Origin of the sequence: Bradyrhizobium sp. Arg816, from assembly GCF_029989365.1 — a bacterium.
In the GTDB taxonomy this organism is placed as follows: Bacteria; Pseudomonadota; Alphaproteobacteria; order Rhizobiales; family Xanthobacteraceae; genus Bradyrhizobium.
This window is the reverse complement of sequence record NZ_JAPRAQ010000007.1, coordinates 165,327-220,954: the sequence shown is the minus strand read 5'-3', so window position 1 is coordinate 220,954 and position 55,628 is coordinate 165,327. Positions and strand designations below refer to the sequence as shown.

53 protein-coding genes, 1 tRNA gene and 5 pseudogenes (2 of these 59 cut by a window edge) are annotated in these 55,628 nt (G+C 61.3%); 25 read left to right on the top strand and 34 right to left on the bottom strand.

Annotated elements, in window-relative coordinates; translation table 11 throughout:
* Positions 1 to 215, top strand: the 3' portion of a protein-coding gene (locus OWC48_RS19600) for an ABC transporter permease (protein ID WP_282521430.1). 637 nt of this gene lie to the left of the window's left edge; 215 of the gene's 852 nt are visible here — the last part of the coding sequence; its start codon lies beyond the left edge, outside the window; its stop codon occupies positions 213 to 215.
* Positions 216 to 255: 40 nt separating this feature from the next.
* Here the strand turns inward: OWC48_RS19600 and OWC48_RS19595 are convergent, their stop codons facing one another.
* The 8 genes from OWC48_RS19595 to OWC48_RS19560 all read right to left on the bottom strand — a co-directional run bounded on the left by OWC48_RS19595 (position 256) and on the right by OWC48_RS19560 (position 9,350).
* Positions 256 to 1,503 carry a methyltransferase gene (locus tag OWC48_RS19595; RefSeq protein WP_282521429.1) on the bottom strand — a complete coding sequence of 416 codons (1,248 nt, stop codon included), beginning with the start codon at positions 1,501 to 1,503 and terminating at the stop codon, positions 256 to 258.
* A complete protein-coding gene (locus tag OWC48_RS19590) occupies positions 1,496 to 2,230 on the bottom strand; it encodes a TlyA family RNA methyltransferase (RefSeq protein ID WP_282521428.1) in 735 nt (244 codons plus the stop codon). Before OWC48_RS19590 ends, OWC48_RS19595 begins: the two co-directional genes overlap by 8 nt.
* A gap of 27 nt (positions 2,231 to 2,257) precedes the next feature.
* Positions 2,258 to 2,812: a nucleoside 2-deoxyribosyltransferase gene (locus OWC48_RS19585; protein ID WP_282521427.1), complete on the bottom strand. Its 555-nt coding sequence runs from the start codon at positions 2,810 to 2,812 to the stop codon at positions 2,258 to 2,260.
* A gap of 36 nt (positions 2,813 to 2,848) precedes the next feature.
* Positions 2,849 to 4,777: a 1-deoxy-D-xylulose-5-phosphate synthase gene (dxs, locus tag OWC48_RS19580; protein ID WP_282521426.1), complete on the bottom strand. Its 1,929-nt coding sequence runs from the start codon at positions 4,775 to 4,777 to the stop codon at positions 2,849 to 2,851.
* A 578-nt stretch (positions 4,778 to 5,355) separates the two neighbouring features.
* A complete protein-coding gene (locus OWC48_RS19575; protein ID WP_008132970.1) occupies positions 5,356 to 5,607 on the bottom strand; it encodes an exodeoxyribonuclease VII small subunit in 252 nt (83 codons plus the stop codon).
* Positions 5,608 to 5,676: 69 nt separating this feature from the next.
* Positions 5,677 to 6,606, bottom strand: coding sequence for a histone deacetylase family protein (locus OWC48_RS19570; RefSeq protein ID WP_282521425.1), 930 nt, complete (start codon positions 6,604 to 6,606; stop codon positions 5,677 to 5,679).
* 135 nt (positions 6,607 to 6,741) lie between these two features.
* On the bottom strand, positions 6,742 to 8,400 hold the full coding sequence (locus OWC48_RS19565) for a bifunctional UDP-sugar hydrolase/5'-nucleotidase (RefSeq protein ID WP_282521424.1): 1,659 nt from the start codon (positions 8,398 to 8,400) through the stop codon (positions 6,742 to 6,744).
* A gap of 194 nt (positions 8,401 to 8,594) precedes the next feature.
* On the bottom strand, positions 8,595 to 9,350 hold the full coding sequence (locus OWC48_RS19560) for an enoyl-CoA hydratase-related protein (protein ID WP_282521423.1): 756 nt from the start codon (positions 9,348 to 9,350) through the stop codon (positions 8,595 to 8,597).
* 302 nt (positions 9,351 to 9,652) lie between these two features.
* Between OWC48_RS19560 and OWC48_RS19555 the strand changes: the two genes are divergently transcribed.
* Positions 9,653 to 10,888, top strand: coding sequence for an MFS transporter (locus OWC48_RS19555; RefSeq protein ID WP_282521422.1), 1,236 nt, complete (start codon positions 9,653 to 9,655; stop codon positions 10,886 to 10,888).
* A gap of 108 nt (positions 10,889 to 10,996) precedes the next feature.
* On the opposite strand, the gene OWC48_RS19550 is transcribed toward OWC48_RS19555, so the two are convergent.
* Positions 10,997 to 12,775: an acyl-CoA dehydrogenase gene (locus tag OWC48_RS19550; RefSeq protein WP_282521421.1), complete on the bottom strand. Its 1,779-nt coding sequence runs from the start codon at positions 12,773 to 12,775 to the stop codon at positions 10,997 to 10,999.
* 268 nt (positions 12,776 to 13,043) lie between these two features.
* Here OWC48_RS19550 and OWC48_RS19545 point away from each other — a divergent pair.
* Positions 13,044 to 13,118, top strand: a tRNA-Gln gene (locus OWC48_RS19545).
* Positions 13,119 to 13,407: 289 nt separating this feature from the next.
* Here OWC48_RS19545 and OWC48_RS19540 read toward each other — a convergent pair.
* Complete coding sequence (locus OWC48_RS19540; protein ID WP_282521420.1) at positions 13,408 to 14,739, bottom strand: hypothetical protein; 1,332 nt, start codon at positions 14,737 to 14,739, stop codon at positions 13,408 to 13,410.
* Positions 14,736 to 15,017 (bottom strand): hypothetical protein, encoded by a 282-nt coding sequence (locus OWC48_RS19535; RefSeq protein WP_404979799.1) that lies wholly within the window; start codon positions 15,015 to 15,017, stop codon positions 14,736 to 14,738. Before OWC48_RS19535 ends, OWC48_RS19540 begins: the two co-directional genes overlap by 4 nt.
* Positions 15,018 to 15,502: 485 nt before the next feature.
* Between OWC48_RS19535 and OWC48_RS19530 the strand changes: the two genes are divergently transcribed.
* Positions 15,503 to 15,703: a hypothetical protein gene (locus OWC48_RS19530; protein WP_282521418.1), complete on the top strand. Its 201-nt coding sequence runs from the start codon at positions 15,503 to 15,505 to the stop codon at positions 15,701 to 15,703.
* 12 nt (positions 15,704 to 15,715) lie between these two features.
* Positions 15,716 to 16,119, top strand: a pseudogene (locus OWC48_RS19525) (hypothetical protein).
* Between the two features lie 224 nt (positions 16,120 to 16,343).
* Here the strand turns inward: OWC48_RS19525 and OWC48_RS19520 are convergent.
* From OWC48_RS19520 to OWC48_RS19510, 3 genes are read right to left on the bottom strand one after another with little or no spacing between them, the layout of a single operon-like run.
* Positions 16,344 to 16,502, bottom strand: coding sequence for a hypothetical protein (locus OWC48_RS19520; RefSeq protein WP_282521417.1), 159 nt, complete (start codon positions 16,500 to 16,502; stop codon positions 16,344 to 16,346).
* Entirely contained in the window at positions 16,499 to 17,116 is a 618-nt protein-coding gene (locus tag OWC48_RS19515) for a response regulator transcription factor (RefSeq protein WP_282521416.1), read from the bottom strand. The genes OWC48_RS19520 and OWC48_RS19515 overlap by 4 nt, the downstream gene beginning before the upstream one ends.
* Positions 17,117 to 17,124: 8 nt before the next feature.
* Positions 17,125 to 18,837 carry an ATP-binding protein gene (locus OWC48_RS19510; protein ID WP_282521415.1) on the bottom strand — a complete coding sequence of 571 codons (1,713 nt, stop codon included), beginning with the start codon at positions 18,835 to 18,837 and terminating at the stop codon, positions 17,125 to 17,127.
* Positions 18,838 to 18,883: 46 nt separating this feature from the next.
* On the opposite strand from OWC48_RS19510, the gene OWC48_RS19505 reads away from it, so the two are divergent.
* The 5 genes from OWC48_RS19505 (at position 18,884) to OWC48_RS19485 (ending at position 23,735) form a co-directional block, all read left to right on the top strand.
* Positions 18,884 to 19,117 carry a hypothetical protein gene (locus OWC48_RS19505; protein ID WP_282521414.1) on the top strand — a complete coding sequence of 78 codons (234 nt, stop codon included), beginning with the start codon at positions 18,884 to 18,886 and terminating at the stop codon, positions 19,115 to 19,117.
* Positions 19,118 to 19,369: 252 nt separating this feature from the next.
* Entirely contained in the window at positions 19,370 to 19,957 is a 588-nt protein-coding gene (locus OWC48_RS19500; protein ID WP_282521413.1) for a GAF domain-containing protein, read from the top strand.
* A gap of 40 nt (positions 19,958 to 19,997) precedes the next feature.
* Positions 19,998 to 20,606, top strand: a complete 609-nt coding sequence (locus OWC48_RS19495; RefSeq protein WP_282521412.1) for an MEDS domain-containing protein — start codon at positions 19,998 to 20,000, stop codon at positions 20,604 to 20,606.
* A 124-nt stretch (positions 20,607 to 20,730) separates the two neighbouring features.
* Positions 20,731 to 21,144 carry a hypothetical protein gene (locus tag OWC48_RS19490; RefSeq protein ID WP_282521411.1) on the top strand — a complete coding sequence of 138 codons (414 nt, stop codon included), beginning with the start codon at positions 20,731 to 20,733 and terminating at the stop codon, positions 21,142 to 21,144.
* Positions 21,138 to 23,735 (top strand): excinuclease ABC subunit UvrA, encoded by a 2,598-nt coding sequence (locus OWC48_RS19485; protein ID WP_282521410.1) that lies wholly within the window; start codon positions 21,138 to 21,140, stop codon positions 23,733 to 23,735. The genes OWC48_RS19490 and OWC48_RS19485 overlap by 7 nt, the downstream gene beginning before the upstream one ends.
* On the opposite strand, the pseudogene OWC48_RS19480 reads toward OWC48_RS19485, so the two are convergent.
* A pseudogene (locus tag OWC48_RS19480) lies at positions 23,732 to 24,048 on the bottom strand (hypothetical protein); the annotation flags it as partial. The gene OWC48_RS19485 and the pseudogene OWC48_RS19480 sit on opposite strands and share 4 nt — an antisense overlap.
* Before the next feature lie 379 nt (positions 24,049 to 24,427).
* Between OWC48_RS19480 and clpB the strand changes: the two are divergent.
* The 9 genes and pseudogenes from clpB (at position 24,428) to OWC48_RS19435 (ending at position 34,431) form a co-directional block, all read left to right on the top strand.
* Positions 24,428 to 27,067 (top strand): ATP-dependent chaperone ClpB, encoded by a 2,640-nt coding sequence (clpB, locus tag OWC48_RS19475; RefSeq protein WP_282521409.1) that lies wholly within the window; start codon positions 24,428 to 24,430, stop codon positions 27,065 to 27,067.
* 136 nt (positions 27,068 to 27,203) lie between these two features.
* Positions 27,204 to 27,512, top strand: coding sequence for a UBP-type zinc finger domain-containing protein (locus OWC48_RS19470; RefSeq protein WP_282521408.1), 309 nt, complete (start codon positions 27,204 to 27,206; stop codon positions 27,510 to 27,512).
* Between the two features lie 168 nt (positions 27,513 to 27,680).
* Positions 27,681 to 29,255, top strand: coding sequence for an aldehyde dehydrogenase family protein (locus OWC48_RS19465; protein ID WP_282521407.1), 1,575 nt, complete (start codon positions 27,681 to 27,683; stop codon positions 29,253 to 29,255).
* A 12-nt stretch (positions 29,256 to 29,267) separates the two neighbouring features.
* Positions 29,268 to 31,016: an FAD-dependent oxidoreductase gene (locus tag OWC48_RS19460; protein ID WP_282521406.1), complete on the top strand. Its 1,749-nt coding sequence runs from the start codon at positions 29,268 to 29,270 to the stop codon at positions 31,014 to 31,016.
* A gap of 256 nt (positions 31,017 to 31,272) precedes the next feature.
* Entirely contained in the window at positions 31,273 to 31,806 is a 534-nt protein-coding gene (locus OWC48_RS19455) for a DUF1931 family protein (RefSeq protein ID WP_282521405.1), read from the top strand.
* Between the two features lie 127 nt (positions 31,807 to 31,933).
* Positions 31,934 to 32,778 (top strand): annotated as a pseudogene (locus OWC48_RS19450) (aldo/keto reductase).
* 18 nt (positions 32,779 to 32,796) lie between these two features.
* Positions 32,797 to 33,258 carry a thioredoxin TrxC gene (gene trxC / locus OWC48_RS19445; protein WP_282521404.1) on the top strand — a complete coding sequence of 154 codons (462 nt, stop codon included), beginning with the start codon at positions 32,797 to 32,799 and terminating at the stop codon, positions 33,256 to 33,258.
* A gap of 133 nt (positions 33,259 to 33,391) precedes the next feature.
* Positions 33,392 to 33,610 carry a hypothetical protein gene (locus OWC48_RS19440; protein ID WP_282521403.1) on the top strand — a complete coding sequence of 73 codons (219 nt, stop codon included), beginning with the start codon at positions 33,392 to 33,394 and terminating at the stop codon, positions 33,608 to 33,610.
* Positions 33,611 to 33,708: 98 nt separating this feature from the next.
* Positions 33,709 to 34,431, top strand: a complete 723-nt coding sequence (locus OWC48_RS19435) for a Bax inhibitor-1/YccA family protein (RefSeq protein WP_282521402.1) — start codon at positions 33,709 to 33,711, stop codon at positions 34,429 to 34,431.
* A gap of 70 nt (positions 34,432 to 34,501) precedes the next feature.
* On the opposite strand, the gene OWC48_RS19430 is transcribed toward OWC48_RS19435, so the two are convergent.
* The 12 genes from OWC48_RS19430 to OWC48_RS19375 all read right to left on the bottom strand — a co-directional run bounded on the left by OWC48_RS19430 (position 34,502) and on the right by OWC48_RS19375 (position 44,882).
* Positions 34,502 to 34,924, bottom strand: a complete 423-nt coding sequence (locus tag OWC48_RS19430; RefSeq protein WP_282521401.1) for a hypothetical protein — start codon at positions 34,922 to 34,924, stop codon at positions 34,502 to 34,504.
* 340 nt (positions 34,925 to 35,264) lie between these two features.
* Positions 35,265 to 35,984, bottom strand: coding sequence for a type 1 glutamine amidotransferase domain-containing protein (locus tag OWC48_RS19425; RefSeq protein ID WP_282521585.1), 720 nt, complete (start codon positions 35,982 to 35,984; stop codon positions 35,265 to 35,267).
* Between the two features lie 22 nt (positions 35,985 to 36,006).
* Positions 36,007 to 37,218: an alkene reductase gene (locus tag OWC48_RS19420; protein ID WP_282521400.1), complete on the bottom strand. Its 1,212-nt coding sequence runs from the start codon at positions 37,216 to 37,218 to the stop codon at positions 36,007 to 36,009.
* Positions 37,219 to 37,629: 411 nt separating this feature from the next.
* Entirely contained in the window at positions 37,630 to 38,289 is a 660-nt protein-coding gene (locus OWC48_RS19415; protein WP_282521399.1) for a DUF6894 family protein, read from the bottom strand.
* A 143-nt stretch (positions 38,290 to 38,432) separates the two neighbouring features.
* Positions 38,433 to 38,711: a MerR family transcriptional regulator gene (locus OWC48_RS19410; RefSeq protein WP_282521398.1), complete on the bottom strand. Its 279-nt coding sequence runs from the start codon at positions 38,709 to 38,711 to the stop codon at positions 38,433 to 38,435.
* Between the two features lie 2 nt (positions 38,712 to 38,713).
* A complete protein-coding gene (locus tag OWC48_RS19405; RefSeq protein WP_282521397.1) occupies positions 38,714 to 39,625 on the bottom strand; it encodes a J domain-containing protein in 912 nt (303 codons plus the stop codon).
* Between the two features lie 45 nt (positions 39,626 to 39,670).
* Positions 39,671 to 40,213, bottom strand: coding sequence for a nucleotide exchange factor GrpE (locus OWC48_RS19400; protein WP_282521396.1), 543 nt, complete (start codon positions 40,211 to 40,213; stop codon positions 39,671 to 39,673).
* 38 nt (positions 40,214 to 40,251) lie between these two features.
* Positions 40,252 to 42,165: a molecular chaperone DnaK gene (gene dnaK / locus OWC48_RS19395; RefSeq protein WP_282521395.1), complete on the bottom strand. Its 1,914-nt coding sequence runs from the start codon at positions 42,163 to 42,165 to the stop codon at positions 40,252 to 40,254.
* 147 nt (positions 42,166 to 42,312) lie between these two features.
* Positions 42,313 to 42,792 (bottom strand): Hsp20/alpha crystallin family protein, encoded by a 480-nt coding sequence (locus tag OWC48_RS19390; protein ID WP_249155431.1) that lies wholly within the window; start codon positions 42,790 to 42,792, stop codon positions 42,313 to 42,315.
* Positions 42,793 to 42,831: 39 nt separating this feature from the next.
* On the bottom strand, positions 42,832 to 43,485 hold the full coding sequence (locus OWC48_RS19385; RefSeq protein WP_282521584.1) for a BON domain-containing protein: 654 nt from the start codon (positions 43,483 to 43,485) through the stop codon (positions 42,832 to 42,834).
* A gap of 251 nt (positions 43,486 to 43,736) precedes the next feature.
* Positions 43,737 to 44,390: a GlsB/YeaQ/YmgE family stress response membrane protein gene (locus tag OWC48_RS19380; RefSeq protein ID WP_282521394.1), complete on the bottom strand. Its 654-nt coding sequence runs from the start codon at positions 44,388 to 44,390 to the stop codon at positions 43,737 to 43,739.
* A gap of 18 nt (positions 44,391 to 44,408) precedes the next feature.
* On the bottom strand, positions 44,409 to 44,882 hold the full coding sequence (locus tag OWC48_RS19375) for a PRC-barrel domain-containing protein (RefSeq protein WP_282521393.1): 474 nt from the start codon (positions 44,880 to 44,882) through the stop codon (positions 44,409 to 44,411).
* Positions 44,883 to 45,299: 417 nt separating this feature from the next.
* Here OWC48_RS19375 and OWC48_RS19370 point away from each other — a divergent pair, with 417 nt between their 5' ends.
* Positions 45,300 to 46,007 carry a helix-turn-helix domain-containing protein gene (locus OWC48_RS19370; RefSeq protein ID WP_282521392.1) on the top strand — a complete coding sequence of 236 codons (708 nt, stop codon included), beginning with the start codon at positions 45,300 to 45,302 and terminating at the stop codon, positions 46,005 to 46,007.
* 303 nt (positions 46,008 to 46,310) lie between these two features.
* Here OWC48_RS19370 and OWC48_RS19365 read toward each other — a convergent pair.
* The 3 genes and pseudogenes from OWC48_RS19365 to OWC48_RS19355 all read right to left on the bottom strand — a co-directional run.
* Positions 46,311 to 46,610 (bottom strand): annotated as a pseudogene (locus OWC48_RS19365) (putative quinol monooxygenase); the annotation flags it as partial.
* Between the two features lie 276 nt (positions 46,611 to 46,886).
* Positions 46,887 to 47,454 (bottom strand): annotated as a pseudogene (locus OWC48_RS19360) (type 1 glutamine amidotransferase domain-containing protein).
* Positions 47,455 to 47,498: 44 nt separating this feature from the next.
* The gene (locus OWC48_RS19355; protein ID WP_282521391.1) at positions 47,499 to 48,707 is read right to left on the bottom strand and encodes an alcohol dehydrogenase catalytic domain-containing protein; all 1,209 of its coding nucleotides are present in this window, start codon (positions 48,705 to 48,707) and stop codon (positions 47,499 to 47,501) included.
* 302 nt (positions 48,708 to 49,009) lie between these two features.
* On the opposite strand from OWC48_RS19355, the gene OWC48_RS47570 reads away from it, so the two are divergent.
* Positions 49,010 to 49,240 carry a DUF6894 family protein gene (locus OWC48_RS47570; RefSeq protein WP_404979792.1) on the top strand — a complete coding sequence of 77 codons (231 nt, stop codon included), beginning with the start codon at positions 49,010 to 49,012 and terminating at the stop codon, positions 49,238 to 49,240.
* A gap of 217 nt (positions 49,241 to 49,457) precedes the next feature.
* On the opposite strand, the gene OWC48_RS19350 is transcribed toward OWC48_RS47570, so the two are convergent.
* Positions 49,458 to 50,069, bottom strand: coding sequence for an HdeD family acid-resistance protein (locus OWC48_RS19350; protein WP_282521390.1), 612 nt, complete (start codon positions 50,067 to 50,069; stop codon positions 49,458 to 49,460).
* Between the two features lie 237 nt (positions 50,070 to 50,306).
* Here OWC48_RS19350 and OWC48_RS19345 point away from each other — a divergent pair, with 237 nt between their 5' ends.
* Positions 50,307 to 50,462 (top strand): hypothetical protein, encoded by a 156-nt coding sequence (locus tag OWC48_RS19345; protein ID WP_282521389.1) that lies wholly within the window; start codon positions 50,307 to 50,309, stop codon positions 50,460 to 50,462.
* Between the two features lie 21 nt (positions 50,463 to 50,483).
* Here OWC48_RS19345 and OWC48_RS19340 read toward each other — a convergent pair whose 3' ends face one another.
* Entirely contained in the window at positions 50,484 to 51,422 is a 939-nt protein-coding gene (locus OWC48_RS19340; RefSeq protein WP_282521388.1) for an NADP-dependent oxidoreductase, read from the bottom strand.
* Positions 51,423 to 51,511: 89 nt separating this feature from the next.
* Positions 51,512 to 52,303, bottom strand: a complete 792-nt coding sequence (locus tag OWC48_RS19335; RefSeq protein WP_282521387.1) for a universal stress protein — start codon at positions 52,301 to 52,303, stop codon at positions 51,512 to 51,514.
* Between the two features lie 303 nt (positions 52,304 to 52,606).
* On the opposite strand from OWC48_RS19335, the gene OWC48_RS19330 reads away from it, so the two are divergent.
* Both OWC48_RS19330 and OWC48_RS19325 read left to right on the top strand, forming a co-directional pair.
* Positions 52,607 to 53,707, top strand: coding sequence for an AI-2E family transporter (locus OWC48_RS19330; RefSeq protein WP_282521386.1), 1,101 nt, complete (start codon positions 52,607 to 52,609; stop codon positions 53,705 to 53,707).
* Between the two features lie 314 nt (positions 53,708 to 54,021).
* Positions 54,022 to 54,495 (top strand): phosphate-starvation-inducible PsiE family protein, encoded by a 474-nt coding sequence (locus OWC48_RS19325; protein WP_282521385.1) that lies wholly within the window; start codon positions 54,022 to 54,024, stop codon positions 54,493 to 54,495.
* Positions 54,496 to 54,515: 20 nt separating this feature from the next.
* Here OWC48_RS19325 and OWC48_RS19320 read toward each other — a convergent pair whose 3' ends face one another.
* On the bottom strand, positions 54,516 to 54,905 hold the full coding sequence (locus OWC48_RS19320; RefSeq protein WP_282521384.1) for a PRC-barrel domain-containing protein: 390 nt from the start codon (positions 54,903 to 54,905) through the stop codon (positions 54,516 to 54,518).
* A 350-nt stretch (positions 54,906 to 55,255) separates the two neighbouring features.
* Between OWC48_RS19320 and OWC48_RS19315 the strand changes: the two genes are divergently transcribed.
* A protein-coding gene (locus OWC48_RS19315; protein ID WP_282521383.1) for a hypothetical protein crosses the window boundary here: on the top strand, positions 55,256 to 55,628 show its 5' portion. Its footprint extends 356 nt past the window's final position; 373 of the gene's 729 nt are visible here — the first part of the coding sequence; its start codon is at positions 55,256 to 55,258; its stop codon lies off the right edge, out of view.

Here is a 55,628-nt window from a genome sequence, read left to right as displayed (position 1 = left end):
CTTTCGCGTTGATCGGCGTCATCGTCGGCGAGTTCATCGGCGCCGAGCGCGGGCTCGGCAAGCTCATCATCGAAGCCGAGGCGCGCGCCAACGCCAGCGAGATGATGGTCGCCATCTTCGTCATGATGTTCGTCGGAATCCTGCTGGCGATCGCGGTGCGCTCGCTGCAGTCCTACCTGCTGCGATGGCAGCCGCAATTCGAGCCGTCGGCATAGCAGTCTGGAAGCAATCGGACGGTGAGCGGCAGGTACTGCATCAGCGCGCGAACCGCGCCACCAATTCCACATGCGGCGTGTGGCGGAACTGGTCGACCGGGACCACGGTCTCGATCCTGTAGCCGCCGTCGATGAGGAGCCGGGCGTCGCGGCCGAAGGTTGCCGCGTTGCAGGACACCGCGATCACCACGGGTACCTTGCTCGCAGCGAGCTTCAACGCCTGCGCCTGCGCGCCCTGGCGCGGCGGATCGAACACCACGGCGTCGAAGTCGCGCAGCTCCGGCGGCACCAGCGGGCGGCGGAACAGGTCGCGCGGTTCGGCCTTGATCGGCTTCAGCCCAGGTGTGCGCGCAGCCTTCACGAGCGCCGCGACGGCGCCGGCGTCGTTGTCATAGGCGGTGACGCGCGCCTTCTCGGCGAGCCTCAAGGCAAACGGGCCGACGCCGCAGAAGAGGTCGAGAACCTCCTTGGCCTTGCCGACACGCTCGGCGACGAGCGACGCCAGCGTCTCCTCGCCCGCGATCGTTGCCTGCAGAAACGAGCCGGGCGGCAGTGTCACTTCAGTGCGGCCCATTCGCACCGTCGGTGGCAGGCGTTGCAGCACCAGCTCGCCGTGCCGCGTCAGCCGCGCCAGCCGATGCTGCTCGGCGACGCGCGAAAGCGCCGTGACCAGCGCCGTCGGCAGCGGGCCGGAGCCGCGCACGTCGACATCGAGGCCGTTGGCGGTCGCGGTGACCTGGATGTCCAGCGGCTTCGTCACCGCCATTTTGGACGTCAGGGATTCGGCAAACGCCCAGGCGGCATCGAGCGCGCCCTCGAGCCCGGGATCGAGGATCGGGCAGCGATGGATCGGGATCACGTCGTGCGAGCTCGCCGCCGAGAAGCCGACCTTGAGGACGTCATGCGTGCCGAACCGGCCGTGCAGCGTGACGCGCCTGCGGCCGGCCCCATGGGCATCGACCAGCGGCGCCACCTCGCAATCGATGCCGGCCTGCGCCAGCGTCTCGACCACGATGCCGCGCTTCCACGCGTGATAGGGCTCAGCCGCCCAGTGCTGGATGGCGCAGCCGCCGCAGACACCGAAATGCGGGCAGAACGGTGCGATGCGATCGGGGCTGGCGACGTCGACCGCGAGCAGCTTGCGGCGGTCGGGATGGTTGCCGGCGACGTGGTCGACCTCGACGGTCTCGCCGCCAAGCGCGTAGGGCACATAGACGGCATCGCCCGCAGCGAGCGAGACGCCGTCGCCGCGATGGCCGACGTGATCGATCCTCACGCGCTCAACCACGGCGCGCGCCCAGGAAGAATTCGATATTGCCGTCACCGCCCGTGATCGGGGAGGGGAACACCTCGATGTCGGTGCAGCCGAGCGAAGCGGCGAAGACCGCGATGTCGTCGCAGATCTCCTGATGCACGGCGGCGTCGCGGATGAGGCCCTTCTTGTTGTGCTTCCGATCCGCCTCGAACTGCGGCTTGATCAGCGCCAGCAGGCTCATCGGCGCCGCTGCCAGTAACAGCGCCACGGGCAGCACCGTCTTGAGCGAGATGAAGCTGACGTCGATGACGACGACGTCGGGCCGCGCCGGCAGCCGTTTGCCGTCATAGCTGCGGATGTCGGTCTCCTCCATCGACACGATCTTGGGATGATCGCGCAGCGAAGGATGCAGCTGGCTGGTGCCGACATCGATGGCGAACACCAGGCTGGCGCCGTTCGCCAGCAGCACCTCGGTGAAACCGCCGGTGGAGGCGCCGACATCGAGGCAGACATGGTCCTCGATCTCGATGGGGTAGCGCTCCAGCGCGCCGGCCAGCTTGACGCCGCCGCGCGACACATAAGGATGCGCAGGCTCGGCCTGGATCACCGCGTCCTCGGCGATCGTCTCCGAGGGTTTTGCGACCTGCTTGTCGTCGGCGGTGACGAGCCCGGCTTCGATCGCCGCGCGCGCCCGCGCCCGGCTCTCGAACAAACCGCGCTCGACCAGCAGAACATCCGCACGCTTGCGGGCAGGGGACATCGGATCTCCGAAAGGCGACTGAAACGTTTATGTAGCGATCAATCGCGCGGCCGCCATCCGGACGCAAGCCTCGAACGCGGCCAGATCGTGCCAGACGTCGATCGGCATCTGCGCCGGCGTCACCAGCGGGCAGCCATGCAGCTCCAGCGCATGGATCATCATGAGGTTGTCGACGAGGCCAAAATCCTCGACCGTCAGCCCCTGTGCATCGACCAGCCGACCGTCCTCGGTGGTCAGGTCCATGAAGCGGCCGACGCGGTCGGCATAGACGGCGCCGTCGTTGGAATAGGCCAGGCAAAACTTGCGGCGGCCGGCCATGTAGCCGAGCTCGTAGACGGTGCCGGGGTCGGCGCCGGCACCGCGGAACGGCGTGAGGTTGGCGATGATGGCATCGGCCTCGTCCATCATCGCCTCGTTGCCGGCAAAGATTTGCCGCGAGGCGTCGGGCGAGGTGAGATCGATGGCGTTGTCGAGGGGATAGAGGCCGGTGAGCCCGTAGCGACCGCAGATCGCGGCCTTCTGCCGGCCGATCTCAACCGCATCCGGCAGGAACACGTCGGGCCCTGCCAGATAGATTTTCATGAAGGTCGCGCTGGTTCGCGAAGGTCAAGCTCGCCGTCAGGCGAGCTTGACCGTCTCGGCCTTGACGTCCTTGCCCAGCGCCTCGAACACCTTGGCGACGATGCCCTTGGCGTCGAGACCGGCGCGGCCGTACATCGCGGCCGGCGTGTCGTGGTCCTGGAACACGTCGGGCAGCACCATCGAGCGGAACTTGACCATGCCGCCGTCGAGCGCGCCCTGATCGGTCAGGTACTGCGCGACATGCGAGCCGAAGCCGCCGACCGAGCCTTCCTCGATCGTGATCAGGATCTCGTGGTCGCGGGCGAGCTTGAGAACCAGCTCGGTGTCGAGCGGCTTCATGAAGCGCGCATCGGCGATCGAGGTGGAGAGGCCGTGGGCGGCGAGCTCGTCGGCCGCCTTCTCGCATTCGGCGAGGCGCGTACCGAAGGAGAGCAGGGCGATCTTGCTGCCCTGGCGAATCATCCGGCCCTTGCCGACCTCGAGCGGAACGCCGACTTCGGGCATCTCGATGCCGCGGCCTTCGCCGCGCGGATAGCGCAGCGAGCTCGGACGGTCGTCGATCGCGACCTGGGTCGCCACCATGTGCACGAGCTCGGCTTCGTCGGCCGCCGCCATGATCACCATGTTCGGCAGGCAGCCGAGATAGGCGTTGTCGAACGAACCGGCATGCGTCGCGCCGTCGGCGCCGACGAGGCCGGCGCGGTCGATGGCGAAGCGGACGGGCAGGTTCTGGATCGCGACGTCATGCACGATCTGGTCGTAGCCGCGTTGCAGGAAGGTCGAGTAGATCGCGCAGAACGGCTTGTAGCCTTCGCTCGCCAGACCGGCGGCGAACGTCACCGCGTGCTGCTCGGCGATGCCGACGTCGAAGGTGCGGTCGGGGAAGGCCTTGTTGAAGATGTCGACGCCGGTGCCGGACGGCATCGCCGCGGTGATGGCGACGACCTTGTCGTCCTTCTGCGCTTCCTTGACGAGGCTCTGGCCGAACACGTTCTGGTAGGCCGGCGCATTCGGCTTGGCCTTGGCCTGGGTGCCGGTCGCGACGTCGAACTTGACGACCGCGTGGTACTTGTCGGCGGAAGCTTCCGCCGGGCCGTAGCCCTTGCCCTTCTGCGTCACGACGTGGACCAGGATCGGGCCGGTTTCCATGTCGCGCACGTTCTTCAGCACGGGCAGCAGATGGTCGAGGTTATGACCGTCGATCGGGCCGACGTAATAGAAGCCGAGCTCCTCGAACAGGGTGCCGCCGTCCATCATGAAGCCGCGCGAATATTCCTCGACGCGGTTGGCGCGGTTGGCGATGATCTTGGGCAGGCGCTTGTTGATCTGCTTGGCCGCATCGCGCAGCGTGCGATAGGTCTTGCCGGAGTAGAGGCGCGACAGATAGGCGCTCATGGCGCCGACCGGCGGCGCGATCGACATGTCGTTGTCGTTGAGGATCACGATCAGGCGCGAGTTCATGGCGCCGGCGTTGTTCATGGCTTCATAGGCCATGCCGGCTGACATCGCACCGTCACCGATGACCGCGATAACGTTGTTCTTGCCGCCGGAGAGGTCGCGCGCGACCGCCATGCCGAGGCCGGCGGAAATCGAGGTCGAGGAATGCGCTGCGCCGAACGGATCGTAATCGCTCTCGCTGCGCTTGGTGAAGCCGGACAGGCCGCCGCCGGTGCGCAGCGTGCGGATGCGGTCGCGCCGGCCGGTGAGGATCTTGTGCGGATAGGCCTGATGGCCGACGTCCCAGATCAGCCGGTCGCGCGGCGTGTCGAAGACGTAATGGATCGCGGTGGTGAGCTCGACCACGCCGAGGCCCGCGCCGAAGTGACCCCCGGTCACCGAGACGGCATCGATGGTCTCTTGCCGCAGCTCGTCGGCGACCTGGCGAACCTGCTCGATCTTGAGCTTGCGCAGGTCATCCGGCGTATGGATGGTGTCGAGAAGCGGCGTCTTACTGTATGCGTTCACGGCGATTTCCAATTTGTCAGCGCCGGAAGATCGTTCCGGTGCGCGATGGGTTTGCACAATATCGGCGCAGCGCGAGTCCTTAAACCGTCGGAGCCACCTGCATGGGGCAGGGCCCCGTCTTCAAGCTTAGGTGAGCTTAGATGCGCTCCGGTTCAGTCTCTGTGATCCCTGTCACTTAGATCGGCTTCGTCCGTCCCAGCCAATTTCATTAGCAGTTTGAAGCGCTTGTCGTCGGAATTCTCTGCCCACGCAAGGCTTGCAAAAAGCCACACTCCGCGCAGCTTTACACCAAAGCTTGGGCCAAAGCCAACCCACAGGGCCGATTACGGGCATGCACCTGCAACCCGCGGGCCAGAGTGGTTAATCGTGGCGCCGGCGGATGGGTTCCAGACTTGCCCGGTTCCTCGGCGGTATTTTTTGGCCGTTTTGGCCAGATTCGCGAGCCCGAGAGGCCTTGGCCGGGGAACTCGTCGATATCCGTGCCTGGCCGCCGAGGGGCCTAAGCCCAAACAAGGGCGTGCGATCATGAAAAATTGCGGATGGCCGATGCTTGAGGCGGGCGGCTTGAAAAGAGGACCTTACTGCACGTCGAGCGGTGCGGTGCCGGTGGCCTGGCCGCTGGCATCGGTGGTGATCTTGTCGACGCGCGCCTCGGCCTGACGCAGCAATTCCTCGCAGCGGCGCTTCAGCGCCTCGCCGCGCTCGTAGATCGTCACGGATTCCTCGAGCGGCACCTTGCCGTCCTCGAGCCGCTTCACGATGGTTTCGAGCTCCTCGATGGCGCGTTCGAAGGTGAGCCTGGAGACGTCGACTTGGGTATTTTCGGCCATATCCGTTTCCGATTGCCCGCTTCACGTGAGAAAAAGCGCAGTTTTGCGGGCGTAATGAGGCGGGTCTGTCTAAGCGCCCATCAGGGCACCGACATGCGCCGTAACAGATTCTTTCAATCCTTGCAGGTCATAGCCGCCCTCGAGCACCGAAACAATGCGGCCCTCTGCGGACTTGTCGGCAAGGTCCATCAGCTTGCGCGTGACCCAGGTGTAGTCCTCCGCGCGCAAATTCAGCGAGGCCAGCGGATCGCGGTAATGCGCATCGAAGCCCGCGGAGATGACGAGAAGCTCGGGGCTGAATTTTTCGAGCCGCGGCAGGATCAGCTGCTCGAACGCGGCGCGGAATTCGGGTCCGCCGTCTTCGGAAGCGAGCGGCGCATTGACGATGGTGTCGTGGTCGCCGCGCTCGCCCTTCGCGCCGGTGCCCGGAAACAGCGGCATTTGATGCGTCGAGCAGTACATCACGGTCGGGTCGGACCAGAAGATGTCCTGTGTGCCGTTGCCGTGATGCACGTCGAAATCGACGATGGCGGCGCGCTGGATGCCGTATTTGCGCTGCGCATGACGCGCCGCGATCGCGGCATTGTCGAAGAAGCAGAAGCCCATCGGCTTGCCGATCTCGGCGTGATGTCCGGGCGGGCGCACCGCGACGAAGGCGTTGCGATGCTCGCCATTCATCACGGCTTCGGTCGCAGCCACTGCGCCGCCGACGCCGCGCATCACCGCCTCCCACGTGCCTGGAGACATCGAGGTGTCGCCGTCGATATAGACCTGACCGCTGGTCGGCGCGATGTGGCGCAACTCGGTGACGTAATGCTCGTTGTGGCAGAGCGTCACGAGATCGAGATCGCCTTCCGGTGCCAGGTCGCGCGCCAGGAACTGGAAGCGCTCCTGCGACAGCGCTTCCTCAACCGCCCGCATGCGGTCAGGCCTTTCAGGGTGTCCCGGCGGCGTGACGTGGTCGAGGCAGGCCTTGTGGGAGAGGAGAAGCGTGCTCATCAGGTCGGCCTCACAGGGAACGGGCTCTTGACGTCGCTTGGCGCATCCCGAGCCAAAACGCAAATGCAAAACGCAATCTAAGCGCTTGGGCGGGGATGGCAAAGGGTGGTTCCGGACAAGTCCGTTTGATCCGGATCAATTCACGCGCAGGATGCGGGTGGGCGGCAGCGGACCGATCGGTCCGTGTGCCCTGAAGAAGGCGAACAGCGCGTCCGCGTCGTAGCCGCCATATTGCTGCGCTGTGCCTTGTTTGGCGGCGGTAAAACCGTCGCCGCCGACGGCGAGGTAATCGTTGAGTGTGACGCGGTAGCCGCTTCCAGGCTCGATCGGCTTGCCGTTGAGCGTGATCTTCTCAACGCTGATTCGCTCGCCGAACGGTTTCGTCGCATCCCAGGTGTAGCTGAACCCGTTCGAGACCTGGAGGATCCGCGGGCGCTTCGGATCGAGCCATTGCTGCTCCAGCATGTCCTTGAGCTGGCTGCCCGTGAGCGTCATCGTAACGAGGCGATTGCGGAACGGCTGGCTCGCGAAAAGTTCGCCGAACGACACCGCGCCGTTCTCCTTCGGGACAATGTCGGTGCGGATGCCGCCGGGATTGGTGAGCGCGATGACAGCGCTGCCATCCTTGGCGTCCTTCGTCGCGGCGAGTTGCGCGTCCGCGATGACGTCGCCGAGCGCGCTCTCGCCGGCCTCGTTCGGCACGCGCGACAGCGTCTGCGTCACCGATCCGGCCGGGCGATTCGCAATCGGTGCCGACAGCTTGTCATAGGCTTCGATCAGGGCGGTCTGTTCCGGGTCCTTCGCCAGCGAGGCATTGGCGACGATGACGTTGTCGGCTTTGGCGCTGACGATGTCGCGGGTTGCAGGATCGAGCTTGAGGTCGATCGCGGTGACCAGCGTGCCGTATTTGTCACCGCTGGTGACGAGCCGCCCGTCGATATCGCAGACATAGGCGCGGTGGGTGTGGCCGCTGACGACGACGTCGACCGCGCGGTCGAATTTCTTGACGATGTCGACGATCGGCCCCGTAATGGCAGGGCATTCATTGTAGTCGCCCGAGGGCTCACCGCCCTGGTGGATCAGCACCACGATCGCCTCGACGCCACGCGCCTTCAGCTGCGGCACCAGCGCATTCACCGTCTCGGCCTCGTCGCGGAATTCGAGCCCGGCAATGCCCGAGGGCGAGACGATGCCCGCGGTCTCTTTCAAGGTGAGGCCGATGAAGGCGACGGGGATGCCCTCGAATTCCCTGATCTCGTAGGGCGGCAGCACGCTTTTGCCGGTCGCGGTCTCGATGGTGGAGGCGGCGAGATAATGGAATTTGGCGCCCGTGAAGGGATGCGGCCCCTGGCAGCCGTCGACCGGATGGCAGCCGCCGTTCTGCATCCGCAAGAGCTCGGTCTTGCCCTCGTCGAACTCGTGATTGCCGACCGAGGTGATCGCAAGTCCCATCATCGAGAGCGCCTCGACCGAGGGCTCGTCGTGAAACATTGCCGACAGGAACGGGCTCGCGCCGATCAAATCGCCGGCGGCGACGAAGATCGTGTTTGGGTGCCCCTCGCGCAGCTGCTTGACCAGCGTCGCCATATACTCGGCGCCGCCGGTGGCCACCGCTACCTTCTTGGTCTTGTCTTCAGGATCATTGATCCGGATGCCGCCCGGCGGCGTCCGCAGATTGCCGTGGAAATCGTTGATGGCAAGAATGCGCAGCTCGACCGGCGCCGCGGTCTGGGCGGAGGCGGGGAGGGTGGCGAGAGTCAGTGTAAGGACGGTCAGGCGGAGAAGATGTCGCATGGAACCAGACTAGTCGTTCCGCGCGAAGATTTCACGAAGCTTTCTTCCTTCTCCCCTTGTTGTGGGAGAAGGTGGCATAGGCGGCCTTCGGCCGCCGTCCTTAAGAACGCCGAAGCGAAGCTTCGGCTATGGCGCCGGATGAGGGGTTGTCTCCGCGAGGTTAGAAGTGAGTTCTAGGAGAGAGGAAGAACGCTCTACCGCTTCTTCCGGTTTGCAAATGCCTCGAACGCGGCAATCGCCTCATCCGACTTCAGCCGCTCGCCGAACAGATGGGCCTCCTGGTCGATGCGGCGGGTGAGCTCCTCGGGTGCGGCGCGCAGCAGCTTGCGCGAGGCCGCGACCGCCTCTGCCGGCAGCCGGCAGATATCGCGCGCCACCTTGCGCGCCTCGACCTCGGTATGTCCCGGCGAGACCACGGTGTTGACGAAGCCTGCCGCGTGCGCCTCCGCGGCGGTGAAAGTCCGCCCCATCACCAGCATCGCGAAGGCGCGCTGGTAGCCCATCGTGTTCGGCATCAGGAGGCTGGCCGCGCCGACCGGTACGAGCCCGAGATGGATGTAGGGTGCGGAGAAGGTCGCGGCGTTCGAGGCGAGCACATAGTCGCAATGGAACAGCATCACCGTGCCCATGCCGATCGAGGCGCCGTCGACGGCCGCGATGATCGGCTTGACGTTGAGGGCGAGCGAATAGAGAAATTTTGCACCGTCCGACAGCGTCTCGGAATTCGATTCGGCTTGCATGAAATCGTCGATGTCGTCGCCGGCGGTGAACACGCCGGAGCCGCCGGTGATGATCATGCAGCGGATGTCGGGATTGTTCTGCGCGGTGTCGATCGCGCGGCTCATCTCGCGATACATGTCCTGCGTGATCGCGTTCTTCTTGCTTGGGCGGCGCAGGGTGATGACGCGCGTTCCGCGCTCCTCGGTGACGACGATATTGCCATTCGGCATGAGAGCCCCCTGCGGTCGCCGCGACGCTTGCCTTGGCGAGTCTCGCAAGCCTCAGCCTACATCATCTTGCAGGCGTGCCAATCCGCCCGCTCGACCTTTTCGAGAACGTCCCCGTGAGTCCGCCGCATGGCGCGCTGTCGTTTTTCTGATCGGGAACCGCACCGCACCGGATCATGCCGGTTGTATTGCTTCGCACATGCAGTTGCGCATTGCAACAAATGGCTACAATGTTTCATTTGAAAAACCGGGGGTTGTGGGGCACGATTGCCCAATGCCGTTCCATTTGGCCGATTGCTCGATCGATGATTGCCGCAACGGGCGTTGACGAATCCTCGCTGCGCTATCGCGGCTGGCGCGTCGTGCTGGCCTGTTTCCTGATGGCCTTCTTCATGTTCGGCTTCGGCCTCTATGGCCAGGGCGTCTATCTCGCCGAGCTCCAGCGCGCCCATGGCTGGCCGGGCACGCTGGTCTCCGCGGCCAGCACCTTCTCGTTTCTCCTCACCTCCGTGCTCGTCATCTTCACCGACGATCTGCTCGCCCGCATCGGGCTGCGCGCGCTGATCCTGTGCGGGCTGTCGGCGCTCGGCGCTTCGACCGTGCTGCTGGCGCTGATGCAGACGCCCTGGCAGCTTTATCTTGCCTATGCGCTGATGTCGGTCGGCTGGACCGGCATGGGCACCGTGGTGATCGCCACCGTGCTGAACGCCTGGTTCGAGCGGCGCCGCGGGCTCGCGCTCAGCCTCGCCTTCAACGGCGCGACCTGCGGCGGCATCGTCCTCGTTCCGCTGTTGCTGTCGCTGACCGGCAGCATCGGCTTCCAGTCCGCCATGCTTGCCGCCACGATGGCGATGGTGGTGCTGGTGTTGCCGGTGGTCGTCATCTTCATCGGCTGGCCGACGCAGATGTCCCTGGCATCGGGCGGCCGTTCGTCCGCTGGCATCGCCGCGCCGGCCCATTCCCGCAAGACGCTGCTCGCCAACGCGGCGTTCTGGACCATGGTGCTGCCGATCGCGATCGCGCTGCTGGCGCAGATGGGATTCATCATCCACCAGGTGTCGTTCCTCGAGCCGCTGATCGGCCGCGCCAGTGCGGGCCTTGCGGTCACGATCATGGCGGCGATGGCGGTGGTCGGCCGCCTGACGCTCGGCCTGTTCGTCGACCGGCTCGATCCGCGGCTCGCCTGCGCGGCGTCGATGACGAGCCAGGCGGCGGCGCTGTTCGTGCTTCTCCAAAGCACGAGCCCGACCGTGCTGCTCGTCTGCTGCGCCGTCTATGGCTTTTCGATCGGCAACATGATCACGTTCCCGCCCTTGATCATCCAGCGCGAGATCGGTGCTGCCGCCTTTGCCGCCGCAATGGGATTGGGCACGTCGATCAGCGGCGTCGTCAGCGCCTTCGGCCCCGGCATCGTCGGCCTCGCGCGGAGTTTCACCGGCAACTACACGAGCGCGTTTGCGATGTGCGTGATGCTCGATCTCGTGGCGGCGGGAATCGTGCTGTGGCGGCCGGGCCGACGCGCGAAGCTTGCGGCTTCTTAGGATTAGGCGTCGTAGCCCGGATGGAGCGCAGCGTAATCCGGGATTCGTGCCGCGAGCGACGACGACCCCGGATTGCGCTTCGCTCCATCCGGGCTACGCAGGCCACCCTTACCCCAACAACACCGCATCCGCCGCCGCGACCGACTCCGCGCTCTCCGTCACCGTGCGCTCCAGCGCGCCGGCCTGCACCGTGATGTTCTCGGCGAAGAAGCGCGCGAGCGAGACGTAGCGCGCGGCGTCGGTGTTGCCATCGGCCTTCGCGGCGAGCGCCTCGGAGGCCAGCATGCAGCCGCCGAGGGTGGCGCCGAACTGCTGCAGATACGGCGTCGCGCCGGCGAGCGCCTCGTTCGGTGCGGAGGTCACGCGCTCCAGCAGCCACTTGCTGGTGCGCGTCAGCGCCTCCAGCGCCTCGCGCAGCTTGGTACCTGTGGTGCCGAAAGCGGGATCGTTGGAGGCTTCGACCTGCTTCACGGTGGCCGAGAGCTCGTCGAGCAGCGCCCACACCGCAGCGCCGCCATTGGCCGCGAGCTTTCGCGTGACGAGATCGATCGCCTGGATGCCGTTGGTGCCCTCGTAGATCGCGGTGATGCGCGCATCGCGATAGTGCTGCGCGGCGCCGGTCTCCTCGATGAAGCCCATGCCGCCATGCACCTGCACGCCGAGATAGGCGACCTCGTTGCCGATATCGGTGGAATAGCCCTTCGCCATCGGCGTCAGCAGCGCCGCGCGTGCGGCGGCGTCCGCACGGACCTTTGGATCCGTGGCGCGCGTGGAGACGTCGATCGCGACCGCGGTCGCATAGCAGATGGTGCGTGCGGCCGCGGTCTGCGCCCGCATCCGCATCAGCATGCGCTTGACGTCGGGATGCACGAAGATCGCGTCCGAACCGTCGCCCGCCTTGCCGATGGCGCGGCCCTGCTTGCGCTCCTGCGCATAGGCCAGCGCCTGCTGGTAGGCGCGATCGGCGACGCCGACGCCCTCCAGCCCGACGCCGAGGCGGGCCTGGTTCATCATCGTGAACATGCAGCGCATGCCCTGGTTCTCTTCGCCGACGAGGAAGCCGATCGCGCCGCCATGATCGCCCATGGTCATGGTGCAGGTGGGGGAGGCATGCATGCCGAGCTTGTGCTCGACGCCGCTCGCAAAGATGTCATTGCGCGCGCCGAGCGAGCCGTCGGCATTGACCATGAACTTCGGCACGAGGAACAGCGAGATCCCCTTGGTGCCGGCGGGCGCATCGGGCAGGCGCGCCAGCACGAAATGCACGATGTTGTCGGTCATGTCGTGCTCGCCATAGGTGATGAAGATCTTCGTCCCCTTGATGCGATAGGTGCCGTCGGCCTGCCGCTCGGCGCGGGTGCGCAGCGCGCCGACGTCGGAGCCGGCCTGCGACTCGGTCAGCTGCATCGTGCCGGTCCATTCGCCGGAGACGAGCTTTTCGAGATAGATCTTCTTCAACTCGTCGCTGCCATGCGCATCCAGCGCCTCCATCGCCGAGGCCGTGAGCAGCGGGCAGAGGCCGAAGGCGACGTTCGAGGCGCTCCAGATCTCGGTGCAGGCGGCGTTGATGGCGAGCGGCAGGCCCTGGCCGCCGAAATCCTCGGGGCCGGAGACCGCGTTCCAGCCGCCCTCGGTCCAGCGCTTGTAGGCGTCCGGCCAGCCCGGCGCAGTCGTGACCTTGCCGTCGCCAAGCTTGATGCCGTGCTCGTCGCCGACCTTGTTGAGCGGCGCCAGCACGTCGGTTGCGAACTTGCCGGCTTCCTCCAGCACGGCGCTCACGATGTCGCCGTCGAAATCGCCGTAATGGCCGGCCTCCACGGCAGCCTTCAGGCCGGCGCCATGGTTGAGCGACAGCAGCATGTCAGAGATCGGCGCGCGGTAGGTCATGGCTCACTCCCGTGGACAGGTTTGGCGCCGTATTCCCATGAAACGGGGGAGGTCTCAATGGCCGGAACGCCGGGATAGCGCCGGCCCGGAACGGCGCCGCCGCCGGGCCTATAATAAAGGGTGGCATGGCGAGCGCCGGGCCCGGTCCTGGACCTCAGGTATTTTGCCCCTCCAGGCGGTTGAAATGCCGCGCCGCTCCCTATAGACCGGCTGCGACCAGCGGGAATCTGCGGTAGCCAGTTCTTCCGCCCGTTCCCTGGTCGCCTGTTGGGGCGTAGCCAAGCGGTAAGGCAGCGGATTTTGATTCCGCCATTCGGAGGTTCGATCCCTCCCGCCCCAGCCAGCGCCAACGTTCTGATTTTGTTGCAAAAACTGTCATGCTCAAGGCAGATTTTCCTGCTCATTTGGAAATTCCGTTTGCCGCGCATTTGGAAATTCTGTGCTGGTTTCGTTTTTGCGACGGCAGATGAAGGTCGTCGCGCGTTGAACGTCGCTCGCCTCATTAAAATACGAACTCAGCAAATCAACGCCGTCTGTGCGTTGCAAGCTTCCGACCGCAGCCGCTGACGTCGCGTGCGGATCGAAGTTGCAGAACCCCGCCGCCTTTTGCAGCGTTCAACGAATCGCGAAATCTATCCTTGAGATCGGACGCTAGTCTTCGAAATTGGCGAGTTCTGCGTTTCGTCTCGAGGTGATGCTGCTCCATCAGCATTGTGCTGATCGAGCTCCTTCTGTGCCAAGAGATGTGCATGTCTCTTGCGCGTCGCAGCCAACGCTCGCATCATCGTTTCCTTGGCATAGCCGCGATAGGCCTGTGCGGTCTTGTGGCCCGAGAGCGCACGACCCTGGCCGTCGGTCAGTTCGGCTTCCTCGAGTTCGGTCATGCCGCCGTGTCGACAGGCATCAAGCGTGAACAGCTTTGACACGCCGTCGATCTTCTTGCGCATCTGCTGCACCACTTTTTCCATGCCAGGGTAGGACCACACTTTGGCATCGCCCTTGCGTTCACCCTTTTGGATCCGACGCATGATCATCGGGACGCCGAGCTTGGGCAGATGGCTCAAAACGTCCTCCGCTTCTGCGTAAAACTTGATGGTCTCTCCGTCGAGAGTCTCGTCGAGCGGATGCCAGACCAACGCCTTGTTCTTGTGGTGCTCGATGCGCACGGCGTGTGGCCAGTTCTTGCTGCGATAGTCGGGCCAAGTCAAAAACCCGGCTACTACGTTCTCCGGTCGTTGTAGCCATTCAAAGCAGATCACCGCGACGGCCGCGGGTTCAGGCCGCCCTTCTTTGATGCAGCCCCATGCAAACTTATAGACCTCTTCTCGAGTGACCGCGTGCTTCTTGGTCTTGGTGCGGCTCTTGAGGGTGAAATCGTCCCAGGGGTTCGGGTGTTTCTTATCGAACAACTCTGGGTGCAGCCGACGCATGATCCGCCACACCTTTCGGCAGAGCCCGACCACTTTTTCTCCCTGCCGCAGTCTGATGCCGTTCGGGCCGTTGATGATTTTGTCGTAGATCTTATCGGCGGCACGTGGCGTAACTTCCATGATCTGCCGTTCGCCGATCCGCCGTCCGCTCTTTCCGACGGTGTCGCAGGTCATATGCATGATCCGTTCGTAGTCGGGGCGCGACCGAGCTGAGACCTTCTCAGTATACGCCTTCTCCGTCTTGTATTGTCGGAACAGCCAATCGATCGTGCCATAGCGCGCGATCTTTCCCTGCTCGCCCGGCTGCCCTCTGCGCTGGTTGTTCCATTCATCGAACAAGGCATTGAGTGTGGCGGCGCGTCCGCCTTTTCCGTCGTCGCCGCATGCAGTTTCGTAGCTCGTCCCAAGTGGCTCATTCGCTATCTCGCAGCCGAGTTTCCTGTAATGAGTGGGGATGCGGAAGTAGAAAGCGGTCGCCCGGCGGGCAAGCCGCCGTACCTCGACGAAGCGTGGAAGTGGACGCTCCAGCGTCACAAATCCTCGGCGAGGTCGCCCGGCACGATGTCCGGCGCAATAACTCGGTCCAGATCGTCTCTCAACCACAGCTGACGCCTCCCTTCTTTCACACGTGGTCGAGGATACTCCTCACCGACTCGTTTGAGAAAGGCTTCAACGGTCGATTCTCCGCAATACCCTGCTGCGATTCCAGCAGTCATACGGCGCGGCCAAGAACCCGCTGGAATGATGGCAGGACGTGTCATCGCATAAGCGTGAGCTGCTGAAACTCGTTCTTTGCTCGTCCTGCCCATCATGATGATCACCAGCAGGATTGAAACTGCGAGGGCAACTGGATCGCGCAGGAGCGTAGTGCAGCGCCTGAAAAGGACACTTTGGACTTACTTGCCTCGGCCGGGAGAGCGCGCCGCGGAAGGCCAGGGAGAAGGACGTGACCTGCTGCCTCAGCAGAGGACGATGCGCCTCAATTGGAGACGGCGGCTACCGTAGAGGCGCGAGGAGTCGGCAGAGAGCCCAGTGGACTGGAACCCGACGCAGCGGAGGCAGTCCGCCCAGGAAGCCTGGACGTATTCACTGGCGCAGCTCGCAAACCTCCGGCGAACAAGACAGCAGGAGGCGACACACACCACCAGTCGATTTCATAGTTCCTCTGGTTCATCGGCCATCCCCGCCGATATTGCCAAGTCCTCGCAGGGGTGTAGAGTTCTTCTGATTTTTTAACACGCTTAGATTTGACGCCGCCGCCATTGCGTTATGGTAATTTTTCTTGTGGGGGTTCGCCATGTTCGATTCCGCGACCACCGCGCTTCTGCGCGCGGTCCTAGATGAGGTCTGCGAAAATGTTTCCCGGACCGAGACCGGCGCCCGTACCCACGTGGCCTCGAAAATCCTGGAAGCCGCGACCAAAGGGGACACCTCTCCGGATCACCTCAAGCAGATCGGGCGCCATGCGCTCTCGCAGGCGCCTACCATGTGGCGCTGACCGGAGGCGGGGGTGAATTTCCAAGTCACGGTGCTGAAGATCCTGGTGAGCTATCCGGATGGATTTGCCACGATGGCCGATCTCAAGCGCGATATGGCGATCCTGGCGACCAGCGGCCGGGACTGGGCCGACCGCACAAACCGGCTGGCTGCGCGTGTCCCAGACCTCGACATCTTTTCGCAAGGTCTCGTCGAGCGCGAAAACGGCGGCTGGAAGATCACCGTCAAGGGACGGACAGTGCTAGAGTTCATGGAGGCGCGCCCCGCCGTCGAGCAACCGACAGAGACAGGGCCAGCCGAGAGCAGGGATGCGCCCATACCACCGCTTCCGCAGCCGGCGGAGCGCGCTAGGCGGCGACGCGAACGTCGCGAGCGCGTCGTGAAGCTCGAGAACGGGCGCGGGCTAACGCTTCCTAATCCTGCGGACGCGGGGCCTCCTTCGAAGGAGGGTGCCGGACCGGGGCGTAGTTCATAGAAGCGGCGAGGCAGAGCAGCAGCTCCAAGCCGCCAAAGATCGCGATGGTCCTGAACTCTTAATCAGCGGGTCCCAGGTTCGAGCCCTGGTGCGCCCACCATAGCGAAATCAAGCACTTATAGACGATTGTTAATTTCTTCATTCCGACAAGCTAGGTCAGCGGCTGTTACAACAAAATGGTCCGCCATGCGCGGGTGCGCACGCCAGAGATCCAAACCACAGTTGTAGAATCCGTCATCCAATCATTGACCGGGAAGCGCTTGAGGATGGCAAGCATGACGATGTGCTCGTGCGGGCATCTCCATCCCACCAGATATCCGCTCACGCCCGCTCCGCAAAGCTCGCGAGGACCAAAAGCCGGACAGCCTCGGCGAACTGACGCACGCGCAGCCGGTCCATCATACGTGAGCGGTGAACCTCGACCGTGCGCACACTGATACCAAGATCGAATGCGATCACCTTGTTTTGCTGCCCGGCCACGAGCGCCTCAAGAACCTGCCGCTCCCGTGGGCTGAGCGTATCGATTAATGCCGCCGCCATAGCAATATCATCGGTCCGTCCCTCCGCGGCGCTGGTCTTCAGCGCGGACTCAATCGCCGCTATCAGGGCGTCGTCGCTGTAGGGCTTTTCGATGAAGTCCACAGCTCCCGCCTTCATCGCTCGGACCGCGGTCTGCACGTCGCCTTGAGCCGTCACCACAATGACCGGCAAGTTCGGGTTTATCAGCCGAAGGCGAGCATGAACCTCGAAGCCGTCCATCTCCGGCATACGAAGATCCAGCAGGACGCAGCCCCCGAGTAAGCTGCCCGCGACGTCGAGGAACGCATTTGGCGTTGCATACGACGCCACCTGGAAACCGACCGCATCAAGCAGCCGCTCCAACGATCGGCGGATCGCCGGGTCGTCATCAATTACGTAAATGTACCGTTCGGCTGCCATCGATCGACTCATCGTTCCAGCGGGACGGGCAGCGTCACACGAAAGATTGCTCCGCCGCCGCAATTGGGCTCATACCCCAGCTTTCCGCGATGGGCCTCGACGATCGAGCGGCAGATCGAAAGTCCCAGTCCCATGCCATCGATTTTTGTGGTGTGGAATGGCTCGAAGAGGTGTTCGACAATATTGTCCGGCAGGCCCGAGCCACGATCTGCTACAGCGATCTCAATCGACTTGTCATCGAGACGGGCAGTGACCACTTCCAAGTCGCGCCGCTCGCTCTGCGCCATCGCCTCGTGCGCATTGCGTATCAGGTTAAGCATGACCTGCTGCAGTTGAATTCGGTTCGCAAATACTGCCTCGGCGCGCGGATCGAAGCTCAGCCGGACCTGCACGCCGTGTGGTCCGGTTCCCGCTGAGGCAAGATCATTGGCTTCACGGATCAGGGCAGGCAGGTTTTCGATCCGCATTTCCGTCTCGCCGCGCGTAACGAACTCTCGCAGCCTCCGAATGATCTCGCCGGCGCGAAGCGCCTGATCGGCGGCTTCGCCAAGGACATCGCGTACAGTAGCGACCCTTTGGGGAGCGGGAGGCCCGTTGGCCATCATCCGGTGCACAGCGTTGACCGAATTGGTGAACGCGGTCAGCGGTTGGTTCAATTCATGCGCCAACGCGCCGGCCATCTGACCCGCTGTGCTGAGCCGCGACGCATGATGGAGCTCCGCCTGTAGCTGCTGCGCGCGGACATCCGCGCACAGCCGCTCCTCGGCTTCGAGCGTCAGTCGCTCGAGCGCTTCCGCCAATTCCGATGTCCGTTCCGCCACCCGCTGCTCCAACGACTCGTTGAGGCGTCGAAGATCACTCTCGAGCTTTTTCTGATGCCTCAGATCGCGGCTGACGGTCGCCATGTTCGTAGGCCGGTCCGTGCGCGAGTCGTCGATGCGGAACCAATCTACCAGGAAGGGAATGACTTCTCCAGTTTGGAAGTGGCGGAAGTTGAGCTCGCCGAGCCAGCGTCCGGTTCCCATCACCATCGGAAGCAACTCGCAATGCGCCCGAGTCCGCTCATCGGGAGCCATGAAATCGAAGATATTAAGCCGCTGCACTTCCTCAGTGCCGGAAAGCCCGAGCAGGTCGATGGCCGCCTTATTGAGATATTGCGGCGTGCCGTCTAGATCGGCGAAACCAATGAACTCGGACGACCGCTCGATCACGGTCGCCAGACGCCGTTGCTCGGCCTCCGCGTGCCAGCGTTGGATAGCGAGCGTTACATGGTTCGCCGCAATTCCTAGAAGGAGCCGGTCCGTCTCGCTTGGAAATTGCGGATTGACGGAACCTGCGACCATCCCGGCGTCTCCGCCAAAGCCCATCGGCGCCGCCACGATCCGTAACGTTCCCTTCCCTAGCGGGTTGTCGATCGCGGATATCTGCTCGCGTCTTCCGCGCGATGCACCGCGGAGGATGCGTTCAATGTGACCAGACGATCCGATGGATACCGCTTGGCTCGTGCGCATCACGTCGGCCACCGGTTCGTCGCGCAGCCCCGGCACAGTCACGTAAATGACGTCGGCATTGAGCATCGAAAGCAAAGCGGCCGCCGCGCTGTCGGCGATCTGCCGCGAATTGTAATCTTTCCAGATTGCCGGCAGCGTCGAAAGCGCGACGAGATCGCGGATGCAGCGCCTGAGCTCTTGCGGCTCGGTAAGCTTATCGACCCAAGGCATGTCGCCCGATCCAGTCCACAACACGACCGCTGAAGGGGAAGTACACTTGTGCTATCGACTGATCGGTTCCGGCGACCACCTCTGCAAAGGACAGCTTCACGGGCTGGAGGTGCGGCTTAATGCCGGCAAAGACCTCTTGCGGGAGTACGTTGAAAATGCGATTGGCGCACTGGAACATGACGAGGCTCCCCGTTCGGCGGGAGCGCAGGAGCGTCTCTCAGCCACTGAAGCCATCAGCTACTCAGTGATGAGAAATATTAGCTCTGCTAATCCGGATTAGCGAGCCTTAGTTCCTAACGGACAGGCAAATCTCTTCTTAGAAAACCTCACTGGACGGGAATGGGGCGGTCACGGGGGACTGACCAGCAAGGTGTCGCAAAAACGCGCTTTGATTACCGTCGGATTTCGCTGGCAGGCGTAGCAAAATGATTACGTAGAATTACTTAATCTGCTTGGCCACTATCTACCCTTACATTTCCGCATCGTTTGGCCGCGACAATGTTGCCGCGGCACGGCCAGCGGAGCAAAGGCGATGGCAAACCTCGAGGAGCCGCTCGACGCTGCAACTGGGCAACAAATCGCCGTCCTGCAGCGGCTGAGAAATTCCAAGGATGTCGGTGCGGACCTGCTGCGGGTCCTCGATATCGCGATCGGCATAGCGGGTGCCGACATGGGCACCCTTCAGCGCTTCGACGAAAGAGCCGACTGCCTGACAATTGTTGCCAGCCGCGGATTCTCGACCGAAGCCCTGACTTTTTTCGGCGTTGTGCGCCGCGACACTAACACCACGTGCGCTGTCGCGCTCATGCGGCGCATGCGTGTGTTTGTCGAGGACGTCTCAACGAGTTACCTGTTTATAGGCACGCGCGAACTCGATATGCTGCGTGCCGGCGGCATTGCTGCCGTACAATCGACGCCGCTCATCAGCAGTAACGGCCACCTCTGGGGCGTATTCACAACACACTTTCGCGAACCGCAGATAGAGAGCGAGTTCGATCATGCTCGGCTGGATCGGCTCGCCGTCCAGGTCGCGGATAGCCTGGAGCAGCGAGAGGGCCTGGTGCCGAGCCAGCATTTTCACGGCAAGCAGGTCCCGGAGCACTCTCAACCGGGAGGCTGACATGAATTCAACTGCCGAGCCTATTCCTTTTGGACGATCCATGCTTCGCGAGCACCGGCATGTCTGCGCGTTCTTCAGCTCGGCAGTGGAGGAATACGACGCGTTGCTGCCGTTCATTTGCGACGGCATCAACTGCGGCCAGCGCGCGTTTCATGTCCTCCCTTCTCAGCACAGGGAGGATCACCTCAATTGGATGCGCACCGCCGGCGTCGACGTGGAGAAGACGATGAAAAGCCGTCAGCTCGAAGTCGCGCTGCCGGAGGACACCTATCTCAAGACCGGACGTTTCGACAAGGACGCCATGCTCGTCCTGATCCAGGAGGCCCTGAAAGCCGGCACCGGGCTCGGCTTCCCGTTGACGCGGATGATCGCGCACGCCGAGATGGCCGTGGACGATTGGAAGAGCGGCATCGAATGGGCCGAATACGAGATGCGGCTCAATAGCGTTCTGCCAAATTACGACGACCCGGTGATTTGCACCTTCGACGTCAATCTGCTGACGGCGCCCCATGCCATCGATATTTTGCGAACGCACCCTATGGTCCTCATCGGCGGCGTCTTGATCGAGAACTCGTTCTTCACGAGCCCGCAGGATTTTATCCGCGAGGTGCAGTCGCGAACCGGACCAAGCCAGTCCTATCGGGCCTAGCCCGACGAAGCTTCAAGCCCATGTTTGTCGCAGAGCTGCCGTCGCTTCTTGACCATCGTCAATGACAAGAGGGCTCGCCGGATCAACACTCCTTTGCATTCCTGGCGGCACGGCGGAGGTGGTGATGATCAAGAACGTGATGGTACGCCTGGACGGCACGCGGGCCGACGACGCGGACTGGTCACCCCGTCGTTGGCCTGTTTCTGCCGCCGGATCCCTGCCGAAGGCCACAGCGTGTCCGCAGCCGAAGCGGCCCGGCTCGTTGATAAGGCGCGCCGTGAGCGACGAACTCGAAGCCGAGCCCCGGCAGCAACTGGCGCGGCTGCAGAAGCCAGTCGAGTTGCGGTGGTTCGAGGCGCTCGGCGACACGATGGGCGAGATCTTCGCATGCGAAACCCGCACCGCCGATATTTTCGTCGCAATGCGGCCGAATGGCTCGTCACAGGAGCCCGAGCATCTGGTCGAGTGCGTCCTGTTTGGGACGGAACTCCACTCGGCCGTCAAGCGTTTTCCTCGGATCGGCTCGTGTAGATGTTAGAAATCAACAAGCCTCCTTCTCTAAGCGCCGCGGGAGAGGATCTGCGCGGCTTCGTCCGCGTGCGTGGAGCACGCGAGCATAATTTGAAGAATATCGATCTCGAAATTCCCCGCGATGCCCTGGTGGTGTTTACCGGCGTCTCCGGCTCGGGCAAATCGTCACTGGCCTTTGGAACGCTCTACGCGGAGGCGCAGCGGCGGTATCTCGAATCCGTCTCGCCTTATGCGCGGCGTTTGTTTCATCAGATGGCGGTTCCAGAGGTTGATGAAATCGATGGCTTGCCGCCGGCCGTGGCCCTGCAGCAGCAGCGCGGGTCGCCCACCACGCGCTCTTCCGTCGGCAGCGTGACGACGTTGTCCAACCTGCTTCGAATGCTATACTCGCGCGCCGGTGATTATTCACGGCACCAGGCGCATCTCGATGCCGAGGCTTTTTCGCCCAATACGCCGGCTGGAGCCTGTCCTCGATGCCATGGGCTCGGTCGGGTCTACGAGGTGACCGAACGCTCCATGGTGCCGGATAATTCCAAAAGCATTCGCGAGCGCGCGATTGCAGCCTGGCCGCCCGCCTGGCATGGCGGCAACCTGCGCGACATGCTGATTTCGCTCGGTTATGACGTCGATCGTCCGTGGCGCGAATTACCGAAAAAGGCCCGCGACTGGATCCTATATACCGACGAGCAACCGGTGGTCCCGGTTTACATCGGGTATGACGCGAACGAGGTGCGAAGGGCCATCAAACGCAGGGAGGAGCCCAGTTACCGGGGCAATTTCTCCAGCGCCAGGCGATATGTGCTGAACACCTTTGCTACCACTGAAAGCGCGTCAATCAAAAAGCGAGTATCGCGCCACATGGTAAGTACCGAATGCCCGCTCTGTCATGGCAAGCGGCTTCGCCGCGAATCGCTGTCCGTCAAATTCGCCGGCTTGGACATTGCCGATATCTCCAGGATCCCGTTGGCCAAGCTCGCTGACCTCTTGCGTCCCTATGCGGAGGCCACCGCCCCTGCACTGACCAAGCTTAAGGCGCAGCATCCGGAGAAGGCTTTGGTGGTGCAGCGGATCGCCGAGGACTTCGGTGGCCGCCTCACGGTTCTGCTTGACCTCGGACTGGGCTATCTTTCGCTGGAGCGGAGTACCCCGACGCTCTCTCCGGGCGAACTGCAGCGCCTGCGACTGGCAACCCAAGTGCGTTCCAATCTGTTCGGCGTCGTCTATGTGCTCGACGAGCCGTCCGCCGGACTTCATCCCGCGGACACCGAGGCGCTGTTGACGGCGCTCGCACGGTTGAAAGCCTCCGGCAACTCGCTTTTCGTGGTCGAACACGAGATCGATGTGATCCGGTATGCGGATTGGGTTGTCGACGTCGGGCCTGGCGCCGGCGAACTCGGCGGCCATGTCCTCTACAGCGGTCCTCTACAAGGGTTCAAGCAGGTAGAGGAATCGCAAACCCGCCGTTACCTGTTCGGCGACCACATCGTGTCAAACCGTACGCCGCGCTTGCCCAAGGGCTGGCTGCGAGTGCGTGGCGCCAGTCGCAACAACCTCCATGAACTCGATGTCGATTTTCCGTTGGGAGTATTCACCACCGTGACTGGCGTTTCCGGCTCGGGCAAGTCGAGCCTGGTGAGCCAAGTCCTGGTGGAATTGATTGCAAGTAAGCTAGGCCATCCCTTACCGTCGATCGACGATGAAGGCGACGAACTCGAGCGGACCGTCGTGACCACACTCGGCGGCCGGATCGCAAGCGAAATGGAGGGTGTCAAGCGATTGGTGGTCGTCGATCAGAAGGCGATCGGACGCACGCCACGGTCCAACCTCGCGACGTACACAGGGCTGTTCGATTACGTTCGCAAGATCTTCGCGGCCACCAAGTCGGCGCGCGCCCGTCACTATGACACTGGACGCTTTTCCTTCAATGTTGCCAAAGGCCGCTGCGAGACCTGCGAGGGCGAAGGCTTTGTTTGCGTTGAATTGCTGTTCCTGCCCAGTGTGTATGCACCGTGCCCAAGCTGTCATGGCGCTCGCTACAACGCTAAAACCCTTGAAATAGAATACCGCGGCAAGAACATCGCCGCCGTACTGGGAATGACGGTCGATGCCGCCTTCGCGTTCTTTGCTGAGGAGGCGCAGGTACGCCGGTCCCTCGATGTGCTGCGGCAGGTTGGCCTCGGCTATCTGCGACTTGGCCAGCCGGCGACGGAGCTTTCCGGCGGCGAGGCCCAGCGAATCAAGCTTGCCACCGAGTTGCAGCGGACGCAACGTGGCCAAACGCTCTACGTCCTTGACGAGCCCACCACGGGACTACACCCGGCTGACGTCGAGAAGCTCATCGCACAACTCGACGGGCTGGTCGAATCCGGCAACACCGTCATCGTGGTGGAGCATGACATGCGCGTTGCCGCCGGCAGCGACTGGGTCATGGATATCGGCCCGGGTGCAGGTGACGAAGGCGGTCATGTGGTGGCGTTTGGCACGCCTGCCGAGGTCGCTGGATCGTCCATAAGCCGCACTGCGCCATGCCTGTCGCGGTTCAGGGCTCGGCTCGCGGCCGACGCGTCAACGTCCAGTCGCCTTGCGGCACCACAGTAAGATTGCGGAATGGGCGCCAAAGGCGGTGTCTGTCGGCCCGAAAGATCAAACGTCACTTCGTCGACATACCACCAGCCCCACCCTTCCGGTGGATCAAAGGCTTCGATGATCGGGTGTCTTGTCGCGTGAAAGTGTTTTTGTTGCGTGCCGATCTGTCGACTGGTCGCAGCAACCGACATGGTCCCAGGGTCCCAGGTGCAGAAAATCCGAGGATGCAACCAGGGTCGCCCGACTTCAGGCATATTCTTCGCACCCCAAAGGCGCTCGGAATAAAGTCAGGGATTGCCGAGAGATGCTTGCAAAGTATCGCCATCTTTAACTGACGCGCAATGGCGCGCCGCTCTCCGTTTCTCTCAGTGTTAATCCAATTGCAAAGCTTAAGCAGCTTCAGCTCGACGGCCGCCGCGCGACGGGCGTGGTGGTTTCGGCGATATTGAGCGTCAACTGTCGCAGTAGGCGCCAGCGTCGGCGATGAAAGCCGCTTGGCGAGTTGACGAATGTCAGTGCGAGCTTGCCGAAACCCAAAGAACATGCGGTATGCGTGCCTTTGCGCATAATTCGCTAAGCGGCGTGCGGTTGGCGAGCAGATCGTGGATCTTCAATACTTTGATCGCGATCGAACGAAAAACCGGTACCCTCCTTTTTGCTGACCGCACTTCGGGGGCGGAGCGGCACGCCGAAGGAAGACGACGATGAATATTGAGCACTATACCGAGCGCTCGCGCGGCTTCATCCAATCCGCGCAGTCGCTGGCGATGCGCGAAGGTCATCAGCAGTTTTCGACCCTGCATCTGCTGAAGGTCCTGCTTGATGACAGCGAGGGCCTTGCTGGCGGTCTGATCGACCGCGCCGGCGGCAATTCCCGTGCAATCCTGAAGGCGACCGAGGATGCCCTGAACAAGGTGCCAAAGGTCTCCGGGGGCGGTGCCGGGCAGGTTTATCTTGCACCCGAACTGGCGCGAGCGTTCGACGCGGCTGAAAAGGCAGCCGAGAAGGCCGGTGACAGCTTTGTCACGGTTGAGCGGCTTTTGCTCGGGCTCGCCATCGACAAGAATAGCGAGGCCGGCCGGCTACTGGCGAATGGCGGCGTTACTGCGCAGAACCTAAATGCTGCGATCGAATCCTTGCGAAAGGGCCGCACTGCGGATTCCGCGACGGCCGAGAATGCCTATGACGCGCTGAAGAAATATGCCCGCGACCTGACCCAGGCCGCGCGCGACGGCAAGCTCGACCCGGTCATCGGCCGCGATGAGGAAATTCGCCGCACGATTCAAGTGCTCTCGCGCCGGACGAAGAATAATCCCGTCCTGATTGGCGAGCCCGGCGTTGGCAAGACGGCGATCGCCGAAGGCCTCGCGCTACGCATCATCAACGGCGACGTGCCGGAGAGCCTTCACGACAAGAAGCTGCTGTCGCTCGACCTCGGTGCGCTGATCGCCGGTGCAAAATACCGCGGTGAGTTCGAGGAGCGGCTGAAGGCCCTGCTCCAGGAGGTCACCGCGAGCAACGGCAATTTCATCCTGTTCATCGACGAGATGCACACGCTGATCGGCGCCGGCAAGGCCGACGGCGCAATGGATGCCTCCAACCTGCTCAAGCCCGCGCTCGCCCGCGGCGAGTTGCACTGCATCGGCGCGACTACGCTCGACGAATACCGCAAGCATGTCGAGAAGGATGCGGCACTTGCACGGCGCTTCCAGCCGATCTTCGTCAGCGAGCCCAGCGTCGAGGACACCATCTCGATCCTGCGCGGGTTGAAGGACAAGTACGAACAGCACCATGGCGTTCGGATCACCGATTCCGCGCTTGTTGCGGCCACGACCCTGTCCAACCGCTACATCACCGACCGTTTCCTGCCCGACAAGGCTATCGACCTGATGGACGAGGCGGCTGCGCGGCTAAAGATGCAGGTCGATTCCAAGCCTGAAGAGCTGGATACGCTCGACCGCGAGATCATCCGGCTCAAGATCGAGCAGGAAGCGCTGAAGAAGGAGAGCGATCTTGGCTCCAAGACGCGGCTTCAGGCGCTGGAGAAGGAGCTTGCCGATATCGAGGAGAAATCTGCGGCGCTGACCGCGCGCTGGAGCGCGGAGAAGAACAAGCTCTCCAACGCCCAGAAGCTCAAGAGCGAACTCGATGCGCTTCGGGTCGAGCTTGCCAATGCGCAGCGGCGCGGCGAATTCCAGAAGGCCGGCGAGCTTGCCTATGGCAAGATTCCGGCGCTGGAAAAGCAGCTCGCCGAGATCGAGGCCAACGAGAATGCGGGCGCCACGGTGGAGGAGGCTGTGACCGCCAACCACATCGCGCAGGTGGTGTCGCGCTGGACCGGCGTGCCCGTGGACAAGATGCTCGAGGGTGAGAAGGAGAAGCTCCTCAGGATGGAGGAGCAACTCAGCCAGCGCGTGGTGGGCCAGGCCGAGGCCGTGCATGTGGTAGCGACCGCCGTGCGCCGCTCGCGCGCGGGCTTGCAGGATCCGAACCGGCCGATGGGCTCGTTCATGTTTTTGGGCCCCACCGGCGTCGGAAAAACCGAGCTGACCAAGGCGCTCGCGGAGTACCTGTTCAACGACGAGACCGCGATGGTCCGCCTCGACATGTCCGAGTACATGGAGAAGCACTCGGTCTCGCGGCTGATCGGTGCGCCCCCCGGCTATGTCGGCTATGACGAGGGCGGCGCGCTCACCGAAGCGGTGCGGCGCCGGCCTTACCAGGTGGTGCTGTTCGACGAGATCGAGAAGGCGCATCCTGACGTCTTCAACGTCCTGTTGCAGGTGCTCGACGACGGCCGCCTGACCGATGGTCAGGGCCGCACGGTCGATTTCCGCAACACGCTGATCATCATGACCTCGAACCTCGGTTCGGAGTTTCTGGTGAATCAACCGGAGGGCGAAGACACCTCGGCCGTGCGCGAGCAGGTGATGGGAATGGTGCGGGGACATTTCCGCCCCGAATTCCTCAACCGGGTCGACGAGATCATCCTGTTCCACCGGCTGCAGCGAAGTGAGATGGGCCGGATTGTCGAGATCCAGTTCGCCAGGCTTCAAAAGCTGCTGGACGATCGCAAGATCACGCTCACCCTCGACGCGGACGCGAGGGATTGGCTCGCTGCGAAGGGCTGGGACCCCGCCTACGGCGCGCGGCCGCTGAAGCGGGTGATCCAAAAGTATCTGCAGGACCCCCTGGCCGAGATGATCCTCGCAGGCGAGGTGAAGGACGGCGACAAGGTTGCGATCTCGGCGGAAGGCAATGTGCTGACATTCAACGGCAAGGCGCCGCAGACGGCGGAAATAGCGCAGTTCAACGCGCCATCTCCGAAACGGAGATTGCACTGAACGGCCTGCCTGGACGCTGGCATAGCGTTCTGCGCCGGGAGAGTATCAGACCTGGTAGGACGAGGACGGTTCGCTCTGCAACGGGCGGAGATCGAAGTCAGACAGAACGCAGCAAACAGATATCGAGCAGGATAACATGGCACAGCGTTGCAGGCACTTGGCAGAAATTCATGACGTCGTCCCCAGTTCTCTTGGTTGTGAAGAATGCCTGCAACTGGGCGACCCATGGCTGCACCTGCGCGTCTGCCGAACCTGCGGTCATGTCGGTTGCTGTGATCAGTCGCCCAATCGGCACGCGACGAAGCATTTTCATGCAACCGGTCACCCAATCATCGAAGCTTATGATCCGCCCGAAGGCTGGGGCTGGTGTTATGTTGACGAAATGATCTTTGACTTGTCGGACAGGCCGACGCCGCAACTAGGTCCGATCCCAAGATTTTATTGATGCGCCGCACCGCGCTGCACGATCAGAGGCCCCGGACGCGTGGGAAACCGTAAAAAACAGTTGATGTTGCACGATGCTTTCCGGCGTTTGCGTTGACGGCTGTCAAGGTGGAGCGTCGCTCTACGCGTCATCGTCAGCTGCGATAGCCAACTTGCTAAGGAGATGGACATGGTCGCGCGCAGTGCCAACCGTAGTTCCGATCGACAAGAAGCCATAGTACCGGATGGCACCAAAGTTCAAACGAGACATCCGCAACCTTATGATCAGTTCGAGCTGCTGCCGATCGCCGGGAACTGGCGCCATGGCCAGGCAGAGCAGAGGCTGGTCGACACGAATCCTTTTACCGGCGATGACCTCCTCGAAATCAAGCAGGCCGATCGTCACGATCTTGATGCGGCGTTTGCAGCGGGTGCCAAGGCTCAGGTGGAGTGGGCCCTCTCAGCACCAGCAGCGCGGGCGCAGGTATTTCGTCGCGCGGCAGACGTGATGGAAGCGCGCCGTGGCGAAATCGTCGACTGGCTGATCAAGGAATCAGGCAGCACGCGACTGAAGGCGAACCTTGAGTGGGAAGTAACCCATACGGTCATGCTGTGGGCGACCTCGGTGCCCCATGCGGTCGAAAGCCGCTGCATTCCGTCCGACATTCCGGGCAAGGAAAATCAGGTGCGGCGCAAGCCGGTCGGAGTGGTCGGGGCGATCAGTCCTTGGAACTGGCCGCTCCATCTAAGCAATCGCACCATCGCGCCGGCGCTCGCGGTAGGAAATGCTGTTGTGGTGAAACCGGCAAGTGATACGCCCGTAACAGGCGGATTGTTGTTGGCGAAAATCTTCGAGGAGGCCGGCCTGCCGGCGGGGCTGCTCAGCGTCGTTGTCGGCACGGGCAGCGAAATCGGCGACGCTTTCGTCAGTCATCCCGTTCCACGAGTAATTTCGTTTACCGGCTCGACGCCGGTCGGCCGCAGGATCGCGGAACTTGCGGCGAAGGCGCCGATCATCAAGCGCGTCGATCTGGAACTCGGTGGCAATGCTCCCTTCGTTGTGCTCGCGGACGCCGATCTGGATCAGGCCGTCGAGGCCGCAGTGTTCGGCAAGTTTCTGCACCAGGGCCAGATCTGCATCGCCATTAACCGTCTCATTGTCGAGGAGCCCGTCTATCACACGTTCGTTGAGCGCTTTACGGAGCGGGTGGCGAGATTGAAAGCCGGCAATCCCAGCGATGGCGATACCGTGATTGGTCCGATCATCAACAACTCGCAGCTTCAGAAGCTGGTGGCACGCGTTCGCCGCGCCCGCGACGACGGCTGCAAACAGGTGCTCGGAGGCGAGCCGGACGGTTTCGTGTTGCCGCCGCATGTTTTCGTGAACGTCACTAACCAGATGGAACTTGCAGCAGAAGAAATATTCGGCCCGGTGGCGCCGATCCTCCGGGTCGGCAGTGCCGAAGAAGCCTTGGCTGTGGCCAATGAAACAAGTTTTGGACTAAGCGGCGCCGTATTCACGCGCGACGTGCACCGGGGCGTGCACTTTGCCGAACGAATGCAGGTCGGTATGGCCCATGTCAATGATCAACCCGTCATCGACTTGCCGACCTGTCCGTTTGGCGGCGAGAAGAATTCCGGCATTGGCCGCTTCAACGGCTCTTGGGCGATCGAGGCCTTCACGACGGACCAGTGGCTGACCGCGCAGCACGCGCCGCGAGGCTTTCCCTGGAGCGCTTCCGCCGTGCAGGGGCCGTGGTCATGAAAGGCGCATACGATGGACGAGCTATCCAACACAGTTGTCGCTGGTTTCCAGACGAGCAGCAACAGCATGCTTGAGTCCCGCCGCGAGCACATGTTTCCCAAGTTCGCGCCGGACGAGATCGACCGCATGCGCCGATTCGGCGAGATCCAACACTATGCCGTAAATCAATATCTGTTCCGGACGAGTGAGACTCCGCCGGGCATGTTCGTCATCATTGCCGGTCGGGTATCCATCGAAGGTCGCGATCTAGCTGGACGGGCGGAGAAAATCGTGGAACTGGGTGCTGGCGAATTTGTCGCCGAGGTCGCGCAACTCTCCGGCGGACCCGCCCTGGTTGATGCGCGCGCAATCGAGCCCGTTGAATCGCTGGTCTTTCTGCCAGCCAGACTTCGCGCTCTGCTGATCGCCGACGTTCAACTCGGCGAGCGCATTATGCGCGCCCTTGTTTTGCGACGAGTGTTCCTGATCGAGGCCGGCGCCGGCGGCCCTTGTCTCATCGGGCACGACGGCCATCCCGGAATGGTGCGTCTGCTGGAATTTTTGGCGCGCAACGCCTATCCGCATCAGGTGCTCGACCCCACCAAGGATCCGGATGCGCAAGTATTCTTGAAGCACTATCCCTGCAAGTCGGAAGAAATGCCGCTGGTGGTCTGTCCGAACGGGGCAATCCTGAAAAATCCGAGTGAGACCGATTTGGCGCGGGCCCTGGGGATGGTGCCTCCGGATCTCGAAGGGCGTCGATACGACGTAGCAATTGTCGGTGCTGGCCCAGGAGGACTTGCGGCTGCCGTGTATGCGGCATCCGAGGGTTTGTCAGTCGGCGTCTTCGACGCACGGGCGTTCGGGGGGCAGGCCGGTGCCAGCAGCTGCATCGAGAACTACCTGGGATTTCCGACGGGAATTTCAGGCCAGGCGCTGGCTGGGCGTGCCTATGTGCAGGCCCAGAAATTCGGCGTAGAGATGATCATCCCCGAAAGAGTCACTAACCTTCGTTGTGAACACTATCCATTCGCGATCGAGCTCTCCGACGGTCGGAGCATCACCGCGCTGAGCGTGGTGATCGCGAGTGGAGCGCGCTATCGCAGGCCAAATATACCGAATTTGGAGCAGTTCGAAGGGCGTGGAGTTTGGTATTGGGCCTCCCCGATCGAGGCTCGTCTATGTCGAAACGAGGAAGTGGTGCTAGTCGGCGGAGGCAACTCCGCAGGGCAAGCGGCGGTGTTTCTAAGCCGCTTTGCCAAGAAGTTATGGATGCTTGTGCGAGGATCCAGCCTCTCCGAAACTATGTCGCAATATCTGATCGACAGGATCGCGGCGACAGAGAGTATCGAGTTACTCACCTGCACGCAGATCGTAGGGTTGTCGGGTAACGAGCAGGGCCAACTCGAACGGGTCCGCTGGCGTGACAGGACCGGTGCGGAAGTCGAGAAAACGATCCGCAACGTCTTTGTGTTCATCGGTGCGGAGCCCGCAACAGAGTGGCTGAAAGATTGCAATGTCAGCCGCGACAGCAAGGGGTTTGTGCGAACAGGCATGAACATCCCCCCTGACGACCTTTTATCGGCTGACGGCGCGAGCGTGCCATCGCTCGAGTCGAACGTGGCGGGTGTGTTTGCCGTGGGTGATGTTCGTTTCGGATCCGTCAAGCGCGTTGGCGCGGCGATCGGCGAGGGAGCCACCGTTGTGCAGCAGATTCACGCGTTTCTTGAGACCGCTCGGACCAGCGGAAGCGAAGAGCCGGTGCAGGCCGCCGCGGCGTGATAGAGATGAGATGGCAGCCGAGATGGCCTATCCGCTCGCGAGAGCCTCCCAATGTCATGCCTCCCCCGCATCTGTCCGGCCGCTGAACTGGTAGCCGGCCATCCCCGATCGTGTGGATCTCGTCGTCGTAGCTGGAGACGTCTGCGAGCAGAGGCCGCAACGGCACCGCGCCGCGCTATCCCAATAGGGAGCGATGTCTATGGCGTAGCAGCGTTGACGGTCACTAAGCGGCCCGAGACGAAAGGACTCCGCGCATATGACGCCTGTCAATGCGGCTGGCGGCGAAAAATGGCAAACGTGCCTGATGATCGCGCAACTTCCTCCTGACAAGTCGCCGCCGCCGCGCCCAGAGGGCGTGCGGCAGTTCCAGCGACTATTTCGCGAGGCGGCTGGTCTCAACTTGGACAAGGCTGACCTTAAGCGCTACGAGGAGTTCATCGATCACAGGATTTATCGGCTGCTAATGCGCGCCGAGGCCGACGCCAAAGCTGGCGGCGGCGTCCTGATCGAGCCCTGGAATCTCCCGATCACGGCCGGGCTGCAGGAATGCATCGAGCAATTCAGGAAAATGGATGAAACGATAGAGCTGGCGCCGATTCTCGACCGTCTTGCTCATCGGCCGCCGCTGCAATTCAGCTATAGCGACGAGACCGAAGCAATGCTGCCGGACCTTGCCGGGGGACTTGGCGTCGCGGTCGCACGCGCATTGAAGATTATCGAGCCGGATTTGAAAAATCCGCAGACCAAACACTGGGAACTCGCCTCGCGGATCTTCGAACTGCTGCTGTAGCCTGTCGCACCCAATCCTGCCGGAGTTCGCACACCGATATCGGGTTCATCTGGCGGTGATCTCGTTTATCGATCTCGGCAGGGTCATGCGTTAAAATGTGAAAGACCAGGGAGTGCCCCATATGACTCTGATGGAGACCACCCGGACAGTCGTGCTTCCTTCAGGTGAACATATTCCGCGGCTCGGCCAAGGGACTTGGCACATGGCCGAGAATCCGCTGAATCGAACGGAGGAGATCAAGGCGCTACGTCTCGGCATCGACCTCGGCATGAGCCTGATCGATACGGCCGAAATGTATGCCGCGGTGGTGCCGAGCGTGTCGTCGGCGAGGCGATCAAGGGACGGCGTGATCAGATTTTTCTGGTGAGCAAGGTGCTGCCTCAGAACGCCACGCAGCATGGCACGATGGCGGCCTGCAACCGGAGTCTGGCTCGGCTTGGGGTGGATGAGATCGACCTCTATCTGCTGCATTGGCGGGGGTCGGTTCCGCTGGAAGAGACCGTCGATGCCTTCGAAACCCTGGTGGGTGCGGGTAAGATCCGAAATTGGGGCGTCAGCAATTTCGACTTCGCCGACATACAGGAACTCGTCGACTTGCCCAATGGTGCAAACGTCGCGACCGATCAGGTGCTCTACAATCTCGCGCGCCGCGGCATCGAGTTCGATCTCATGCCGTTGTGCCAGCGCAGCGGCCTGCCGATCATGGCCTATTCGCCGATCGAGCAGGGTCGTGTGTTGCATCACGTCACGGTCAAGGCGATTGCAGCGCGTCTCGGCGCGACAGCGGCACAAGTGGCGCTGGCCTGGGTGCTGCGCCAGGATGGCGTATGTGCGATACCGCAATCAGGCAAGCCGGAGCATGTGCGCGAGAACCGCGGTGCGCTCGACGTTCGGCTGACGCCTCAGGATCTGGCCGAACTCGATGAAACCTTTCCGCCGCCGGATCGCAAGCAACCTCTGGCATCTCACTGATTCAGGAGACATTGAGCCATGAGCGATGAGGACCGCCACATCGTTTGCCCGCATTGCACGAGCACTAACCGCATCCCGGCCCGGAGGGATGCGCGCCAAGCGAAATGCGGACACTGTCGACAGCACCTCTTTACGGGACATCCGATGCCGGTTTCCGCCCGCAGCTTCGCCACTAATATCCAGCGCAACGATATTCCGGTTGTGGTCGATTTTTGGGCGGCATGGTGCGGGCCTTGCAAAGCGATGGCGCCGGCCTTCGAGCGCGCCGCCGGCGAGTTCGAACCCGAGCTTCGCTTCCTGAAGGTTGACACCGAGGCGGAAGCGGAGCTGTCGGCCCGCTACCACATTCAAAGCATTCCGACCCTGGTGCTATTCCACAGAGGTAACGTCGTCGCTCAACGCGCCGGCGCAGTGGGCGTCGAGGCCTTGCGCCACTGGTTGCGCCAGCATGCGCCTTCTGCCGCGCCGGCAGCCTCATGAATTGTAGGCAAAGGGTGTCGCGCAAATCATATCGGCGCAAGGGGTCCGTGTGTCGTGTGCTTGCGCCATGACAGACGTCAACGTCAACCGGGCCTCTGGCGAATAAGGTGGAAGGGCATATGGGCTAACGACCATGCAGGCTAACGACACAATCACCCTGATTGAGGCTTACGATGCGATGAGGATCTTCGTGGAGACCGTCTGGCGTCGCATGGACAAACCTCAGGAGGAGGTCGCATTTTTGCTCGCAGGTTTGAAATGGGCCGATGGCTCTCCGGTCGATCCGGCGATGTGGCAGAACTGGCTGACGGCGGCACATAGCGTGAAAGAGGAAGGAGCCAGCCCACCTTGACCTCTGCGCCCGCTGAGCGGAACCGTCAGAAGCAAGATGACCGAGGCGACATACGTGATCGCGCCCACAGCATTGAAACGAACTTGCAGGAGCGAGCGATGAGCGGCTATGCCCCCAATGAACAACGATCAACGTTTGGCACGGCACCGGAAGCCCGGATCGAAGCCGGTCTCCGTCAGCACATGCAACGCATCTATGGCTATATGTCAGCGGGGCTGATGTTGACCGCCCTCGTCGCCTATGCTGCCGCTGCTTCCGGCTTCTATCAGGCGATCGCCGGAACACCGCTGCTCTGGATTGTCATGCTGGCGCCCCTCGGCTTTGTGCTCGTTCTAAGCTTCGGGCTTGAACGCATCAGCGCCGGCACCGCGATCCTGTTGTTCTGGCTCTACGCCGCCGTCATGGGGCTGTCGCTGGGCGGCATCTTCCTGGTCTTCACCGGGAGTTCGATTGCGCGCGTCTTCTTGATCACGGCCGCAACCTATGACGCAATGAGCTTCTACGGGTTTACAACCGGTGCCGATCTCTCAAAGTTTGGGTCCTTTCTGTCCATGGGACTGATCGGCATTGTGATCGCCTCACTAGTGAACATCTTCGTCAGGTCAGACACCGTCCAGTTCGTGATCTCGATCGTCGGTGTGTTCCTGTTTGTGGGACTTACCGCCTACGATACGCAACGCATCAAAGCCATGTATCTGGAATCGGACATGGAGGAGTTGGCCGGCAAGAAGGCCGTGCTGGGGGCGCTGGCGCTCTACCTCGACTTCATAAATCTCTTTATGATGCTGCTGCAATTGTTCGGCCAGCGGCGTCAGAACTGATTCGAGAGCCGGCCTAGATGACGCGCCTTCTCATCGTGCTCGGGCGCGCAGCTACGTCGTCACAAGTGCTCTAGCTTGTTGCAGAATTGATCGCGCGCCTGAAGCTGATCATCTGAGGCGTTTTCTGGTCCGGGAAAACGATGTCAAACCTCGTGATCGCCACATGGATCGCAATCCCTACCTCCGCCGTTCGTATAACGATACTCTCTTTCCGCCGACTATTGCCGGTCCGATCGAGGATCGTGCCATGCGCGAGCCAGTGACCAACGCTCTCGACGCGCGCTGAACGGGCTTCCGACGCGGGCAGGGCGGCATTGTCGATAGCCGGCAGCATTCCGTAGGCAGCGGCGGCCAAGGTCGCGGCGCACTCGAAATCGCCGCGATGGAAATGGTCCATGGCTGCGTGTATCTGGCGCATTGAGGCGTATCTGACTGAGGTTTCGATAAATGGCACGCTGATTATTGTGATCTCCCGCTCTCGGTCGGTGTCCAAGGGAGCTCACGTGGCGGCTGCAATTCGCTGTTAAGGAGATTCGAAATATCCCGCCGCTGCATCGGATCACTGCAAGTGACGCCTATGCGCTTGGCATCGGCGGCTCGCTTGCGAAGCATGCACAGCATCTTCGCGCATTCCGGACAATGATATGACCTGAAGCTTCTGCCCATCGATGGTGCTCGCGCCCTGTTTGAACTCTTGGTATTCTTTTACAATGCGCAAATTGCGACCATGATACCCGTCAATGGATAAGGAGAAATCGCGGAAGAAGAAGTCGCGGAAGGAGGGATCGCTGACGATCCGGACCGGATGGCGGAGCGACCGGAAGAGCTCAGTGTTACCTGGGCCCACCATGAGCTCGCTTGCCGCTGGCGCGACTAATTCGCAACCGTTCGACCAGCGCGTTGGCCACGGCGTCCGACGACGCGGGATTCTGTCCTGTGATGAGGTCGCCATCAGATACGGCGTAAGGCTGCCACTTGTCGTGCTTGGAATAGTTGCCGCCGTTATTCCTCAGGATGTCCTCGACCAGGAAGGGAACGACCTCAGTCAGCTCCATCGCGGCCTCCTCGGCGTTGGAAAAGCCGGTGACAGATTTGCCGGCCACGAGGGGCCGCCCATTCGCGGCCCTGGTGTAGCGCAAGGCGCCGGCCCCGTGGCAGACCAGTGCGACGGGACGCCCCGTGTAAAATAAGGTCTCGATCATTGTGATCGAATGCGGGTCATTGGCCAGATCCCACAACAGACCATGACCGCCAGGATAGAAGACAGCATCATAATCGCTGACTGAAATGCTCGACAATGTTCTGGTATTCGCGAGCTCGGCCTGTGCGTAACGATCTGCCAGGAACCGAATGGCCGCCTCGGTCTGCATCTCGGGTCGTTCACTCCTGGGATCAACCGGAGGCAAGCCGCCATTAGGAGACGCAAGCGTCAGCTCGGCCCCGGAGTTCCTGAAAATGTAGTATGGTGCAGCGAACTCCTCAAACCAGAAGCCGGTCTTCTTTCCGGTGTTTCCGAGCTGGCTGTGCGACGTGAGGACGATCAATATTCTCATGCGGACAGGCTCCTCTGCTGCATCATCGCCAACGCTGGTCGACACAGGCCTTCGCCTTTTCGCCGCGGTCCTGTTCCAGTGAAGGATAGTCCGTGTAACCTTTCTCGCCGCCACCATAGTATGTCGTCGGGTCGTCCACATTCAGTGGTGCATCGACGCGCAGTCGTTCGGGCAGGTCGGGATTGGCGATGAACTTGCGGCCGAAGGCGATCAAGTCGGCTTGGCCATCTCGCAGCCATTGCGTGGCGCTATCGGCGTTGAAGCCTCCGGCAACGATGAGTGTTCCCTGATACTTGTTCCGAATCAGTCGGGCCATATTGAGGGCGTACGGCTCCGGCTTCTCGCCATTCTGCATCTGCTCGAGCGCCGGATTGACGATGTGAAGATAGGCCAAACCATAGCCGGAGAGCTGCTCGGCGAGGTAACCGAACGTCGATTCCGGATCGTCGTCGCTGATGTCGTTCATCTTGCCAAGAGGTGAGAGCCGGACGCCGATCCTGTCCGCCCCGAGAATGGGAATCAGGGCTTCCGTGATTTCAAGCAGAAGCCGCACCCGATTTTGAACTGTGCCGCCGTAGGCGTCGCTGCGTTGGTTGGTGCTGCTCTCGATGAACTGATCGATCAGGTAGCCGTTGGCCGCATGAATCTCGATGCCGTCGAACCCGGCGGCCTCCGCATTCCTCGCAGCGCGCTCATACTGTTTGATAAGGTATGGCATCTCCTCAAAAGCCAGCGCGCGTGGACGCACAAATGGAACCAGTTCTCCCTCGCCACGCTCGTTTTCGATGAAGGCTTTGCCCGCGGGCGTGATCGCCGAGGGCGCTACGGGTAGCATGTTGTCCGGCTGCAGGGCCGGATGTGAAATGCGACCGACGTGCCAAAGTTGGTTGAAGATCAGTCCATCAGCCTCGTGCACAGCCTTCGTGACCTGCCGCCAGGCTTCTACCTGTTCGCGGCTATGGATACCTGGCGTCCATGCATAACCCTGGCCCTGCATCGAGATCTGAGTAGCCTCGCTTATGATCAGGGCGGCAGACGCACGTTGCGCATAATAACAGGCCGCGAGTTGAGACGGCACATTGCCGGGCTGTCGTGCTCTTGAACGGGTCAATGGCGCCATGACCACTCGATGGGGCAGGTTGAACGGCCCGAGCCGGCATTCTTGGAAGAGGGGGGTCGCATCCCCGTTTTGGACCGCGTGGAGCAGGCGGCTGTGCGTGGTAGCGGTGACCATATGGCCTCAAGTCGAAGGAGTTAACTGATTCAAGCCTTCGGTAAGTAAGCGTCCGAGACCTTTCGATCTCTACACCACAATATAACGGAGAATCGGTATATCGCGCTGACAATCGTCAATGCTCTAACCTTCAAGAATGGAGGTGCGGTCGCGCAGGCGACAGAGACCATCGACGTGGAGGAGGAGGCTTGAGATGGCAACATGGTTCGCCGGCTCCCCCACGATCAGGGAGAATGACCGGCAGCAGTGCAGGAAGGGTGTCACAGACGCGAGATCTGATCTTGCGGGGCGCCAGCGCGGTCAATGAAGCTCATTTCAACAAACGCTGGCCGGGTCATTTCCTCGACATGACGCCTGTCAGCGTTTCATAAGTGTTTCCTGTTTGCTTCGAATGCGATGCTCAGCTTGCGGTCAAGATTCTATTGGTACGCGCGTGATCGTTCGTCCCCGTTCATCGGTGACAACGACAGAAAAGCCAGACCAGTCGCCATCCTGCGCCAGCTCACGAGCGATGGTCAGTCCACGTTCCGCAGCGTCGCCGGGCGAGAGGAAAACGCCACCGCATTCGTCAGGATAGTTCACTCCGTTCTCAATATGAAAGAAGAAGCGGCCCTCTTCTGCGGGTTTCGTCTTTTGCGGAGTCCCAACTTGCTGTTCCCCGTTCAGGCGATCGAGATGGCAGCGCGCCGCATACCTCAGGGGTTCCGTGATCGCGGCGATCAGGGGCTCGACATCTTGAGAAAAATGACGTCCGATCCGCTGGTGTACGCCAAGGATGACGGAATGACCCGCAGTGTCCGTGAGCCGCGTTCCGAGGATGTCCCGAACGCCGCAGCTCAGCACAAACTCATTGTACCACTCGCTTCTCCGCAACAGTGCCTCTGGAAGACATGTGGAGAGCATGATCCAGCGTGCATCCAGAAGTGGCGAGTATGGATCGAGCGCGGCGTAGTGCTCGACGTAGCGGGATTTGAATTCGGCACTGAGACCGCAAAAGACGGCTTCGTCGACCGTACCCGTCGTCTTGTTCGTGACAATCAGCGCCGCACCCGCCACGCTCGCCTCATCCATCAGCCTTCGAAGCACTTTTGGCCAAGCATCCGCGGACTGCGTCGTGAAGTGTCGAGAGAAGTGACTGCATGATCCGTGGCCTTCAAAGAGATCAGCGAAGCCCGAACGCGCAAGCTCATGATAGCCGATCAATCGCAAACGCATCAATGCGGGCGTTCAGAAGCTGTGATCCGCATCGCCTGGATGTCTCGAAGCAGGCAACGCAGCCCATATAATTGATCCAGCAAATACAGGACCAGCGCAATACCGTCGTCGTTGACACCCAGGTCGCCCTTGAGATCCTGAATGAGGTGCGCACGGGCGAGATCCTGCTCGGAAAACTGAAGCCCTGGTCGATGCGCTACCAGCCATTCCGCATTCAACCACGCTTCAATCGTGGAGGAATCGAGGTGAGATCGATCGGCGAATTCCTGGAGCTGCATTGTCACACTCGCATCGACTGTCTTGGGCTATCAGAAGGCTGCCACTCACTCACAAAGCGTTCGAGATCCGAATCTGGCTTTTTCGGCAGAACCAGTTTCAGCGTGACGTACTGGTCCCCGCTGCCGCCATCGGCGCGCGGCACGCCGCGTCCTTTGATCCGAAGAACCCGGCCAGAGCTTGACCATTTTGGCACAGAGACCGCGACAGCGCCGCTCACGGTTGGTACCTTGAGTTTCGCGCCCAGCACGCCTTCTTTCAGTGAGATCGGCAGGTCCAGATGAATGTCGTCGCCTTTGCGGACGAAGTAGGGATGTGGCAGGACGCTGATCTCGATCAGGGCGTCGCCTGGCGGACTGTCTCCGGCTCCCCGACGACCCTTCTCCTTCAGGCGCAGAATCTGGCCGTCGCGGGTGCCGGGAGGGATGTTGACCTCGAGCGTAGTCCCGTCCGGCAGAACAATGGATTGCTTGCCGCCGTTGACGGCGTCGAGAAAGTTGAGCTCAAGATGATATCGGACGTCAGCCCCGCGTCCGCGCCGGGTGGTGCGGCCGGCACGTCCAAAGATCTCGGAGAGAATATCATTGCTGCCGGCGAAGTCACTGAAATCGGCAAAGCCGGCCGCACTGGTGTAGCCCGACGAGCCTTCACGATCGGCGAAATCCCGGTAGTATCGCCGGGGCTGCTGCTCGGTGCCTGATGCATCGATCTCACCGCGGTCGAAACGGGCGCGCTTTTCCGGATCGCTCAGAAGCATGTAGGCGGCAGATAGCTCCTTGAATTTGTCCTCTGCCGCCTTGTTGCCGGGATTGAGATCAGGATGCAGCTTCTTCGCGAGCCGCCGGTAGGCCTTTTGAATGTCGGCCTGTGTCGCGTCTCGCTTTACGCCCAGCGTTGCATATGGGTCTGCAGCCAACACCAGCTCCTGTTTTCGCGTCGGCCGGACCGAGCGGACCGCCGTTCATTGTTGCGGGGGTGGCGACGATTGTGGTCTAGGCGGTTTGGCTACAACGACCCGGGCCGGCCGCAAGAGACGGTCGTGAAGCATGTAGCCATTCTCCAAAACGTCCGCGACGTTCCCGGGAGACTGATCGGACCGATCGGTTTCCATTACTGCTTCGTGCTTCATCGGGTCGAATGGCCGATTCAGAGCGTCGATTTCTTCGACACCGAAGCGTTTCAGGATCTGTGTCAGGATACGATCGGTGGCGACGACTCCGGCCAGCAGGCCGTCGTCGTCCTTAGCTCCCTGGTCCGGCGAGCCGGCGTCGATGGCTCGTCGCAGATTATCCGTCACCTGTAGCAGTTCGCGGGCAAAGTCGGCGATCGCATATTGCCGCGCGTCTTGGACCCGACGCTCGGCGATGCGCCTCGTGTTCTCGGCGTCCGCAAGTGCGCGCATCAGGCGGTCGCGCTCGGCGGTCGTGTCCTGCGGCTGGTCGCTTTCCTTGTGCTCACCCGCGGGAAGCTCGCCGAGCCCATCATCCATGGTGTTGGTAGCCATGTCGTGCTCCATCTTTTGCGTTCGGCCGGATTGGGGCTTCAAGAAGCCTTCCGATCGCCGGGGTCGACTTCTTCGAATTCCGCGTCGACGACGTCCTCACCGCTGCCAGACGATCCCGCCTGTCCGCCGCTGGGAGCGCCGCCTTGGGACGCCGCTCGGTTCAAGGCTTCGCCGATCTTGGATGCCGACTGCTGCAGCCGCTGGGTTGCCTGCTGGATTGCTGTCACGTCCTCTGCGCTCAGCCGTTGCTTTGCCTCGGCGATCGCCTGCTCGATCTCCCTCTTGACGTCGGCAGGGATCTTTCCTTCGGAGTCCTTCAGGGCCTTCTCGGTGCTGTAGATCACCGCGTCGGCCTGGTTGCGGGTTTCGATGAGCTCCTTGCGCCGCTTGTCCTCGTCGGCATGGGCTTCGGCCTCCCTGACCATCCGCTGGATGTCTGCTTCGGTCAGACCGCCGGACGCCTGGATCCGGATACTCTGCTCCTTGCCACTCGCCTTGTCCTTGGCCGATACGTTGACGATGCCATTGGCATCAATATCGAAGGTCACCTCGATCTGCGGTACGCCCCGCGGCGCCGGCGGGATCCCGACTAGATCGAACTGTCCGAGCAGCTTGTTGTCCGTTGCCATCTCGCGTTCACCCTGGAAGACCCGGATCGTGACCGCGGTTTGATTGTCCTCCGCTGTCGAGAACACCTGGCTCTTCTTGGTCGGGATGGTGGTGTTGCGATCGATCAGCTTCGTCATGACGCCGCCAAGCGTCTCGATGCCCAACGACAAGGGTGTCACGTCGAGGAGCAGGACGTCCTTGACATCGCCTTGGAGCACGCCGGCCTGGATCGCGGCACCGACCGCGACCACTTCATCGGGATTGACGCCCTTGTGAGGTTCGCGTCCGAAAAGCTTCTGCACGGTCTCCTGAACCTTTGGCATGCGGGTCTGGCCGCCGACCAGCACGACTTCGTTGATGTCCGATGGCTGCAGGCCGGCGTCCTTCAACGCTGCCTTGCAGGGATCGATGGTGCGCTGGATCAGATCGTCGACGAGCGCCTCAAGCTTGGCGCGCGACAGCTTGATGTTGAGATGTTTCGGTCCGGCCTGATCTGCGGTGATGAAGGGCAGATTGACGTCGGTCTGGGTGGCGCTGGAGAGTTCGATCTTGGCCTTCTCGGCGGCATCCTTGAGCCGTTGCAGGGCAAGGCGATCTTTGCGGAGGTCGATTCCGTTTTCCTTGCGAAACTCGTCCGCCAGATAGTCAATGATTCGCTTGTCGAAATCCTCTCCACCGAGAAAGGTGTCGCCATTGGTCGATTTCACCTCGAACACGCCGTCGCCGACCTCCAGGATCGAGACATCGAACGTGCCGCCACCGAGGTCATAGACCACGATCTTGCCGCTGCCTCTCTTGTCGAGGCCGTAGGCCAGGGCGGCCGCAGTCGGCTCATTGATGATGCGCAGGACTTCCAATCCGGCGATCCGGCCGGCGTCCTTGGTTGCCTGGCGTTGCGCGTCGTTGAAATAGGCGGGTACGGTGATGACTGCCTGTGTGACGGCGCTGCCAAGCGTGGCTTCAGCGGTTTCCTTCATCTTGGTGAGGATGAACGCGCTGATCTGGCTCGGACTGTACTTCTTACCCCGGACGTCGACCCAGGCGTCGCCGTTGTCGCCCGACACGATGTGATAGGGCACCATGGTCTTGTCTTTTGCTGTGATCGGGTCGTCGTAACGCCGGCCGATCAGTCGCTTGATGGCATAGATCGTATTCTCGGGGTTGGTGATGCTTTGCCGCTTGGCCGGCTGCCCGACCAGGACTTCGCCGTCGTCCGTGAAGGCAACCATGGACGGCGTGGTGCGCCCGCCTTCGGCATTCTCAATGACCCTGGCTTTGCTGCCTTCCATTACAGCAACGCAAGAGTTGGTGGTTCCGAGATCGATGCCGATTGCTTTTGCCATGATCAGGTTCCTTCGGGTTTGAATCCTGGGACAGCTGCGGCCGTCCTAAAGTCTGTGGGTGTCTCGCCCTATTCGCGATAAGAGGCGAGACGCACCGAGCTGGGCTGTGAGGAGACAAACGGCTCGGGCGTCTCGCCGCGCCGACGGTCAAGCAGCTTCCTTGACTTCGATCTTCTTCGGTTCCGGCTTTGCGGGCTTTGGAATCGTGATCTTCAGGACGCCGTTGGTCATCGTCGCCTGGACGGAGGAGGGATCGATCCCGGGCGGCAGCTGCAGCACGCGAAGAAACACGCCGTAGCTGCGTTCGCTGTGCTGGACATTCTTGTCGTTCTTGCCGCCGTCCGTGCCCTGCTCCACCTTCTTCTCGCCGCGAATAGTAAGCGTGTCATCCTCGAGGGAAATGTCGACGTCCTTGCGCTCGAGGCCCGGCATTTCGGCGGTGACTTCGATCGCTTTGTCTGTTTCCGCGATCTCAATGTTCGGCACGAGCTGCTGTCCGTTGGGGCCCAAGCCCTGCGAGAACTCGCTGAACAGGCGGTCGATTTCCCGGTGCAGGCCGAACAGGCCGAAGTCGGGCCGCATCAGCATTCCTGCATCACGAGACGGGACGAGTGATCGTAACCTCATTGGATTCTCCTTTTTTACCTTGCGATGCAACTCTCGGTTCTAGGGGCTCACAACGATGCGATCGTCGACCCTGCTCACGCCGGGCGCCGACCAGGCGACGCGCTCGGCCTCCTCGCGTTCGATCCAGGAGCGTACCGTGCCCTTAAGGACCACTTCGCTGCCGTTAGCCTCGACCTGGATCCGGTTGGCGTCGACTTCCGCGTTTCGCTTGAAGGCGTCCTGAATCTTCTGCTTGAGCTCGGAGGGCTGGACTTTCGGCTTGACCAGGATCACGTTGATGACGCCCTTGACGCCTTTGACCTTGCGAACCGCGTTCTCAGCTGCGGTTCTTTGATATTGCCATTCGGCGGAACCTTCGAGCGTGATCCAGCCGTCCCTGACGGTTGCCTTGATCTTGTCGTGAGAGATCGGAAGCTCCGAGATAAGCGTCGCGACCGCTTCGCGTGCGATATCAGGATCCGGGCGCTGATCGATCGATGGCAGCCGAACCTCGATGTCATTGGCTATGGCGCGAACACCCGCTACGCGCTTCGCCGCGGACTCGGCCTCAAGTCGATCGGCGTAGCGGTGCGTGAAACCTGCAAGCGTGACAACGCCGTCCTTGACCGAAACGGCAATGTCGCTGGCATCGAGGTCAGGATCCCATTTCAGTTCGTCACGGACATCACGTTCGATCTCACTGTCTGACTTCATGATTGGGTCTGACTTCATGATTGGCTCCTGGCATTTGCGAGTGGCATTATCGGCGCGGCTCCGTCATCGCCGGTAGGGGGCAATTTACGCGTGGCGAGCAAGCGAGCCATGACGACCGTCAACTTCCGTCTCAAGTTTCTCGCTTGAGCTTGTGAAGCCGAACTGAGTGAAGATCGCCAAAGATGATCTTTGTGGAAGGAGTGAGAACGGCTGGGAGAAATGACGCGGGCGCAGCATTTGTCGCGGCCTCGTTACGGTCGCCCGAGGCGTTCGTCACCCAGCCAGGGATCCGGACGAAGTGAGTGCAGCGGCAGATCTTCCGGCCGCTTTTCCAGATCGATTTCATGAACGTGCACGGCCTGCCCGCCATGCCGCATCAGAATCTCCTGGGCCTGAGCTTCCTTCTCAGGTGCGCGAACTCGAACCCAGATCAAGAGGCCATCCCATTCTGCTACCGGCTCCAAGCCTCTGGCGCGCTCGCGGCGCAGTAGTCGGTATATGGGCACTATGATGACGGCACCCGTAAAGACCCCGATAAGAATTGACCACATCGCGACGGCCAGAGCGTCATATCCTTTGAGGATCAGGAAAAGAGCGGAGCCAACCGCCGCGATGCAGCCGAGAACGCTGCTGGCGACGGCTTCGGCGCCAAGCAAATCGTCGTCGCCGAAGAAGGGCTGTCTCGGCGTGGTCGGCATGTCGGCGAGATCGGCCGGAGGAATCACAGCGTAATTCAGCCGTCGCTGCACTTCGTCGGGAGACGCGCTGATGTCGATGTCCGAGCGATCGAATCCCGACAGAAGAAGATCCTGGGCCGCGTCATCGAGCGTACGTCGCGAGTGAAAGACGCCGGTCACTTCGCGAGTGCGGGTACGGTCCAGGATCGCGTCGGTTGATCTTGGCATCGACATATGATGCGGCCGTCAAGAGGATCGGTAGTGGAATTCCGATAGCTTCTTCAGCTCTTCCTTGGACGCGCCAGGAAGAGTGATCTTGTTGCCGGTATCATCGATGACGAGGCTATCAAACGGGACGGCTACGAGGTGGCCCCCGACGCCGAGAAAGCCGCCGACCTGCAGGACCCCGAAGTCGAGCTGCTTCTTATCCTTGCTGGCAATCACGTCGTCCAGACTTCCGATCTTCTCGTTCTTGTCGTTGATGACGCTGCTGCCAATCAGCTTGCTCATGCGATAGCCCTGAGCGACGACGCTCAAGTCAACCTTGACCAGCGCTACGCCGGCCTGAGGTAGTGCGGGATTGCTGCTGAGGACAGCCAAGAGTCCGGCCAGCGCCGCGAGGCCAGAAAATCGTGTCCACTTCGCCGCGTTCCGCCGGCATGACGACGTGGCCGTGCTGATGATGAGTTTCGAAAGGGGACGGGGGATGGTTGCTTCCATGTCTCTCTCCTGTGACTGTCAGTGGGTTAGCGAGTACCCCCTTTGAACCAGGAGTGCGCTGACCATTGTCAATTCGCAGATCGCTTAATCGACACCGCGGCTGAATGCCTTGACTGCCCAACCGTCATGGCTGCGCATTTGCGGCATCGACGCGTCCGGGAGGTGCTGATTGTGGAATAGCGCCTCGTGCATCTGCCGGAACATGCCGGCTCCGGCTGCGCAATGAAATGTCGTTGGTAGTGAATTGCAATCAACGTTCGAGCGCCGTAAGTCTCCCCTCGATATGGCTCAAGCGCCGTTACGTGTTTTTACGTATGAAAATTTCCCAGGTTTACGCCGTTGTATTGCTGATAGTTGATTGCCTGTGAGCGGATCGTTCCTCCCGCCGAGAGTGCGCTGAAGAAGGAAGGACAGGGAATGAAGCCGATAATCCACCCAGCGGACTATTATCGAAAAATGCTCGCCGCACAGCCGCACGCGCTGAAGCGGCTCGATGGGTCGGAGGCAATTGTCAAATTGAACCGCGACCAGCAGGTTCCGGAAGACGACGGCGCCACTGGACATTGGTACTACGTGATTGCCGGCGCCGTACGATGGTCGACTATCCGCACCGATGGACGGCGGCAGATCCTGGACCTGATGCTGCTACGGGATTTCTTCTTTGTCGGAAACATCCAGAGAGAGGAAACGATCGAGGCCATGACGGAAGAGACCGTGCTCGCGGGCTATTCCGGAGCGCGGCTCGAGAATCTCGGCGAGCGCGATCGCCAGTTCGCGAGAGAACTGAGAGAGATCACCTTTCAATCGTTAGAACGGACCCGACAGCAGCTCGTAGTCCTCGGGGGTGTCACGACGGCGGACAAGGTGAGTGCGTTCCTGCTGCTACTTGAAAAGCGCTACGGAGACCAGCGGGGAGACATACGGGTTCCGATCACGCGGTATGATCTCGCCGAGTACCTCGCTGTGTCCGTAGAGACTGTGTGTCGCGCGTTTTCAGATCTGCAGCAGCGCGGTATAATTGCTCTGATTGGGATTCGAACAGTCCGGATTGTGGATCGCGATGCACTGGAGCACCAAATCGGTAGAAAGTATCCGAACGCTGGTTCTGATGCGATCGCTGCCTAATTGCGCTCGACCCAGAGCGGACTTGGGCGGACACGGGCATAGGGCCGGCCGTGAGCCCAGCGGAGCGGTTGGCCCCCCGCAAGGCCACCTCAGTGGGATGCTGACGTTCGAACGCGGCCTAGAAAGAGCAGCGCCAAAAGCGCAAACGTTCCGAAGATTAAAGCTCTCGAAAGCCAAGCCCTTGTAGCTCGGCCCCGGTCGCGCGCCATGTCATAGGCTGCCGGCATACAAGCCATCGCGAAGAGCTGGAAAATCGGGTGCGTCGGCATAGCCCGTTGGCCCGGTATCATCCACCTCCGTTCCGGGAAGCTTGGCGGCGAGTACGTCGATCTTTTCGAGCGTCGGTGGCCTTGTCAGGAGCGCGGCAGTCTCATCTGACATCAGCGCCGCTGCCACTTTCCCCGAAAGGTGGGCGTTGCGTCCAGCGTCGTTCGGAAAGGCATCGAAGATACCGAAGGTTGACGGTCCTAGCCGTAGCCCGAACCAGGCGATGGTTGCCGGCTCGTTTTCAATAATCGGCAGCCCGCTCTTCAGGAACTTCTCGACGGCGGCTTCACTTCCGGGCTTTGCCTCGACACGAACAAACAGTGCTGCGGTGACCATAGCTTCTTTCTTTCAGTGCGGTGCCGCCTGTCGGCAGGGTCTAGAGCATCGGCAACCCACGCTGACGCGGATCTCGGGGAAACGCGGCATCGATCCGATCAATCTCGACATCCGACAGATGCACAACGGCTGCTTCGGCATTCTCGTCAACACGGACGGCGGTGAACGCCTTAGGAATCGCGAAGATACCAGCTCCCCTGGCCAATCACCGCGACCGCGCGTCGGACGGAACCAAAACGCCGGCGCGCGAGGCCAATCAGCTCGCTGCGTGTGGCGTCAAGCAGCATGACGGCGTCCTCGCGCTTCGGAAAGAGCTTGATCATCTCTTTGTTGAATGCCGTCGGGATATCATCGGGCTTGCGGCTCGTGACCAGGCCTCGGTCCACAACCGCTTCCTGATCCACCCAATCCGCGCCGGCATTTTTCAGGTCGGTCCTGAGTGAAGGCCACGATGTCATGCGGCGCCCCCGTGCTGCGCCGGTCTCGATAATGGTCCATGGCCCGTGGCAGATCGAGGCGACCGGTTTGCCGGCATCGAAGAAGGCTTTTGCGAAGGCAACCGCCGTAGGCTCGATGCGAAGCGCGTCGGGATTGATGACACCACCCGGCAGCAACAGCGCGCCGAAGTCCTCTGCTTGGCTTGATTGAGGGGAACGTCTACCGGGAACTCGTCGCCCCACTCCGTGAACTTCCAAGCACGGATCCGCTGGTCTTTCGGCGACACGATGCTGGTTTTGGCGCCGGCTTGGTCGAGCGCCTTGCGCGGCTCCACCATTTCGACTTGCTCGAATCCATCCGCGATCAGAATCGCAACCTTCAGGCCATCGAGTGTCTCACTTGCCATGATCCCAACTCCCATTGTGCAGAGGCGTAGCGCTCGGCGCGCGTTCAGGCAGCCTTTTTCAGCATGTTGTGCGGATCGATGACGAACTTCTTGGGCGAACCGTCGCTGAAGGTCTTGTAGGCCGCCGGAGCGTCTTCCAGCGAAATAATCTTGGTGTTTGCCACTTTGCGCAGATAGGGCATGCGGTCCCACAGGATCGCCATCATGAGATCGCGATTGTAGTGCATCACCGGCGCTTGGCCGCCGGTGAGTTTCGGTGACTTGATCCAGGCCTTGCTGAAGGCGAGCGGAAGCTCGCCTTTCTTCGCCATAGCGGTCTTCGGTGCGCCGGGATCCAAATTGGTATAAATGCCCGGGATACCCATCGCGCCGCCGGCGCGGACGATGTCGAACAAGACATTGATGATGGCTTCCGAGTGCTCGTCCCGGTCTTCCTCGCCGTAACCGTGAGCTTCCAGGCCGACGCAGTCGACGCCCGCATCAACTTCACGCTCCCCGAGGATCGCCTCGATCTGATCGGGAACCGGCGTGGCGCTGGTGGTGTCGACGGTCTCGTATCCGCATTCCTTCACGAGGTTCAGCCGCTCCCGGAACCTGTCCGCTACGATGATGCACGACGCTCCGAGAAGACGGGCGCTGGCAGCCGCACAACGGCCGACCGGCCCGGCACCCGCGATGTAGACTGTCGAGCCGGTCCTAACGCCGGCCTCAATGCAGCCATGATATCCGGTCGGCAGGATGTCGGAGAGCAAAGTGAGATCCAGGATCTTCGCCATCGCTTGGTCTCTGTCGGGGAATCTCAGCAAATTCCAGTCGGCATAGGGGACCAGCATGTAATCGGCCTGTCCGCCTTGCCAACCGCCGAGATTGAACCCATAGGCGCCGCAATCGACGATGTCGTTGACGTACGCATTTTCACAAACATCGGTATGCCGCTCCTTGCAATTGCGGCAGCGGCCGCAGGAGACGTTGAAGGGAACTGATACCAGGTCTCCTTTCTTGATGAGTTCCACGTCGCGGCCGACCTCGACGACTTCACCGGTATTCTCATGGCCCATGACCATGCCTTTCGGGGCCTCAAAGCGACCGTGATAGATGTGCTGGTCGCTTCCGCAGATATTGGTCGACACCAGCTTGACGATCACGCCGTGTTCGATCTTTCTGCCGTGCGGATCCTCGAGCTTCGGATAGTCAATGGTTTTGACCTCGAGCTTCATGGGCCCCTGAAATGTCAGAACGCGATTGCCGGCCATGGTTTGAGTCCTTTGCGTTGAATGGTAGCTTTGCAACATGTCTGTCGCTTTTGCTCGCTCTAGGCGGGCAACCAATCTTTGCGGGTCGTTCCGTGCGATCTCCTGGATTCTTGGAGCGTTGGTTCCAAACAGCATACGGAAGTTTTTTTTGCGCGCCCTGACGTTCGTCAACAATCGCGAAAACGAATTGGGAGGAACTGTTTCGGGTTGCCGCCCAGCCCGTAGCGAGATGGAGACATCGTTCACTTTTGAACAAACCGCTCTACGGCTCGTTGACGTTTGAATGGAGAAAGGAGGCCCCAATGCCTCGTTACTTCTTTCATCAGCATGTGCGCGGCCAAAAGACTGAAGACCCGCGTGGAAAACTATTCGCGACCGAAGGGGCAGCGTGTCACCGAGCCGTGCAGCGGATGCCGGCCTTCCTGAAGAGAGCTGGGGAGCGCTCCCGAAACACCTATGTCGCCACCGAAGTAACTAATGGCGACCGGACTCTGTTCGTGGTGAGGGGAACAGTCATTGTCGATCGGCGGTAAAGCCGCCTCGGCGGGCGCGAACGCTCTCGGCGTCACAGCGTCGCCCGCGCTGCTCGCCCGCGCCGATGAGGTTGTCGAAAAGTAATACCGCCCTTGCTGCGGTGCATGGGTCCGGAAGTGGCCCATCGCGCTCACGAAGAAACGGTCACTCTCAGTCGCCGAGCGTCGACCTTCGAGGTGGCCGTTCGCTCGCCTAGAGATAGTTAGGCAGGATGGCTCACGCCGCCGCGGCGAGGGAGCCAGTCTGCTCGTTCTGGCGGGTCCGCAACTTGAAGGACAGAACGACCAGCGCGATACCAAAGGCCATCGCGTAAGCTCCCATCCACCACGTAAGGACCACTGCCCCGATCAGCGGCATAGCGACCAGCAGCGCGCCATAAACGAGGGACAACACCCCGCCCAGAACCATCCACCAGCGGCCATGATCAAGCTTGAGGCGGAAGCCGGCAGTCATCATCAGCGCGCCTGAGACGATCGCCCAGGCGGCGACCATGAAGACAAAGGCAAGCACCGTCAGGCCAGGCCAGATAAAGGCGGCAACGCCGACGGCGATATTGAGGAGGCCTTCAAATATCAACAGTCCCCATTCATCCTTCCGTCGCATCGCACGAACGGCGGAAATGATTCCTGCTATGCCGTCGACCAACATGTAGGCCGAGAACAGCAACACCAGCGAGAGCATGGTGGGACCCGGGAAGAGAAAAGCAAGCAACCCGAAGACAATTCCGAAGATGCCCCGCAGCAGGAACAGCCACCAATTCTTGGCAAGCATCGCGGAGGCAGATTCGATGTTGAAGTCAGCATTGCTGTTGAAGGTCGTGCTGGTCATGTCTAGCTCCAAAATAGCCGTCGGTTTCCAAGTTCGGCCATAGTAGCGACTTGTCGCTACGACGTGCCTTGACAGCTATCAAGCTTTGCTCGCTGCGAGACAATTCGAATGGCAGAGGCGCCTTACGTAGTATTCCTAAATCGCAGCACCGCCGCTTCGCGAGCAGTATGATCAACAAATTCGCTGAGCACTTTGTGCCGAGACAAAGGAGAAGACAGAGTGCCAAAAGAGCGTCCCATGAACGGGGTTGAACCCGAGAAGTCCGAAGATGACATTCAGCGCGAGCTGTTGGGACCGCGCGGCGTTCCCGGAGCGCCCGACCCAGCCAAGATGACGCCGCAGCGCGCGAAGAAGACGCCGCTCTACCATTTGGATCCAGGCCACCCCTCGTAGGGGAGGAACGGGTTCTCGCAATCATGCGCCGTGAACTGTCAGCACGATTTTTCCAAAGACCTCGCCCGCCTCTAAACGTAAATGCGCCTTGTGGGCTTCAGCCAGCGAATAACGCGCTGCGATCGGGATCTTGAGCTTCGCCGCCTGTACTGCGTCATTGAGGTGCTCGAATTCGCGAACCCCGGCAACGGCGTCATATCGAGTCAATGTAATACCGCGTCGCTTCCTTGGCGCTGGTTTGATGCCGTTCGGGTGAGCCACCCTTCCGTTCGGTCGAAGCGCATCGAGGCATTGCCCGAGTGCGTCGCCACCCGCAAGAGCGAGCACAGTATCAACTCCCTCGGGCGCAAAGGCGCGCGCACGATCGTCGATGTCGACCACCCGCTTGCCATCGACGACCGCATCGGCACCCATCTCTCGCACCAGTTCCACGCCCTCCATCCCGGAAGCCGTAGCAAATACGCGAGCGCCACGCAGCTTGGCAAATTGAACGGCCAGAGTGCCGACGCCGCCCGAGGCGCCATGAATGATGATTGTCTCACCCCTCCTTAAAGTCAGGGCATCGTCGATGCCTTGCAGAGCCGTCAGACCCGTTGTCGCAATAGCTCCTGCGTGCTGGAGGTCCAGCCGTTTCGGGATCGGCGCGACATTGTGGGCGGGGACTGCCACATACTCGGCGTAGAAGCCGCCCTTGGGGTTCTGCCAGCTGTACGAATAGACCTCGTCGCCAACTTTCAGTCGGCGCACGCGCGAGCCGACAGCGACGACAATACCGGCGCCATCGACGCCAGGAACCATCGGGAAGTGCGGCTTGCGGTTCGCAAAGCGTCCGAGGCGCACGTCGATATCCCATGGTCCGGCTCCTGATGTGTCGACCGCAATCAAAACCTCGCCAGAATCAATCGTCGGAACCGGCAGCGCGTGCCCGGTGAGTACGGCAGGTTCGCCGAAGCGATCCATGGCCGCGGCATACATCGTGCGGGGGACGGGAATTGCGTGAGTTCCGGGAAGAGCGGAACGACGGGGGCGGTCAAGCATGGGTTGGCTCCTCAATGGGCAACGACGAGCGGGATCGGCGAACGACGAAGCAGGCGGCTCGTCGTACTGCCGGGTAGCAGTTCATGCAGGGCGGAATGGCCGTAGCTGCCCATCACCAGCAAATTGGCGTCCAGCTTGCGGCATTCCTCGATCACCACGCCGGCGGTCTCGTCTTCTTCACCAAACGCTCGGTACTTGACGGCATTGATGCCGTGATGCCGAAGATGTTGTACGGCATCGTTTCCCATGAGGAGGTCTGCCTCCGTCGGGTTCGCACCTTGGACGACGAGGAGGCCGACTTTCTCAGCCCGATGCAAATAAGGCATGCCCTCGGCCAAGGCGCGGGCCGCCTCCCGACTGCCGCTCCATGCGACGATTACGTGCTTCCAGAAAGAAACTGCTCTGAGGTCGTTCGGCACGAGGAAGAGGTGGCGGCCGCCTCCGAAAAGGAGGCGCTCGATCAAGCGCTCTGGGTTGCTCGATCGGCTATCGGGGCGGAGCTCCACGAACGTGTCGGCAGCGCGCGCTGGCAGCATGGCCGTATCAGGGACGTCCTCCTCGCCCACGACATCAAAGCGACGCAGGTCCGTCTCCCGCTGAAGGCGTCTCAAACGCGCCATCGCGGCTGCTTCGACCGAGTCGCCTTCTTTCCTTGCGGCTTCGCTGGAGGTGAGAGGTGACTGCAGACTGAAGTAGAGACCGGTGACGTGAGATGCAAATATCGTGGCAATCTGTTCGACGGCTGCCAGACGAATGTCGTCCTGCGGCGTTCCGTCGAGGCGAACGAGTATATCCTTGATCATGGCAGTCCTCTTCCAGTAGTTCGGCCGGCCTCCATTGATCAAATGGTAACTTCCAGCCCTCTTGATCTTACAGCCAAGTACCGTGGAACGGCCGGCAGATGCCTTGATGGTTGTCAAGCAAAGCTGGGCCAAAGTCTCAGGCGGAGCTGTTTTGACGCGGTGCGGCTTATCGGTGGAGCTATCGAAAACCACGGTCGGGCTGACGGTCATCAACGCCGGAACCGACTGATTGCCGGATCTTGTCGTTAACTTGGGCGCACGCATCGTGTGGGATTCCAAGCTCGATCTTACAGGCAGAAAGTCATGCTGATCGGCGAAGAAAACGTCTCCAGGCACGCGCATCCACGAATTGCGTCAATTGATGACGGGGTGCAGGCCGCGGGTCGTGTCGCGATCGGGGCCGTCGTGGTGGCTGCGGCGGCCTGGATCGCGTGGGAGTTTCTGGCAGCGTTGGTTTGGGCCGCCATCATCGCCATCGCAACTTGGCCGCTTTACAACCGTCTGGCGGCTATCGGAGGCAAGCGATCACAAGTCCTAGCTCCGTTATGCTTCACCCTTGTTATGGCATGCTTCGCGATCGTGCCGACCATGTTGTTGGCACGGCAGATTGCCGAGGGAAGCGGTGCGTTGCTGGCTTCGCTCAATACGCTCGGACTCAACGGGATTGCCGCTCCACCTTGGCTGTCGCGATTGCCGCATGCCGGTCAGCTACTTGACCAATGGTGGCAGGAGAATCTCAGCGACCCCAACGCTCTCGTCGTATGGCTTCGGCGCGTCAATCTCGAAAGCCTCGCGACCTGGGCAGGTTCTCTTGGCGGCGCGTTGCTTCGACGAGTCCTCGAGTTGCTGACGATGTTGCTTGCCCTGTTCATCGCGCTCCGCGATGGCGCTTGGCTCGCACTTCGATTTCGGGCGCTTGTGCGCAATCTGCTCGGGATGCCAGGAGAAAATCTGTTGATCACCTTCGCTGACGCCATCCGTGCAACTGCGAACGGTACTGTGGCGGCCTCGCTCGTCAAGGGCGGTGTTTTTTGGCTGGCGTTTGTCATAACCGGCGTGCCGCATCCATTGCTGTTTGGCGCGACCATGACTCTTTTTTCGATCATACCATTCGGAGCCTGGATTATCCTGATTGCTTCCACCGCTTCCTTGCTTGTTGTGAACGATGCCCCATTAGCGAGCGCTGGACTAGGGGTCTTCGGCAGCGCCGTATTGTTGATCATCGATCATCTCATTCAGCCGGTACTGATCGGAGGTGCCGCACGACTGCCTTTCCTGCTCGTGCTGATCGGTATTATCGGTGGGATGCGATCCCTCGGGCTGCTCGGCCTGTTCATCGGGCCGGCGATCATGGCCGCCCTGCTGACCATAGGGCGTGAGTGGATCCGCGCCGGCGACAACTGATCTTTCATTCGTGTGGGGAAAGAAAGGACCGCGCAGCTGTGTGCAGGCGGTCCAAGTCAAGGGAGGACGCCCGGGAACGGGCTGCGATGGTGGGACACCTCGCATTTGGATCGTCGCAAACGCCAAGGGGCGGTGCATTGATAGTTCCCAATTGGATCGCGGTAAAAATCATGAGCGCGGTGCCGTGAGCGCCCGACATCAGCTGACATCAGTCAAGGCGGAAGAATATCCTTTATGGTCCCTTGCGATCCCGGCTGACAGCGAGGCCCGACAATGCGCGTCAGGCCAGCGAGAGGAAGAGGGCGAAGGCGATCATGTCGATTAAGGATGAAATCCAGGAGACAAAGAGCGAGTTCAGGTTGACGTCCCTTTATCAGTGGTTTGAGCACGCTGTCGTGCTCTTCCTGACGTTCCTGATTGCAATCGTGGTGGTCGCAGCGGTCTGGACACTGAGCCTGAAGATATTGTTCGGGCTGGTGTTGGCGGGCAGTCTGGATCCGTCTGATTTCAGGGTGTTCCAGGCCGTTTTTGGCATGATCTTTACCGTGATCATTGCGTTGGAGTTCAAGAAGTCGCTGTTGGTGGTGGCTGAGCGTCGAGAGGCAGTTGTGCAGATCCGGTCCGTGATCGTGATCGCGCTGCTTGCTATCTGCCGAAAAGTCATCATTCTAGATCTGAACGAAACGGACGCCTTGCACACGCTGGCATTTGCGACCCTTATTCTCGCGCTAGGTGTGGTGTATTGGCTGGTACGCGACAGCGATTGCCGACAGGAAGAAATAGCCTAGAGGAAGGAGCCACACTGGCGTTATGGGCTGCTGAGATAGACTGGCAGTTTTCCAAGAGCTGCCTGGCTGGCGCCTGGAAGCACGATCTCCCCGCGTTGATCGTCGAGCTTGAGGCCACGGAAGGGTATCGCGACGAGATGACCACCGGAGCCAACGAGATCGCTGACCGCGAGGACGGCGTAGATGTTGCCATCCTTGCCAAAGATGAAGTCGCTGATTCTTCCGATCATCTCACTCTTGTCGCTGATCACAGGCTTTAGCTTGAGGGCTTCAGCCCGATAGCCTCTGGCGACCTCCTTTGACTCCATGGGCGTCAGGGCGATTTCTTGACCTGCGGCTCGGCCGACTCCTTGAACAAGGGTCGTCAGAACCAGGGCAATCGCGGCGAGAAAGGGACGAGTGCGGTTCATGAAGATCGGCTCCTGGTTGGACAGAGCAGAGATGCTTGTTGCCGAGCAGCCCTCGGCGGATCTCGAGGGGCTTTCGTACAAATGTCCCTGTTCGATGCGGCGTCGCCGCCGGGCCTCGATTCCCCTAGGGAGCGCCAGCAAAAACAATCACTTAGCTGGAAAACTCATCTCCGCACAAATAGCCGACCAAGTACAAACCGGGTATCGGTTGGCGCGGTGCCGAACAAAAACACCCAACCTTGGCTGTGCCGACCACATTGCCACCCCCTGTGGATTGAAAGTTGTGGCTCTTGCGGCCCACCCGTGACCCTACCAAATTGAGTCCCAGCAGTTGGGGTTCGGGGTTTGCGATGATCAAAGAGGAAGACTTCGCTGCGGCGGCTGATTGTCCGCCGGACATGGCCTTCGTGCGCCTGGAACGAAAATTCCGCGAAATCTTGGAGCGGGATTTGGAAGATACTCAAAGTGGCGGCGCGTCGAACCACTACATCATCGAATACATGAACCACACCTTGGCCACCGCCGAGGCGCTGGGACTTGATTTCTTGGATTTCTTTACCGTCCCGAATGATGGGGCAACCGACGTCTACGAAGACTACAAGCGCTTCAGGCAGACCGTCGACGCCTACACAGTTCGCATCCAGATCAGCCACATTCGCGTGGGACCGGCGTATGCATTGCCGCTTGATGCCGATGAGAAGAAGCATCTGCGAGCCTATGTGA

Bases quoted from the DNA above. Each gene is read 5' to 3' on its own strand.
- OWC48_RS19590 (WP_282521428.1), bottom strand. From the start codon at position 2,230: ATGTCCCCTGCCCGCAAGCGTGCGGATGTTCTGCTGGTCGAGCGCGGT.
- OWC48_RS19585 (WP_282521427.1), bottom strand. From the start codon at position 2,812: ATGAAAATCTATCTGGCAGGGCCCGACGTGTTCCTGCCGGATGCGGTT.
- OWC48_RS19575 (WP_008132970.1), bottom strand. From the start codon at position 5,607: ATGGCCGAAAATACCCAAGTCGACGTCTCCAGGCTCACCTTCGAACGC.
- OWC48_RS19570 (WP_282521425.1), bottom strand. From the start codon at position 6,606: ATGAGCACGCTTCTCCTCTCCCACAAGGCCTGCCTCGACCACGTCACG.
- OWC48_RS19565 (WP_282521424.1), bottom strand. From the start codon at position 8,400: ATGCGACATCTTCTCCGCCTGACCGTCCTTACACTGACTCTCGCCACC.
- OWC48_RS19560 (WP_282521423.1), bottom strand. From the start codon at position 9,350: ATGCCGAATGGCAATATCGTCGTCACCGAGGAGCGCGGAACGCGCGTC.
- OWC48_RS19555 (WP_282521422.1), top strand. From the start codon at position 9,653: ATGATTGCCGCAACGGGCGTTGACGAATCCTCGCTGCGCTATCGCGGC.
- OWC48_RS19550 (WP_282521421.1), bottom strand. From the start codon at position 12,775: ATGACCTACCGCGCGCCGATCTCTGACATGCTGCTGTCGCTCAACCAT.
- OWC48_RS19535 (WP_404979799.1), bottom strand. From the start codon at position 15,017: ATGATGGGCAGGACGAGCAAAGAACGAGTTTCAGCAGCTCACGCTTAT.
- OWC48_RS19530 (WP_282521418.1), top strand. From the start codon at position 15,503: ATGTTCGATTCCGCGACCACCGCGCTTCTGCGCGCGGTCCTAGATGAG.
- OWC48_RS19515 (WP_282521416.1), bottom strand. From the start codon at position 17,116: ATGGCAGCCGAACGGTACATTTACGTAATTGATGACGACCCGGCGATC.
- OWC48_RS19510 (WP_282521415.1), bottom strand. From the start codon at position 18,837: ATGCCTTGGGTCGATAAGCTTACCGAGCCGCAAGAGCTCAGGCGCTGC.
- OWC48_RS19500 (WP_282521413.1), top strand. From the start codon at position 19,370: ATGGCAAACCTCGAGGAGCCGCTCGACGCTGCAACTGGGCAACAAATC.
- OWC48_RS19495 (WP_282521412.1), top strand. From the start codon at position 19,998: ATGCTTCGCGAGCACCGGCATGTCTGCGCGTTCTTCAGCTCGGCAGTG.
- OWC48_RS19490 (WP_282521411.1), top strand. From the start codon at position 20,731: ATGATCAAGAACGTGATGGTACGCCTGGACGGCACGCGGGCCGACGAC.
- OWC48_RS19485 (WP_282521410.1), top strand. From the start codon at position 21,138: ATGTTAGAAATCAACAAGCCTCCTTCTCTAAGCGCCGCGGGAGAGGAT.
- clpB (WP_282521409.1), top strand. From the start codon at position 24,428: ATGAATATTGAGCACTATACCGAGCGCTCGCGCGGCTTCATCCAATCC.
- OWC48_RS19470 (WP_282521408.1), top strand. From the start codon at position 27,204: ATGGCACAGCGTTGCAGGCACTTGGCAGAAATTCATGACGTCGTCCCC.
- OWC48_RS19465 (WP_282521407.1), top strand. From the start codon at position 27,681: ATGGTCGCGCGCAGTGCCAACCGTAGTTCCGATCGACAAGAAGCCATA.
- OWC48_RS19460 (WP_282521406.1), top strand. From the start codon at position 29,268: ATGGACGAGCTATCCAACACAGTTGTCGCTGGTTTCCAGACGAGCAGC.
- OWC48_RS19455 (WP_282521405.1), top strand. From the start codon at position 31,273: ATGACGCCTGTCAATGCGGCTGGCGGCGAAAAATGGCAAACGTGCCTG.
- trxC (WP_282521404.1), top strand. From the start codon at position 32,797: ATGAGCGATGAGGACCGCCACATCGTTTGCCCGCATTGCACGAGCACT.
- OWC48_RS19440 (WP_282521403.1), top strand. From the start codon at position 33,392: ATGCAGGCTAACGACACAATCACCCTGATTGAGGCTTACGATGCGATG.
- OWC48_RS19435 (WP_282521402.1), top strand. From the start codon at position 33,709: ATGAGCGGCTATGCCCCCAATGAACAACGATCAACGTTTGGCACGGCA.
- OWC48_RS19425 (WP_282521585.1), bottom strand. From the start codon at position 35,984: ATGAGAATATTGATCGTCCTCACGTCGCACAGCCAGCTCGGAAACACC.
- OWC48_RS19420 (WP_282521400.1), bottom strand. From the start codon at position 37,218: ATGGTCACCGCTACCACGCACAGCCGCCTGCTCCACGCGGTCCAAAAC.
- OWC48_RS19415 (WP_282521399.1), bottom strand. From the start codon at position 38,289: ATGGATGAGGCGAGCGTGGCGGGTGCGGCGCTGATTGTCACGAACAAG.
- OWC48_RS19410 (WP_282521398.1), bottom strand. From the start codon at position 38,711: ATGCAGCTCCAGGAATTCGCCGATCGATCTCACCTCGATTCCTCCACG.
- OWC48_RS19400 (WP_282521396.1), bottom strand. From the start codon at position 40,213: ATGGCTACCAACACCATGGATGATGGGCTCGGCGAGCTTCCCGCGGGT.
- dnaK (WP_282521395.1), bottom strand. From the start codon at position 42,165: ATGGCAAAAGCAATCGGCATCGATCTCGGAACCACCAACTCTTGCGTT.
- OWC48_RS19390 (WP_249155431.1), bottom strand. From the start codon at position 42,792: ATGAGGTTACGATCACTCGTCCCGTCTCGTGATGCAGGAATGCTGATG.
- OWC48_RS19385 (WP_282521584.1), bottom strand. From the start codon at position 43,485: ATGAAGTCAGACAGTGAGATCGAACGTGATGTCCGTGACGAACTGAAA.
- OWC48_RS19380 (WP_282521394.1), bottom strand. From the start codon at position 44,390: ATGCCAAGATCAACCGACGCGATCCTGGACCGTACCCGCACTCGCGAA.
- OWC48_RS19375 (WP_282521393.1), bottom strand. From the start codon at position 44,882: ATGGAAGCAACCATCCCCCGTCCCCTTTCGAAACTCATCATCAGCACG.
- OWC48_RS19370 (WP_282521392.1), top strand. From the start codon at position 45,300: ATGAAGCCGATAATCCACCCAGCGGACTATTATCGAAAAATGCTCGCC.
- OWC48_RS19355 (WP_282521391.1), bottom strand. From the start codon at position 48,707: ATGGCCGGCAATCGCGTTCTGACATTTCAGGGGCCCATGAAGCTCGAG.
- OWC48_RS47570 (WP_404979792.1), top strand. From the start codon at position 49,010: ATGCCTCGTTACTTCTTTCATCAGCATGTGCGCGGCCAAAAGACTGAA.
- OWC48_RS19350 (WP_282521390.1), bottom strand. From the start codon at position 50,069: ATGACCAGCACGACCTTCAACAGCAATGCTGACTTCAACATCGAATCT.
- OWC48_RS19345 (WP_282521389.1), top strand. From the start codon at position 50,307: ATGAACGGGGTTGAACCCGAGAAGTCCGAAGATGACATTCAGCGCGAG.
- OWC48_RS19340 (WP_282521388.1), bottom strand. From the start codon at position 51,422: ATGGATCGCTTCGGCGAACCTGCCGTACTCACCGGGCACGCGCTGCCG.
- OWC48_RS19335 (WP_282521387.1), bottom strand. From the start codon at position 52,303: ATGATCAAGGATATACTCGTTCGCCTCGACGGAACGCCGCAGGACGAC.
- OWC48_RS19330 (WP_282521386.1), top strand. From the start codon at position 52,607: ATGCTGATCGGCGAAGAAAACGTCTCCAGGCACGCGCATCCACGAATT.
- OWC48_RS19325 (WP_282521385.1), top strand. From the start codon at position 54,022: ATGTCGATTAAGGATGAAATCCAGGAGACAAAGAGCGAGTTCAGGTTG.
- OWC48_RS19320 (WP_282521384.1), bottom strand. From the start codon at position 54,905: ATGAACCGCACTCGTCCCTTTCTCGCCGCGATTGCCCTGGTTCTGACG.